The organism is Shewanella sp. 3_MG-2023 (genome assembly GCF_030548765.1).
Taxonomy (GTDB): Bacteria; Pseudomonadota; Gammaproteobacteria; order Enterobacterales; family Shewanellaceae; genus Shewanella.
In genome coordinates this window covers 57,672-115,342 of sequence record NZ_JAUOSH010000005.1, presented here as the reverse complement: position 1 = coordinate 115,342, position 57,671 = coordinate 57,672, and the positions used below count along the sequence as shown (strand labels likewise).

Sequence of the window (57,671 nt, the reverse complement as noted above, 5' to 3'; positions counted from 1 at the left end):
AGCTCATTGAGTGATTTAGTTAGTGCTTACCCTTGGTCGTTTGCCATTGCGATGTTTATGGCATCAATATTCTTAAAAAGTCAGGCAGCCGTGCTAACCATTATGTTTCCGCTGGGCTTTGCATTAGGCATTCCTGCCCCTGTGCTGATTGGGGTTATTCCAGCCTGTTATGCTTATTTCTTTTTCCCGTTTTATCCAAGTGATTTAGCGGCAATCAGTTTTGACCGCTCTGGTACCACTAATATTGGTAAGTACGTCCTAAATCACAGCTTTATTGTGCCTGGATTTATTGGGGTGAGTACCGCAACAGTATTAGGCTACTTCCTATCAACAGTGGTGATAAACCATTAGTCTATCGCCAGATTAACTGACAAAAATGCCCAGCAATTGCTGGGCATTTTTGTATCGACAATTCAGTGCTTAAGGCTTAACACCGCGAACGATAGGATTTTGCAGGCTTATCAAGGTTTCTGTCGATTGAATTTCATCGATTGATTGAATGCGGTTAATTAACACGTGCTGTAAGCCATCGATTGATTGGCACATCACTTTGACAAAAACACTGTAATTACCCGTGGTGTAATAGGCTTCTACCACTTCTTCAAGGGCATTGAGTTTGGAGATCGCGGCAGGGTAATCGCCGGCACTTTTTAAGTTAATCCCAATAAAACAGCAAACGTCATAACCTAGAGCTTTGGGGTCTACTGTAATGCGCGCGCCAGTGATAATGCCGGCTTGCTTCATTTTTTCCACTCGTACATGAATGGTGCCGGCACTTACTGCAAAACGCTTTGCCAGCTCTGCAAATGGGGTTCTGGCCTCTTGCATTAATGCTTCTAGGATTTGGTTATCTAGCTGGTCACGCTGAAATGGAGTTTCCATAGTAAAATGCCTAATTAAATTATAATTAGACATTAATTTACGGATAAATGTGATAATTGGCTATCAAAAAGTTCTCATGATTAGTTTTTTACTAAGCACTTATCGTCAATTCTGACTGATATTATTGTGTATCTAAGGGCGTTATAAACGGCACTTCAGCATTAAAGGTTAATGGCGTTTGATGGTAAGGATGCTTTATGGTTAATTCAGCAGCGTGCAATAACAGCCTGTTTGATAGACTTTTGGCCCAAGGATCAGCATAAAAGCCATCACCTAAAATTGGGTGGCCAATTGCCATCATATGTACTCTAAGTTGATGGGACCGCCCTGTAATAGGCGTTAGCTTAACCAGTGTTGATTTTTTCCCATAGCTTACCACTTCAACATGGGTTAAAGACGGTTTCCCCACAAGGTGGTCGACTTTCTGTTTTGGTCTATTAGGCCAGTCACAAATTAAGGGATAATCAACTTGCTTAACGGCCGGACTGACATGGCCTGCGACTCTGGCATAGTATGTTTTGGCGGTTTCACGATCGCGAAATTGCCGTTTCAGTTCACGCTCAGCGTTACGCCTTAACGCCACTACAATGACCCCTGAGGTAGCCATATCAAGTCGATGGACAATGTGTGAATTAGGAAAGCGTTCAAGCACTCGGCTATAGATGCTGTCATGATATTGGGCTTGGCGGCCAGGAATAGACAGCAATCCAGATGGCTTATTCAAAACGATAATATCTTTATCTTCATGAATAATATCTAACCAAGGATCGGTTGGGGGAGTATAGATAAAGTCTGCCATGTGTTGCGCCTAGCCTTAATAGAGAATGCGCGGCAAAGATACCTATCCCTTGGCGTGAGTGCAAGTCATCTGAGCCTATTTAAGAGGGTTATAGCTTTTATACAAAACTTGAACTAATGGTTTATTAAAAAGCTTTTATGAAAATGCATTGCCGTTAACGTGCATGATGGTGAATGTCCACACCACAAAGGCTAGCGGAATATGGACTAAGGCATAAAAACCTTGATCTAAGCGCGATAACCCTTGGGCGTTCCAAATTAAAAACACATGACTGAACACCACTAGCGGAAATAACGCCATTAAAGGGTAAAGTGCAAATGGGCTCGCATCAGCAAAAATACTGTGGCTGAGTAAAGCCCAAAAAACCATAAAACTTGTGGTTAAAGGCGGTGTTGCTAATCGATATTGTTCTGGGTAAGGGAACATTTGTTAACCTTAAGTTTGATGTGTTGTAACCCTAGGTTAACCTTTTATTTCCTTTTTGCCATGTATTACTTTTCTATGAACCACTGAATAATGTCTTAAACCCGCAGGGCCATGGGATACGATGACAGATAATAGGATGATAAAAATAGTAATTTCAGGTTTCCAGTTGGCCATAGGGATAAACAGCAGTAATAGCAGTACTTTAAAAATAGTCAGTACTCCTTTTAGCTGGATAAGCCAGCGCCAATCTCTGATGACTTCCCATGACAATAATGCAAGTCCACTGACCATGGCTAAGATCCAGTAATTGAGCCAAAGTGGTTGCTCTAAGCCAAGAAGAATGCCACCGCCAGCGCCGACTACACCAACAATATGTAATGCTCTCAGGCTGGTTTTTCCTAGACGTTGAATCCAAAACTGAACTTCTGAAACTGCTTGCTGCTGCTTTTTTGACATGTCTATACACATATTCCTGTGAGTAATGTCTCAGCTTAACAAGAAGATCTAAAATGTTCAGCGATCTGTAGCAAAAACTCAATTATTGTTATGCTTTAACCAAACGCTCAATTGCACTGACATAGGTAAAGTCGGGCAATCCATTTTTAATGAGCCAAATAAACAACACAGGAGTTAAGGATGAGAATCGGGTTCTTTAGTGCTAAGCACTACGATATTCAGCATTTTGATGCCATGAATACAGGCTTTAACGCAGAGATTGAATATTTCGATTATCGACTTTGTATGCAAACAGTAAAACTGGCTGATGGTTTTGAAGTGGTTTGTGCTTTTGTCAATGACTCCCTATGTGAAGAGGTATTGGTTGAACTTGCCAATGGCGGTACTAAGATTATCGCCATGCGCTGTGCAGGCTTTAATAATGTTGATTTAGATGCCGCTAAGCGCTTAGGTATCACAGTGGTTAATGTGCCTGCCTATTCGCCAGAGTCTGTGGCTGAACATACCATTGCCTTAATGTTAACCCTAAACCGTAAAATTCATAAAGCTTACCAACGTACTAGAGACGCGAATTTTGCCTTAACTGGCCTGGTGGGCTTTAATATGCAAGGTAAGACCGTTGGAGTGATTGGCACCGGTAAAATTGGTCTTGCTACCATCAAAATATTGCAAGGCTTTGGCTGTAAAGTGGTGGCTTACGATCCGTACCCTAATCCTGCAGTTGAGGCATTAGGCGTTGAGTATATTGACTTAGAAGCACTCTATCCTCAATGTGATGTAATTAGTTTACATTGTCCATTAACACCTGAAAATCATCACCTCTTATCTGCTAAGACATTTGAAAAAATGAAGCCTGGGGTGATGGTGGTTAATACCAGTCGTGGTGGCTTGCTCAATGCCATTGATGCCATGGAAGCGTTAAAAACCGGTAAAATTGGTTCATTGGCGTTAGATGTTTATGAAAATGAAAAAGAGCTGTTTTTCCAAGATAACTCTAATGAAATTATTCAAGATGATGTCTTTAGAAGGCTTTCTGCTTGCCATAATGTTATTTTTACCGGACATCAGGCGTTCTTAACCGTTGAAGCGCTTAATGCGATTGCCCAAACGACCTTGCAAAATGTCACCGACTTGCTTGATGGTCAGCGCTGCGTAAATGAACTCACCAACTAGTGCCGTTGTCGCTCGAGTTTGTAAAGGATTGAGAAAAATCGACTTAACCCAAGCTTAGGTTACTTAACAAGGAATCAGCAATATGATCATTACCAAAGAAGTCCACGATATTGAAACCCCAACAGGTGATATGCGGACTTATGTATATCGCCCAGATGCCCCTGGGCAATTTGCCAGTATCATATTCTACTCTGAGATTTTTCAACAAACTGCGCCTATTGCCAGAAGTGCAGCCATCTTAGCCGGACATGGTTTTGTGGTGTTAGTGCCAGAAGTGTTTCATGAACTGAATCCGCTAGGCACTGTGCTTGAGTATGACGATGTGGGTAAAGATAAGGGCAATGCTGATAAATTTGCTAAGCCCTTAGAGCAACATGATAGCGATACTCAGGCGATTATCGACTTTGCCCGTAGCCAAGCATATTGCAGCTGTAAAGTGGGCGCGATGGGCGTGTGCATAGGTGGCCATTTGGCTTTTCGTGCAGCGTTAAACCCCGATATCAGCGGTGCTTTTTGCTTATATCCCACAGATATCCATTCAAATACCTTGCCCTGTGAGCCAGAGAACGATTCATTAACTCGCTGTGGTGATATTAATGGTGAGCTGGTATTAGTCTTTGGCAAGCAAGATCCTCATGTATCTAAAGCAGGCCGAAAAGCCATTTATCAAAAGTTAGAGCAGCTTGATACCAACTTTAGCTGGTTAGAGGTGAATGCTCAGCATGCCTTTATGCGTGATGAAGGCGAGCGTTATGATGCGGCATTAGCACTGCAAATGTATTTGCAAGCGGTGAGCTTTTTTCAGCGCACCTTAAAGTAAAACCTTGTTAGGATCAGTAAAAAATAAGCCCTGAGTGTTACTCAGGGCTTATTAATTCACGACATAATCGCAAATGAATTATGGCTTAAGCCGCTTGTTGATATTGCGCTAATTCAGCAAGGCTTACTTGAGCCACTAGCATGTCATCAAGATAAAAATCGATATGCTCTTCGCCTTTACTGCCAATCAACTCTTGCTTAGAGCCATCTTCATAAGCCAAGGTCATCACCAGAGTGCGCTCATCCTGTTGACTAATTTGTGCACTTGATAGTTTAACTGGCGCCGTTTTAAAGTCGTCGCTAACGTGCTTATTCATTTTAAAAATAGCATCAGTTGGTAAATCAACTACCGCTTCTTTATCTGTTAATGGGTTAGTCCCGGTCCAGAACTCAATGCTGTTAAATACAAAAAGATCAGCTGTAGCTGCTAAACCATAAACTGGCGACAATAATGCGAATAAACCCGCACGACCATAACGGTTGTCGACAGTATCTAAATTTAACTTAGTGACCATTTGGCTTGTGGCCATTTGTCCCATACAGCCAGATAGTTGGCTACAAGTTACGATCATTGCAGCAGTTGCTAAAAACTTCTTTTTCATTTCATCAATCTCTTATTTTTTTATCAGCTGCGGATTATAGGCATTTCTCCCTTGGAGTATGTGATGGCTGTCACGTCAGTGTGTTGGGTTATTTATGGCTAAGTATCTGAAATGTTGAACTAGTTTGTTTACTGTGTGCAGGTTGGCTAACTGTTGCTATTGCTTGGTTGTTTTTAACGATTGGTGAGCTAAATGTTGGGGTTTTAGGGGCAATAAAAACTGCTTAAAAGATCTATTTATGCGGTATAATTTCGCCGAATATCCTGCCTATAAACCATGAGAACTCCATGTCAGAGTACCAGCAGTTACACCATGTCAGTGACGATATCGGCCCCATCTATGTATTAGATGATGGCGATTTTCGCGTGTTATCTTTTGGTGACAATGACGAGCAGAGTAAAATACTGAAAGCGGCGCCCCATATCCCTCAGCATACCTATGTTCAGGCCATGCTAGCGGTACTGCTATTTAGCAAACCTAAAAGTGCCATCATATTTGGCCTTGGTGGCGGCGGGCTGGTGCATGCACTTAGACGTTTTGATGCCGGGATTAAGCTGACTGCAGTTGAGTTGCGCGCTGATGTGATTGAGATTGCTAAACGCTATTTTCAATTGCCTATTGGCAAAAAGCTTAAAATTGAACTTGATGATGGCGGCACATTTTTAGCCAGAGCTGAACACAAAAAAGTGGATATTATTTTTGCTGATATGTATATCGAGCAAGGGGTTGATGAAAAGCAATTAACCAGCGAGTTCATTGGCACTTGTCATAAAGGCCTTAAAGCGGAAGGTTTTTTAGTGCTTAACTGCTGGAAAGAGCACAGTAAAAGTGAGCTGCTAAAGCAAGTGTTATCAGCGCACTTTGCCAATGTTTATGCCACTTTAACAGGAGGGGGAAATTGGGTGGTTTACGCCAGTAAGCAGCCACATTCTTTTAGCTCAGCTTATAACAAACAGCAGTTGCAGCAATTATCGCAACAGCTTGATTACCCAGTAGGGCGTTCACTGACACGTTTCACTCAATGGGAATAGCTGTTAGCAAATGATAGTGGCACTTGCGGTGCTAGTACTAATAACTAACTAACTAACAAGCAACCGATTAATGACAGCCTTTGCCTCAACAGCCTGGCTATCCTGCTAATTGTTTATTTTTTGCTTTAATTAATAGCCATTGCTCACCTTTACACCAACGAATGCTCGCTTATCGAGCATTTCGATTGCCAAGGTTTATTTAGTGTTCACTTTCTAAAAAATCGATTAGGGTGATAGTTTTTACCCGTTATATTTAATTCTAACTTGTCGCTATTATCTATTCCATCAAACAGATACAGCTACACACTAAATTAGAATTTACTTTAAATATAACGGAGCACACCCATGACTCAATCAATTATTAATTCAACTATCAAGCCATTTTCTGCAACTGCTTTTCACAATGGTGACTTTGTTTCAGTAACTGAACAAGATTTACTGGGCAAATGGTCAGTAGTATTTTTCTATCCAGCTGATTTTACTTTTGTATGTCCTACTGAATTAGGCGACATGGCAGACCATTACGCTAAGTTACAAGAAATGGGTGTTGAAGTTTACTCAGTATCAACAGATACCCACTTCACTCATAAAGCATGGCACTCAAGTTCAGACACTATCGGTAAAATTAACTACCCAATGATTGGTGACCCAACTGGCGCAATTACTCGCAACTTCGGTGTGATGATTGAAGAAGACGGTTTAGCACTTCGTGGTACGTTCGTAATGAACCCGGAAGGCGAAGTCAAAGTTGCTGAAATTCATGACCTAGGTATTGGCCGTAGCGCAGCTGAATTAGTTCGTAAAATTCAAGCAGCACAATATGTTGCATCACATGACGGCGAAGTATGTCCAGCAGCATGGCAGCCAGGTGAAGACACATTAGCACCATCAATTGACCTAGTAGGTAAAATCTAAACCACTGGCGTTAATTCTCTCCAATAGCTGAGTCGCCTCATCCACGGTTCAGCTAAGTTTCATCACACTCCAATCTGCCTGGTTCTTTGTTAATGCTAAATGGGTTTAGCATTTATGAATTAGGCTTTTTTTTGGCTCAACTTCAATACTAGGAGCACACGTATGTTAGATGCGAATATTAAAAATCAACTGAAGACTTATCTGCAAAACCTTAAACGACCAGTTGAACTTGTCGTGTCAGCAGGCGATAGCCCGAAAGCAAAAGAATTGAGCTCTTTAGCCAATGATATTGTTGGCTTATCAAAACTTGTAAGCCTTAAAGAGCAGCAAGGGATCCGAACCCCATCAATGAGTATCATTAACCCAGAACTTGGTAGCAACATTAGCTTTGCTGGTTTACCTATGGGCCATGAATTTACCTCGTTAGTGTTGGCACTACTGCACTCAGGTGGCCACCCAATTAAATTAACCGATGAGGTTATTGGGCAAATTAAAGATCTGCCCGGTGAGTTTAAGTTTGAAACCTACGTATCACTAAGCTGTCAGACATGTCCTGAAGTGGTACAAGCACTGAATATGATGGCAGCGATTAACCCCAATATTACTAACGTGATGATTGATGGTGCATTATTCCAAGATGAGATTAATGACCGTAATATCATGTCAGTACCGACGGTATATATGAATGGCGAGCCATTTTCTGTTGGCGCCATTAGCGTAGTAGAAATTTTAAATAAGTTAGACGTCAATGCTGTAGCACGACAAGCAGAACAACTAAATAATAAACAAAGCTTTGATGTATTAGTGGTTGGTGGTGGCCCTGCAGGCGCATCTGCTGCCATTTACGCGGCGCGTAAAGGCCTGCGCACTGGCATAGTGGCTGATAAGTTTGGCGGTCAAGTGGCAGAAACTGTCGGCATTGAAAACTTTATCTCAGTGTCAAAAACCGAAGGGCCAAAATTAGTTGCCAATCTTGAAGCTCACGTGAAAGATTACGATGTTGATGTCATGGACAACCAACGGGCGCTATCCCTTAAATCGGGTGAGCGTTTTGAAATCGAACTTGAAAGCGGCGCGATTTTATCAAGTAAGACCATATTGTTAGCAACCGGCGCGCGCTGGCGTGAAATGAACGTCCCTGGTGAGCAAGAATACCGCGGCAGCGGCGTAGCCTATTGCCCACATTGTGATGGGCCGTTATTTAAAGGTAAGCGCGTCGCTGTGATTGGCGGCGGTAATTCTGGTATTGAAGCGGCTATCGATTTAGCGAATATCGTTGAGCACGTTACTGTACTTGAGTTTGATACTAGCCTTCGCGCTGATGAAGTTTTGCAGCGCAAAGCCAACTCAATGGGTAATATCACCATCATCACTGAAGCGATGACCACAGAAGTGCTAGGTGATGGCAAACGCGTTACCGGGCTCACTTATACCGATCGCAGTACTAACGAATCGCATAATGTCGCGCTTGAAGGGATTTTCGTTCAAATTGGTTTAGTGCCAAATACTGAATGGTTAAAAGACACTGTAGAGTTAACTAATCGTGGTGAAATTATTGTTGATGGCAAAGGCCAAACTTCCATACCAGGGGTATTTGCCGCAGGTGATGTCACTAACTCAGCCTATAAACAAATCATTATTGCCATGGGTAGCGGCGCGACTGCCTCACTCGGTGCCTTTGATTATCTGATTAGACACAGTGAAGCTGACATGTCAGCGGCTGAGCAAGTTGAGCTTGAGTCTGAAAAAACTGAGACAGAAGCGGCTTAATTAGTCGCAATGACAGTGTTGTAACGAAAACGAATCACTTTGTTCGTGCTCTTAATCGAAAAGCGCTGATAGAAAAGCGTTTATAAAGTGCTTAACGCATTATTGAATTTTGACAAAAAGCCAGCTTATTTAAATAAGCTGGCTTTTTTTGTGTTTAGCGCTGTTAAAAATAACGCACTGGAATGGTTATTAAAGGGGGCTCCTGAATCAGTGAAAAGGGGGGGAGCTGCTGACTAATAGTGAAATTTTATTTGGTTATATTCATTTTTAACGCCATCGCAAAGGTGGTTTTTTTATCTCTGAATCAGCTTATCCGCCTTAGCCTCGCATAAAACCTAAGTGATATCCCACAACTTCATGCTGGTAAAAACAATATACTGGCCGTTTGCTGCTTTGTTAGGCGAGTAAAGCAGCCTTTATCGGTTATTATTTCACGCTTTGTTATCAGCTAAATTGCTTCATTCAGCGCTTTGATTTAACTTATAGCTCATTAAAATAAATTCCCTAAAATCTTGTTTTTAGCCGTTGCGGAAAGTACGCAAAAGGATGCCAATGCCAAGCTTGATCAGAATAGTGTTAATTAATACTCACCTTCCTGGTGTGGTGGAACTGCAGCTAGATGGACACACCAACATTTGTGGTACCAATGCTTCAGGTAAAACCACACTGCAGCGATTAGTCCCAGTGTTTTATGGTGAGTACCCTAGCCGAGTCGTGCCTTCAACCCGTGATAGTTTTGAGCGTTGGTATCTTCCCCATGATTCAAGTTACATCATCTATGAATATCAAAAGAGTGACGGCCAGCTTTATCAAGCGCTAATGGCATCCGCCGGTGACGGTAAAGGGGTGAATTACCGCTTTATTGCCAAAGGTTTCGAGCTTGATGATTACGTTAAAAACCGTAATGGCGATACCATCATTTGTCATACCATGGCGGAGTTAGGCCGTGAAATGAAGCGCCAGTCGGTGCCGCATACTAACTTGCTGAATACCCGAGAATACCGCGCGATTATTCAACATGATCGCAGTTTATTGTCCACCGGCGGCAATAAAAGCGAGCTACGTAATTACGCCCATCAGTTCTCATTGTGTGATAGCGAATACTCGCTACGCCATATCGAAAAACTGGCCAAAGCGGTGCATTCTAAAGAAGGCAAAATGGAAACCGTTAAGTCGATGGTAGCCGCCATTTTAGAAGAAGATGGTGTTAACCCGCCAACCTCACGCTTAAACCCACAGCGAGTAGAAAGCTGGATCCGTGAAAGTCAGTTAGTCCAAGGCTTTGAGCAAATTCGCCCTGAATTTGAAAAGCTAGAACAAGAGTTTAATCAGTTACTGAGCGCCGAGCTTCGACTAGGCAGTTTAGCTAAAGGCTATCGCGCCGATGAAACCTTTGAAGCACAGCGCCAAGAGCGCAGTGAAAATCAGTCTAAAGAGACCAGTTTACAACTGCGCCTTCTGGACGAAGAATGGAAAGAAGCCCGCGATGAGATCAGCCAAGAATTGTCATTCGCCCAAGGTGATATCCGCAAATATGAAGCTGAGCTTGATGGCATTGAAGATCAATATGAAGGCTTTTTAAATGCCAATATTGAACAAGCTAAAGCCGACTTAGACAGTTTAGATAATTGGCGCAGTGATTTAGAAAACTTATCAGAGCGTCATAAGTTACAAACTGAAAAGCACCAAGACATTGAAGCGGCTTACAGTACCCGCCGTAGTAAAATTGCTGAGCAGTTACACCGAGAGCTTGAGTCACTGCATCAAGAGCAAGATAGCATTCGTGAAACCCGTGATGCCCAGCGTGAATCTGCTAACGATGATTTAACTCAACTCGATAGCTTATGGCGTGAAAAAACCGATGCCGGTAAAGCGCAGTTTGCTGAACAAGAATTTAAACTCAAGCTCAGCCAAGGTGAGCTGAAACATCAAATCGACGGTGTCAGCTACACCGAAGAAGAGAAAATGAGCTTAGCAGTGTTTGATGAGCGCATTAGCCGCGCTGATGAAGAACAAGAAAGCTGTAATCAAAAAGTCGATCGCTTATCAATAGAAGAAAGAAAACTGCGCGCCAAACGCGATCAAGTCTCTGAGGCACTTCGAATCGCCAGTGTGAGAGTGAATGAGCGCTTAGCTGATGTTGATGATGTCAAAGGGGTGTTATTTCCACAATCACACACTCTATTAGAGTTTTTGCGTAAAGAGTCCTCAGGTTGGGAGCAAAGCTTTGGTAAGGTTATTGCCCCTGAACTATTACACCGCACCGATCTCCATCCCCATGTTGCAGACAGTAATGGCGAGGTATTATTTGGTATTGGCTTAGATCTTAAAGCCATTGATGTGCCTGATTATGCTGCCTCAGAGCAAGATTTACGCCTGCGCTTAGCTAAAGCTGAAGAAGCCTTAGCTCAAGCTGAAGAGTTAAAGTCGGAAAACGAAGATCAACTGGTAGCCATTAACGATCAATTAGACACGCTTAATAAAGAGCTGACTTTTGCTCGCACTGCTTATAAAAATAGCCGTGAAGATGTGCGGCGTTTATTTGATGAAAAGCGCAGCTCACAAGAGCAAATCAATCAAGCGTTATCCGAGCGTAAAGCCCATGCCAGCAAGCGTCTGATTCAATTAGAAAACGAGCTCAAGCAGCAGCACAATAAGCACCTAGAGTGGCTTAGTGAGCAAAAAGAGCAAGCCCTTGAAGCCCGCATGGAAAAAAATGCCTATTGGCAAGATGTGGTCGGTGCGCTAGATAATCAGCTAGGGCAAATTAAAGCCAATATCGACACCCGTCGCGGTAATGCCAAGCAAGAGCAAAAAGCCTGTGAATCATGGTACAAAAACGAGCTTAAATCTCGCGGGGTTGATGAAGCGGCTATCGTGGCATTAAAAGGGCAAATTCGGGATCTTGAAACCCAAATCAGTAATGCGGAAAAGCGTCGCAGTGATGTATTGCGTTATGAACATTGGTATCAAAATGCCTGGCTAATTGCCAAGCCGAAATTGCAAACCGATTTATCCAAAGTTAAGCAAGCAGCCCTTGAGTTAGAACAGCAGCTTGCCAATAAAACCACTGACGTTAAGCAGCGTAAACAACACTTTGAAAGCTTGAAAAAAGCCTCGGATGCTGCGCAAGTTGAGGCTTCTGAAAACCTCACCAAGCTGCGGGCTGTGATGCGAAAACTGGCTGAGCTTAAATTGCCGCCAACTAAAGATGAAGCCGCTGGTGGCATTGGTGAGCGCTTAAGACAAGGTGAAGAATTATTACTACAGCGTGATTATTTACTGGGCTCAGTAAAACAATACGTTGAGCATTTTGATTCGGTTATTGCCAGTAAGTCAGGCTCGAGCTTAGCTGAGTTTTGGGAACGTGCCCGAGATGAATCAAGCTTTAGCAATGATAAAGGTATCCGCCTACTGGATTATCGCAAGTTGGTTCCACAACTTGAACAGTTATTGAATGTGATGGTGCCGCAATCCTTGATGGCCATTCGCGAGCAAGGGCGTATTTTTGGTATCGACTTAACCGCTTATTACGATGTATTAGCAGACATCGACAGACGTATCGCCTCCCAAAGCGCGCGTATTACTCGCGAAGTGGGTGAAGAGTTGTTTCTTGATGGGGTATCTGAATCCGCGGTTAAGATTCGTTCTCGCATTAGCGAACTTGAGTTTTGGCCTGAGCTTGAAGTGTTTGTTAAAGCCTTTAAACAGTGGAAAGCAGATGGCTTTAGTGAGCTGCCTGATGAGCATTACACCTCAAGTATGCGCCGCGCCTTAGATATTATTGGTCGCTCGGCGTTAAGTGGCGGCATTGCTAAACTGCTGGAAATTGAGCTGCGCTTAAAAGAAGGCAACAGCGACTTAATTATTCGCACCGATAGACAGCTTAATGAATCTTCAAGTCATGGTATGGCTTATCTGATTTTATGTAAGTTCTTACTGGCCTTTACTCGCCTATTACGGGGTAAAGCCGATGTCACTATTCATTGGCCTATTGATGAGTTGGGCACCTTGCACCACACCAACGTGAAGAAGATATTTGATGCCTGCGTTAATAACAATATCAGCGTATTAGGGGCGTTTCCTAACCCAGAATCTGAAGTGCTGAACTTGTTTGCTAATCGCTACATTATCAATAAGCAAACCCGTAAATTACAAGTGGTGAAACCTAAAGCCAACCCATTGGCTGCACGCTTAAGTCAACATGCCAATAAGGAGGCTATTTAATGTCTGAGGTTACGGCAAGTACCGAAACAACACTGGTTGGCACTGGCATGCTGATTGAGCAACTGCTTCGTGGTGAGTTTATTTGTCGCACCACCAATGAAGATGGCTGGCGCGCCCTGAAAAGCAGTGCCACCTTTGATAAAGTGGAGCAGTATTTAAATCAAATCAACCGCACGATTTCTTCTGCAGCAGAAGGTGATGTGTTCTTTTGCGGCTACCAGCAACTTGGCGAGCAAGAACGTAAAGTGATTTCTAGCCAGTTTAAAGATATTTGCTCGGCGCTTATTCCGCTGGTGGAATGGTTGGTGCTAGTACAAGAAAGTAGCGGCCAAGATGCGCCTTTAAGTGAAGGTGCGCCAATACGCTTAACTGAGCTGCAAGCGCGTATTGAAGATACGCCAGCGTTTATGGAGCAGCTCGCTAAGTTGAGCCAATATCGCTTATTTGGCTCAACCAGTAGCAATGCCGACAACCAAATTAAATTGGTGTTTAAGCGCTTAGTGGAGTTGGGGTATTTGGTAAAACCTAATAGCGAGAAACAAATTTATATTGCCACCGGCAAGCTTGATTATTTGTACGAAGTGATTCGCTTTATTGATGAAACTGAAGGGTTAAGCCTTGAAGCGCAAGCTGAAACGGCTACCCAAAAGGATTTATTATGAGCAATAATTTACATCAAGCGGGGGTTAAGCTACTAAAACAGCTGAGTCGCCATTCTGATGTGGTTATGGATGCCTATCTTGCTGGCTCAGTGAATGAGCAAACCCATGACGCAGCAGTGATTGAGAAACTCAGAAAAAGTGGCATTTTATGGCGCCCAGAGCCCGATGAAGAACTGCGCTTAAAACGCTCGGTACGGGCGTTACTTGAAGAAGCTTTAAGTGATGAGCGTAATCGGCAAATTGATGCCAATGTCGGCTCGGCGTTTAGCACCATTAAAACACTGGCTGATCATTACAAAGAAGCAAGGCACAATATTGATTATGGCGCAGCAGAGGCGTATTTAGCTGACTTAAACGAGCACGTTTACAGCTTTACCGACAGCCTGCGCTACTCCATTCGGGTATTGTGGGGCCGTATTAATAATGAGTTTGGTTATGTTGGTAGTATTAGTGCCAAAATTCGTGAAAATGAATTAGCCCAAAGTCAGGTGTCTGAATTACTCAACGGCTTAGAAATGTTCCAGTTTAGTGAGCTTAGTGATACCGCCGGTGATATTCGCGAGCTAAGACGCTTACTGGTGACCAATCTGCAAGAAACCTTAAGTCAGTGCATTCAAGAAATTAGTGCAGTGCAAGGGCGCTTGCTAGAGCTACTGGGGCGTTTTCGTCAAATTCAGGGGCGTACTCGATTATTAAAAGGCTTTTTACTGCACACAGATTTGCATCCTGATTATCAACCTGATGATCATGTGGCGCATAAGTTTGTGCCGAAATTGTTTAACTGCGCTGAAGCCATCATTAAGCCTGCCAGTGTCGACGTTAATAACGCCAGCCATGAGCTTATCTTGCTCGATACGGTGGCGAGAATTAAAACCATTAGCCGCGACTTATTGCCGGCAAAAGTGCGTGAGCACGATGTGTCCATGACCATGACTGCGGTGGAGGATTTTGATATTCCTGATAATCCACTAAAGCTAGCGGTAGATGAATACTTCTGCGCCGTGATTGATTCAGGAGTTCGTCAATCAGCACTGGAATACTTAGAAGAGCATAAGTTGCACTGGGCATCTGAGAATTGGCTTTATCAAGTGATTGGCGGCTACGAAGGTTTGCCCGATGAGCACAAAGCCTATTTTGAACTTGAGCCCATAGGCCATCCTGATCCTGTTTATAACGGTAACTTTATGATCCATGATGTGGAGTTATGGCTGGCTTAAACTTGATAAGTGAATCATCCCAGAACTGATTTACAAAAAAGCTGTTTGGTGCCAACCAAGCAGCTTTTTTATGTCATTTCATTAGCGCTACAGCCCGAGCTTCAAAGCTGCATTAACCGATAATAGAATAAGCTGTAATGTTGTGGTAATTAAGCGTCTTGTTTGCATTAATGTTATCTTTGTTGGGCACTGGTTAATGCTGCCAGCATGGGATAAATAGAAGCAAATGTTGCGCTTTTATAAAACGCTAGTTATTAGCTTAAATTGTCGTCAGAGTTGTAGTGTTCTCAACTCATTAGTACTCTTACGGTAGTGTATAATACTGTTAGTGTTGTGTTTTTTAGTCTTGAATCCTGCTAAAAATATTTATAATTCAACTGTTTTAGTTTAAGTTGTTTTAATTCAACAGTTTGGTGGTAGTTGTAAATGCTGCTGCTCAGTGGCCGCTCAAACTAATTGATCGATAGCATTGAATTAAATTGCTTCTTGTCCCAGTATCCTTGTCGTTAAAAATAATTAAAACAAATTTTCAGTCGAATTAACCTCAGTATTGAGCCTGTGTAAGTCGTTACAACAGCGAAATCAGCGTTAATTTGACTTTTATTAGGAACGTTCGCGATATGACCAAATCATTATCAAGCCGCATTTTTATCGGATTATTCTTTGGACTAATATTGGGCAGTATTGTCCAATTTGCCCTCAATGATGTCAGCTTCTTCTCAGGCACCTTAGTCAATGCTGCCAGCGGTATTGGTACCATGTTCGTTAATATGATCATGATGCTAGTGGTGCCACTGGTATTTGTCAGTATTGTTTGCGGCGTGTGTGAACTGCAAGATTTAAAGAGCTTTGGCCGTTTGGGCGGTAAAACCTTTAGCTTTTATATTATTAATACCTTGGTGGCTATCACAGCGGCATTTTTAGTCGCCATGTTACTGGAGCCAGGTAAAGGCGTTGATATGTCTAGCGATGGCGGCGTGAGCATTACTGCAACTGAGTTACCTAACTTAATGCAGCTGATTGTTAGCATAGTGCCTAATAACCCATTTGCCGCATTTACTTCAGGTAATATGCTGCAAGTTATTTTCATGGCCTTGCTGTTAGGCGGCGTGATTAAATCAATGGGTGAGAGCGTTAGCGGCGCAGTGCAAGGTTTTCAAACAGCCAATAAAATCATGATGCGCTTAATCACTGTGGTAATGAGCCTTGCGCCAATTGGTGTGTTTGCCTTGATGTTTAAATTAGCGGCAACCCTTGAGCCGGCTATTTTTGTCAGCGTGGTTGAATACCTGGTTATCATCTTAGCATTGCTGTTGTTATGGATTTTTGTGGTTTACCCTACAGCAGTGTCGATTTTCACCCCGGTATCAGCCTCGAGCTTTCGTGAAAAAACCAAAGAGCAGATTTTATTCTCGCTTTCTACCGCCAGTTCAAATGCGACCATCCCTGTGACCATGCGTACCTTAACCGATAAGTTAGCTGTTAGCCGCGCTGTCGCTGGATTCGGGGTGCCACTCGGGGCAACGATGAACATGGGCGGAGTGTCAATTTACATTACTATCGCGATTTTCTTTGTGGCCAATGCTTTTGGTATGCCAATTACAGCAGAGCAAATTCCAGCATTGTTATTTAGTGTGTTTTTATTGTCAGTGGGCGCTGGTGGCGTACCCGGCGGCGGCATGGTGATGATTGGTGTGCTTATCTACCAATTAGGTTTACCAGTCGAAGCCTTTGCCATTGTGGCAGCACTTGATCGTATTATTGATATGGTACTGACATCTTGTAACGTAGTGGGTGATACTGCGGTATTAACTATAGTGGATCAAACGGAAAAACCACATCAGCTTAATGCTGAGGCATAAGCTCGCTATTTAATCGTAGCTAAAGCGCTAACATTACATAGCCTGCAATTGCAGGCCATGTTGTTTTTAAAACTTAGTTATCTATTAGCTCAATCATTACTAATCACTAATAGCTAGCAAGATCAAAAAAACCGCCAGCAGGCGGTTTTTTAATAGTAGCTAAAAGCGCAATTAATCAATTGTCGGCTCTTGGCTGTAATCAACATCATGGTAGCTTAAGCAAGTATCCACTTCGTTGGCGCTACCAAGAATAACAGCAACACGTTGATGGATAGCTGTTGGTTCGATATCTAGGATATCACCATAGCCTGTAGATGCTTTACCACCGGCTTGTTCAACCAATAAAGCCATAGGGTTGGCTTCATACATTAAACGCAGCTTGTACGGCTTTTCAGGGTTCTTATTATCGGTTGGGTAAGCAAAGATACCGCCACGACATAATACGCGGTGAACATCACCCACCATTGCAGCAATCCAGCGCATATTGAATGACTTTTCACGGGGCCCAATAGTGCCTAATACTAAGTCAGCAATGTAAGTTTGCATTGCTGCTTCCCAAAAGCGCTGATTGGACATATTGATCGCAAATTCAGCGGTATCTTTACTGATACTCACTTCTGCTGTGGTGAGCAGGAACTCGTTAGTGTCAGGATCTAAGGTATAAAGTTGAGTACCTTGACCTGTGGTGAGCGCCATCATGGTTGATGGGCCGTAAAGCACATAACCTGCGGCAACTTGTTTGCGGCCACTTTGTAAAAAGCTTTGCTCGTTAAACTCGCCTTCGCCAGCAGGTAGCACTGAGAAAATCGTCCCTACCAGTGAGTTGATATCGATATTTGATGAACCGTCTAGAGGATCAAAACAAACTAAGTATTCGCCGTCTTGATTGACTTCAACAACATAATCTTCTTCTTCAGATGCAAGACCGCGAACATTGCCTTCAGCTTTAAGTGCATCTTTGAGCATGTCATTGGTAATCACGTCGAGTTTCTTTTGGGTTTCGCCTTGAACATTTTCTTGTTCAGTAGCGCCCAAAACACCAGCTAATGCACCATGTTGCACTGCTTTACTAATTGCTTTTGAGCAATCGGCAAGGCTAAGTACTAATTGTGAAAGCGAAGCTGATACTGCTTGGTTGGTCAGGGTTTGTGTCAAAGTTTGCATGCTTGTTCCTAAGACAGTAGAGGTTAAGGTCGGTAACCAGTGGTTAATGTTTTATTTTATTATCAAGGATAATACCTCAGATTTGTCCATATTACAGCGTGAAAAAGATGAGCAATATATGACTTGCAGTAGATTTGTTATAAACTCGCTGGTAAATAATGCTTTCAGTTGATTTTTGGTTAAATTAATATTGGCAGCGAAAATAATAATAACGATAAATATAAATTTATGGCTTCCCAAGGATTGATAATGACTAAAAAATGGAAATCGACCGCGGCGTTGATGCTGTCGGCAATTCCGCTAGTGTTTACTGGCGCTCTTATTTCAGATCATGCAATGGCCTCTACCATGAAAATATCCGGCAATACCACTCCACTGACCATAGAAAGAATTCATGCATCACCAGCCTTGGCCGGCGCTAGCCCTCGGGGATTAAAACTGTCTCCCGATGGTAGCCGAGTGACGTATCTTGCTAGCCGTGAAGATAACCAGCATTTTTATGACTTATGGCAAATGGATATCAGCACTGCAAAGCGCAGTATGTTGCTTAATGCCGATAAGCTGGCTGGGGGCGAATTATCTGATGAAGAAAAAGCCCGCCGCGAACGTCAACGTATTTATGGTCAAGGGATCATGGAGTACTTTTGGGCTGATGATGGCCAAGCGTTATTAATTCCAGCTGCAGGCAAGCTGTATTTTTATACCTTGGCGGATCAAAAGGCGCAGGCATTAAATACCGGTGAAGGCTTTGTCACTGATGCGCGTTTGTCCCCTAAAGGCCGTTATGTGTCATTTGTGCGCGAGCAAAATATTTTTGTACTGGAGCTGGCAACAGAAAAGCTAACTCAGCTGACGTTTGATGGTAAAGGGCCGATTAAAAACGGCATGGCAGAGTTTGTCGCCCAAGAAGAAATGGGCCGAATGACAGGTTACTGGTGGTCGCCAGATGAATCAGCTATCGCCTTTACTCGTATTGATGAGTCAGGTGTTGAATTAGTCACCCGTAATGAGATTTATGCTGACGGTATAAAACTGACTGAGCAGCGTTATCCTTATGCGGGTAAAGCCAATGTTGAGATTGAACTTGGCGTGATTGAGCTGGCGAGTAAAGCAGTGCAGTGGATTGATTTAGGTAAAGAGAAGGATATGTATTTACCGCGAGTAAAATGGCTGCCAGATAGCAAGCAGTTATCATTTCAATGGCAAAGCCGCGATCAGCAGGCATTGGACTTACGCATCATTAACCTTGGTTCAAAACCTGGTTCAGACGTTAAAGCTAACACGGTTGTCAAAGAGCGCAGCCAAGCATGGGTAAACCTTAACGATGACTTACATTTCTTAAAGCAACAACAAGCGTTTATTTGGGCCTCAGAGCGTGATGGTTTTAAGCACCTTTATTTATTTGACCTGTCGGGTAAACAAATAAAGCAATTAACCACAGGGCTGTGGGCGGTTGATGATCTTGAGTTTGTGGATGAGCAGGCGGGCTGGGTGTATTTTTCAGGCCGAAAAGACACAGTTGTTGAACGCCATTTATATAGAGTGTCATTAACCAGTGACAAGATTGAAAAACTATCAACTAAAGCCGGGATGCACTCAGCAGTCTTTGCTGATAAAAAACCAATTTATTTAGATTACTTCAATAGTTTAATTCAGCCGCCACAGGTGAGTTTGCACAATGACACTGGCGAGCATTTAATGTGGGTAGAACAAAATGAAATTAACCAAACCCATCCTTTGTATGACGTTGCGGGTTTATGGCAAATACCAGATTTTGGCCAATTAAAGGCTGAAGATGGCCAAAATCTGCAGTACCGATTATTTAAACCCACTGATTTTGATGCCAGCAAAAAATACCCAGTAGTTGTTCGAGTATACGGTGGGCCACATGCGCAATTAGTGGTTAATAGCTGGAGTGAAGCGGATTACTTTACCCAATATCTATTACAACAAGGCTTTGCTGTATTTCAATTAGACAACCGCGGCTCAGCCCATCGTGGTACTAAGTTTGAATACGTTATTTACCAGAATATGGGTAATGCAGAAGTTAACGATCAAAAAGTGGGCGTAGATTACTTAAGAAGTCTGCCATTTATTGATGGCGATAATATCGCTATTTATGGTCATAGTTATGGCGGCTATATGGCGTTAATGAGCCAGTTTAAAGCCCCTGATTATTTCAAAGCGGCAATTTCAGGTGCGCCCGTGACCGATTGGCGTTTGTATGACACCCATTATACCGAGCGCTATATGGGTCACCCTGCTAAGAATAAACAAGGTTACGATGCCAGCAGCATTACCCCTTATGTGGAAAATTATCAGTCTGGTTTGCTGATGTATCACGGTATGGCTGACGATAATGTGTTGTTTGAAAATAGCACCCGCGTATATAAAGCGCTGCAAGATGAAGGCAAGTTATTTCAAATGATAGACTACCCTGGCTCAAAGCATTCTATGCGCGGTGAAAAGGTGAGGAATCATTTGTATAAATCCTTAGCTGCCTTTTTAGAACGCGAGCTTAAGTAGCGCTGTTTATAGCAAATGGGTAATAGGTAATGGGTTGGCAATAATAGCCCATTAGTTATAGATCACTTGTTATCGTCCATGAGGGATAGTTCATTTTTAATAGCCCATAAAAAAGCCAAGTCACTGACTTGGCTTTTATTTTCATTTGCTACCCAATGAGCTTAATCAAATAAGCACATTAATTGCAGACGAAATTAATCTTCTAAGTTACCACAAAAACGGTAACCTTCACCGTGGATAGTTGCGATGATTTCTGGCGTGTCTGGTAAACTTTCGAAGTGCTTACGGATACGACGGATAGTCACGTCAACAGTACGGTCATGTGGCTTAAGCTCACGGCCAGTCATTTTCATTAACAAGTCTGCACGAGTTAAGATTTTGCCTGGGTTTTCTACAAAGTGAAGCATCGCACGGAATTCACTGCGAGGTAATTTGTAAGACTCACCTTGTGGGCTAACTAAAGAACGGCTGTTGATTTCTAAGCTCCAACCGTTGAAACGGTAAAACTCAACTGAACCTTTTTCTTCGGTTTCAGCGCCAGCGCTGTTTACACGAGTTAATAGGTTACGAGCACGGATAGTTAATTCACGTGGGTTAAATGGCTTAGTGATGTAGTCATCAGCGCCAATTTCTAAACCAAGGATCTTATCAACTTCGTTATCACGGCCAGTAAGGAAAATAAGGCCAATGTTATTAATTTCACGAAGTTCACGGGCTAATAATAAACCGTTTTTACCAGGAAGGTTGATATCCATAACAACAAGATTAATCTTATTATCCTGCATGGCTTTATGCATTTCTGCGCCATCGTTTGCTTCAGTTACTACATACCCTTCGGCTTCAAAAATACTACGTAGAGTATTACGGGTTACAGCTTCATCTTCAACAATAAGAATGTGTGGGTTTTGCATGTCATTTACCTAAATTAAAAACAATTCGATTCTAGTCATGTTGCACTAGGGCTGTGGCGTTATATAGCTAAGAAAACGCCGATAATTTATAAATTCACGATAGGTGTTTATCTATGTCTGCCCTGAACAAAACACGCTTCATGACTAACTACATTATATAAACCAGTTTAAGGCACTAATATTTATCGCACTTCTATAAAAGAGTTATACGTGACGTAAATTTTGATCATAAAAAATCAATATTCAGATCGTATGCTGAGCTTGAGTAAGCTCACAACCTGTCAAAATATCTGTAAAACCGATGATTCATATAAACTAAGAGATTAAATTGCTGATTAAAGTTCCTTCGCAACCTAATTTTGTCCTACATTTATATTCAGTCTTTTAAAATGTAGAACACATTTTAAAAGCTTGAACACTTTACCAAGATTTAATTTCAGTAAATGTAGTCGCTTGTGTCACAACTTAGCGTTATGTAGCAAAATCTAGCTAGTGTGAGATATTGTACTCGTTTTAGGCATTTGTTAACAAATGAAATGTTAACAAATTTACGGGGAAGATTTGTTACAAAAATGCTTTTTGTGGTAAGTTTATGATTTTTAAGTCAAATATAATTATTGTTCTTGTGACTTACATCACACAGGGTGTTGGTCCAAGTCTTGGTTTGCTACACTGAATTGGTCTTAATTGAGAAAAATAAATGATGAATAATTCAATAGATAACCTTTGGTTTAAGTATCAAGGGACCCAATTTCTACTTACTCAGCGCCTTTCTTACGCTGTCCCCTTCGCCATTGTCACCGCCCATAATCCCTTAGGCAGCCAATTGAATCCGTGTCAAAACCGTTTGTTAGATAGGCGACTTCAACGGAAAATTCAGCAATTTAATAGCCCCTATCGTTGCTTAATTGGCGCGGCGCCAGACTTATCTCATATGGAAAAAAGTTGGGCAGTCTTTATAGAAAAAGACCAAGCGTTAGCGTTAGGCCGAGAGTTTAAACAGCTCGCTATTTACTATGTTGATAATGGGGTGTTGTCATTACTTGCCTGTGGTGAAGCACCTGACAAGGAAGTGTTAATTGGCGAGTTTGGCCCACGAACGGTTTTAGTTAATGAATTACCTGATTTGCACGATGAATAACATGATCGGCGATTAAGTGACATTTGTATCAGTTATCGAGGATGTTTAATATCAGTAACTCCTTCTATAGGTACTTAGTTAAGTGCCTTTTTTTATTGTTATTTTTATATTTTTATTAGGGCAATGGCTATTTATATACTGTTGAAACTTGATTGTTAATATTGAAGCTTAATTGTGCAGTTTAGTTGAAGGTTTTAACTCAATAACCTCGAATTTACATTGAGGTTATTACTTTTTATTTTTTAATCACTATTGTTTTATATCACTTTTTTGTTTCAAATTATAAATAACAGCTTACATGATACTATTTTGAGCTCAGTGTCTCTATTTACGTATTGTGTTATTTGACGATTTTATGGCATATCCCAATTGACTTGAGTTGTTATTTATTGGTATTTTCATGCTCTTCCTGTGGGAAGAAACAGAAGAGGAGCGTTAGCTAGGTAGTAAGTTCGAGGAAAACCAATTCCTATGACAGCTTATGAGGGAGATTAGCGCCGAGGTACTGGTATGTTTGGTTGGCATTCGGTATCGGTCGTTTAGGTTGAATCCTAGCGATTGTCACCTATTTTTTGGTGGAGAGCTTCTGGTGAAAGATTGCTGTTTCCCTTCTTTAAGGGTGCGTTATCACTGCACCAGGCTCTTCGAACGAAGTAAGTTCGGAGTGTAATCATGTTTTTACGTATTAAATTTCAAGTTGTTCCAATACTGTGTACGCAGTTTATGTCTACTCAGTCCATGTCTACTGAAAGTATGTTTAGTCAAAGTTTGTCTGCTAAAACTTTGTCTACTAAAACTTTGTCTAGTAAAAGTTCGTCTGCGAATGTCGTGGAGGTATCAGCATGAGTTTAGTTGTTGCTAAGTTCGGTGGCACCTCAGTTGCTGATTTTGACGCCATGAACCGCTGTGCGGACATTATTTTAGCCAATGCCAATACCCGCGTCGTTGTTGTTAGTGCTTCTAGCGGTGTCACTAATTTACTGGTTGAGTTAACTCAAGCCAATGTGAACGACCAACGCCGCTTAAGTTTAGTCACTCAAATTGCTAAAATTCAATATGACATTGTTGATAAGCTGGCGCGTCCACAAGATGTAGCTGCTACGATTGATAAGCTATTAAGCAGAATGGCAGTGCTTAGTGATAAGTTAGTGCTCGATAGAAGCAAAGCCATCATTGATGAGCTGTTATCCATGGGTGAGCAATGTTCATCATTATTGTTCTCTGCGGTTATTCGCCAAAAAGGCACGCCATCAAGTTCATTTGATGTGCGCCAAGTATTAAGAACCGATAGCCATTTTGGTAAAGCTGAGCCGCAAATTGAGCAAATTGCGCTCCTAGGCGCGGAGCATTTACAGCCGTTATTGGCTCAGCAAGTGATCGTGACTCAAGGTTTTATTGGCGCTGATGAAGCAGGCAACACCACCACCTTAGGCCGTGGCGGCAGTGATTATTCAGCTGCGTTATTAGCTGAAGCCTTAAAAGCAGATGCGGTAGAGATTTGGACTGATGTGGCCGGAATTTATACCACTGACCCACGTTTAGCGCCTAATGCGAGACCTATCGCTGAAATTAGCTTTAATGAAGCGGCTGAGATGGCTACCTTTGGCGCTAAAGTATTACACCCTGCGACGATTTTACCGGCCGTGCGTCAACAAATTCAGGTGTTTGTTGGTTCCAGTAAAGCACCTGAACAAGGTGGAACTTGGATCCGTCATCAAGTAGAAGATGCCCCGGTTTATCGAGCTGTGGCTCTAAGACGCGATCAAACTTTATTAAACCTGCATAGCTTACAAATGCTCCATGCTCAGGGCTTTTTAGCGCACACCTTTGCCACGCTTGCTAAGCATAAAATTTCAGTTGATTTGATTACCACCTCAGAAGTTAATGTGTCACTAACGCTTGATAAAACCGGTTCTGACTCCAGCGGGCAGGGGTTATTAAGCGAGTCATTACTGCAAGAACTATCACAAAATTGCCGTGTAAGAGTGGAAGATAAATTAGCTTTAGTGGCGATTATTGGTAATCAAATAGCGTCAACAGCAGGTATTTGCAGCCGAGTTTTTGGGGTACTTGAACAGCATAATGTGCGCATGATTTGCCAAGGGGCTAGCCCACATAACTTATGTGTTCTCGTCGCTGAATCTGAAGCCGCAGATGTGGTTAACTCTCTGCACCAAAACTTATTTGAATAATTGCTAACGTGGCAGGTATGACATCAGTGAATTCAATTACAGAACAGGCTAACGATTATTCAGCCACCATGTCTCGGGTTGAAGTGGGAGAGCTTGCCACAGGCCAAGCGTTAACGGCGCCACTGTTTAGCTTTAAAGGCTCAGATGACGCCGCGCCCAGTGTTTATATTCAGGCCAATGTTCATGGGGCTGAAGTGCAGGGTAATGCGGTGATACATCAGCTGATGACTTTACTGCAAGACTACACTGTATTAGGCGATATTCACTGCGTGCCATTAGCCAACCCTTTAGGCATTAATCAAAAAAGTGGCGAGTTTACCTTAGGGCGATTTGATCCTATCACTGGGGTGAATTGGAACCGAGAGTATTATGATCAGTCACTTGATATTGCGAGCTGGTTCACTGAGCATCAACACTTTGCCGACAAGGACTTGTTTAGTGCTTTTAGGCAAACCTTAGTCAATAATTGCCAGCAACGTTTAGCCAACCCTTGGGGTATTAGTACCGGGCATCGCTTAGCGGTGACATTACAACATATGGCCCATGGCGCTGATATCGTGCTTGATTTACATACCGGGCCTAAATCTGCAAAGCACCTTTATTGCCCTGAGTATGATGCAGCCGCAGCCGCGTTTTTCTCGATCCCCTTATCGTTAATTATCCCCAATGAATTTGGCGGCGCCATGGATGAAGCGGTTTTTTGTCCATGGTGGCAATTAACTGAATATGCAGCGTTAAAAGGGCGCATATTCGATGTGCCTGTGGCGGCTTTTACCTTAGAGCTAGCAAGCCAAGAACGTATTGATATGGCAGATGCTAAAAATGATGCCCTAGGTATTTTGGCCTATTTGAGCCATCGGGGAGTGATCAAAGAGCATGTTGCTCCTGCCAGCATGAAACGCTGGGGCTGTTACTTAAAGGATTATAAAAAGTTTCATGCCCCTAAAGCGGGTTTAGTGGAATACTGCGCAGCGGTTGGTGAGCCGTTAGCTGCTGGCGAGCCTTTAGTGACCTTATTAAGGTTAGATCAGTACGGCAATGATAATGCCGTCACTTCGGTGAGTTTGCCGATAGATTGCGTGCCAGTGCTGCATTTTGCTTCAGCTTCAGTCCATCAAGGCACTGAGCTGTATAAAGTCATGACTAAGGTATTTGAAATTCCATAAGCTAAATAGATAAGTTAATTTTTTTTCAGCAAGTTAAGCCCGTAGCTAGTTCTTACGGGCTTAGTTTTTACGGACTTAGTTCTCTCAGGCTTAGTTCTTGCTAGCTTAGTTGATGTTAAGCACTGCTATTTATTTGACTAGCTTCTTAATATTTCTAATGGCATCGACAGCATTTCATCGCCAGATGCAGCAAAATACCAAATAATAGCAATCAGTAAGCCAACCGTAATGAAGTACCACAAGGTCGAGAAGATTTGCCCATAACGGTCAAGGGGCAATAAATGACTTTGATGACGGCTTTTCCATTCAAATACAATCTCAAGACTGCCAATTAATAATAAGAAGCCCAGTAATGCCAGTCCAAGGCTGTAGCTAATGAATACCCCAGCGGCTGCGCCTGCGATACAGGCGATTAGACCCACCATGCTATTCATCGAAAAGGTGATACTTTTTAAAATATGACCACCATCTAAAGGCAGTATCGGCAATAAATTAAAGAGGTTTAATAGGGCGTTAAAGCTGGCCAGTCCGGCAAAAAAGATATTACCCGTCAGCCAATAAGCCAGCATACAGCCGATGGACATAAACAGGCCAAAAGTCGGCCCCATAATAGAGATCACCACGTTCTGCCAACGGGTATTAATACGCTCGTCACTAACAGCAAGGCCGCCCATAAATGGGATCAAATAAATCCCTTTGGTTTTCATGCCAAAGTGTTTCATTGCTTTGATATGACCATATTCATGGATAACCAAACAGGCAATCAAGGCTAATGCAAACTCAATTGAAAATAGCCAAGAGTAGGCCGCCACACTGGCTGCAGCGAGCATGGCTTTAATCACTTTGGCGCTTTTAAGTAACTTAAAACCTAGAGAGGCTAAGCCAACAAAACTGAATTTTTGTTGTTTAACTGGGGCCACTTCAGGGGTTTGTCGTTCTATGTCCTTGCTGTTACGCTGGCCATCGGCAATGGTGTTATTGTCCACCAAAACCGTATAGTTGATGATAAATGGTTGCCACTGCACATCAGACTCTAAGCGCACTTTCATGACTTGGCGGTTGGTTTGGGTGATGACATCATCATGACTGGGTTCTGCTAGTGAACTCGGTCTAGACAACTCAAATTCGTGGATAGTAAAGCTTTGATTATCAGCAGAAGCCGACTTTTGCGAAACCAGTTGATTATCCCAATAGAGCTGTTGCCAGCCAGCCATGGAGCCCTCTAATCGTAGGCGTTTTCCTAGGCATTCTATGTTTAACAGTTCCATGCTTGATACTCGTATTACGGGATAAAATGTGGAACAGCATTTTGCCTGAGTCGTGAGGCTGACTCAAGAAAATTCAGACTCAAGAAATTCAACCGTTTCAATTCCTTGTCTAATAGTACTGAAAATAAGCTTTGCGCTGCAGCAATGACCATTTAGCTGGGCATGTTGGCGTACATAATGAATGAAAGTCATTAAGTCGATAGCCTGAGTGCTTAATGCTAATTGAGGCAATGCGGCTACGGTTATAGGTTGGCTGGTATCTGTTGCTGAGTTGATGGAAATATCGAAAGTATTGCCTTCACTGTCGAGTAACTTATCGCAGGTACCTGCAATATGAGGAGTTAAGCAGCAAAACTCTAGCCAGTCTCTATCACTAGCTAGATAAATAAGCTCGTCACAGCTTTGCTGCTTGATGACTGCGGGCCAACAAATACTTTGCATGATAAAACCTGTAGGCGGTGACACTGAGTAACCATTGATAAACTCAATGATTTAAGGCCACACTATTGCCGCTTGAAGTATGTACCCGTTACATAGTGCAACTATCGGTTGCCATAATCAAAACTAATTTCATTTTGCTTATTCATGACGAGGCAAGGGCCGTGCTCCCGTTGGGTTGTATTTTTAGACGGGCCAATATTAATTTTAACGTTGGTAAAGATATGCTTTTTGGCCTGAATAAAATGCTTATTATAGTAGCCATCGGCATCTTGCTGTAATTGCTTGAACTGCGCTTCTAACTGCGCACGATTGCTGGCGAGTTGTTTCTTTTCATCCAGCATCATTTTTACTTGCTCTATCATGCCTGCATCGGTTTGCCATTCGCTTTTAGGTGGCAGCTTGCGTAATCTAGCTTCAATATCAAGGCCTGCAATGACAAGCTGTTTGATTTTATCATGGGTAGTTTTGACTTCTGCGCGAATTTGAGCTTGATCCATGGCGCAAAATAATGCGGTTTTAGTGCCTGCTGTAGCGCCAATTGCCACCGCATGAATGCCTTTGCTAGCGCTCGCCTTGCCACCAACCAGATCGCCTCGTCTGCCGCTAGGATCACTCACTGTGATGACACCGTTTGAACATGCGTGACTATGAAGTAATTGCTTGGTCACTAAGATATCATTGTCAGCATTAAGGCTTGAGTATTGCACGAATTGTGCGCAAATTTGTCCTTGGGCATTAATTGTGGTGCTAAGTTGATGCTCTTTAATTTGGCGACCAATGATGCCTTTACTGACAATGATATCGCCTTTGGCATCCAGTGTTGCTGAGTCCACAAACCCCATGACGGTAATATCGCCGCTACTTTTCACTTGCATGCCTTCATGGACATCACCGCTAATTAACACGCTGCCTTCAAAGTTCACATGGCCAAAATTGACATCAACGTCTTTAATTTGTAGTACATCATCCACTTGCATGCCAAGGCGGGTTTCAACTGGCTGACCTGAAACTGTCGCAATTAATAAGTTAGGATCATTGACGGCCAGTTGAGTGCCATTACCTGGCTGCATAATCATGTCTTTGCCGGGGATTTGCGGCAAAACATCATCATTGACGTTATAACCTGCAACACCATCTGTAGCAGGGGTTTTAATCATTAATACATCGTTTGGTTTTACCATGATCATGGCGCCCAAATCGCGCATATCCACCGATCCATCTTCTCGCTCTTGGGGTTGCAATAAGCGCTCGCGGGCTAATGGCACTTGCCTTGCTAGGCTGGCATTGGTGCCATTTTGGGGCTGTTTACCGTGGGCGATCAGCGAGCGACATTGCTCACCTGGCGGTAAGGTGTCTAATTGTTGTAGTAGCGATAGGATGTTGGGTTTGCTTAAGCCCATTTTAACCTTATGGAATTTAAGCGCATTTAAAATGGTTGGCAGTGTTGGGTCTTGGCCGCCATAGGCAGACACCAAGCTCATTGAGGCTGACATTTTATCTTCGCTGATCTCGATGATGACTTTACCATCAAGGCGCTCAGCAATAATAAAAAATAATTCGTGTTTACCGCTATCGACACTGCAGTGACTATTTACTTCAGCGGTCGCCTTAGCAATGTTTTGCTCTAAGGGCCGCAGCATGGCAAATTCAGGCTGATTAAGTAACTGGGTTATATCATCTTCAGTGATGGGGCCGTGACGGCTAGGCGTAACGCGAAGCTCAACTTGAGTTTGATCAACATTAAAAACCGCTAAATCTGATGCTAGCATAAAATCCCTTATTTTTACGTTCTACATTTGAGCTTATTAGGCTGCCCAATGGGTAGAACGATACGCCTTAGATGACGTTTATTATTAGCTAACAAAATGTAGCGTTTTTTAGGGATAAAAACTAGTCAGTAATTGGTTGTTTTATAACTAAATCAAATAATTTGTGAACTCCATAGCCGTGGAGCCATTTTTGTTATTTATTAAATTGATATAATTTATATTTATTGTTTTCTGCTGGCACATTTACTTGGCCAAATTCAGCGGCTATGGTGTCGGCATACGGCAAGTTTCGGTTAGCGACAATTTGCCAGACGCCGTCTTTGGCAAGGCTTGATGCACTTGATTTAACAAAGTCTTTGGCAATTTGGGTGGTTGCGGCTAAGCCATCATGAAATGGTGGGTTAGCAATGATGCCATTAAATTGACCGCTAATTTGGTTAAAGCCATCAGAGGGATACACTTTTGCTTGCATGCCATTTGCGGCAAGGGTGAGTTCACAGGCTTTTAAAGCCATGGCATTAATATCAATACACTCAACGGATAAACTTGGGTTTGCTTTTAGTAAGGCCGCGCTAATAACCCCAGCACCACAGCCAAAGTCCAATACGCGTTTTTCTAATGTCGGCAAATGCGATAGCAATAATTCTGTACCTTGATCGAGACGCTTTTCGCTAAACACGCCCACAAGATTACAAATGGTGATCTCCCCTTGAGGGGTTGATAATGAGTATTGGCTGACCCAATTATTAAGGTCAAATACAGGTGCTTGGGCGATTAACTCACTGACAAATAATAAACAATGGCGGGCATTATCGCGCTTACTTGGGGTTGAGAAATACTCAGGTAGTAACTTTGCTAACGATTTAACCCCACCTTTATTTTCGCCTACGACAATTAGGTGTCCGCCCTGCTTTAAATGCTTGGCGGCGAGGTTAAATAAATAAGGCGCTAGGGGCTTAGCTTTTGGGAAATAGATAATAGCGACATCAAAGCGTTTTTCTGCATCGGTAGTTGGCAGCTGATGACCAAAGTGACTGCTTAAGCCTTTTTGTTGTTTTTGCGGCAATAATAAATAATGGTTAAAGTCTAATGCTAAGCTCGTCACAGATGCAGCGCTGTTAAGCAACTCAGCCGCCAAGGTATCAGCTTCATGATTTAGAATTAAAACATCTTGGTTTTCAATGAATTCAGCATTTCTTAAAATGACTTGAGAAGCGTTAGTAAGCACGAGATTAACCTTTGAAAAAATAATCTGTCGATTATAGCAAATACCGGCAATAAAAAGGGTGACAAAATTGTCACCCTTTAAGCTTTCTTCATCAGTAATTAATTACTGATAATAACAGTTTGGCTTTGGGGTAATAAACTCATCATCTTAGTGGCAATATCAGTGTTGTTTTGATGGCCACTGAACAGTCTTTCTCCTGGACCTGCGGCAAAAACCTGCACGTCTAATCCAGTGTGACCCAGTGTGGTCCAGCCGGTATTAGTGCGGGCATCAATGATTGTTAATATAGTGGCAGTAAGCTGCTTTTCACCCTGCATACGGGCGTTACTTAATTGAGTCAATTCTTCTTGGCTGGCGTCAAAGCCAATCAGTTGATTAAACTTAGTTTGCCAGTCATCAGTAGCAATTAACTGCTGAGCAATATTCGTTGGTGAGGCATTGATGGCGTGAATGAGTTGTGGCTGCCACTCATACTCACCATTAGTACCAATAGAAAGTCCGCCGGTGTTGTGATCGGCGGTAACCACCATCAAGGTGTCTTTACGTTGACGAACAAATTGCTCAACCACTTCAATGGCATTGGCAAATTCATCCATTTCGCCCATCACTGAGGCGATATCATTATCATGTCCAGCCCAATCTATCAGGCTGCCTTCAACCAGTAACACAAAGCCTTGGTCGTTTTGAGCTAATAGCTCTAAGGCCTTTTTCGTTAAGCTGCTAAGTTTATGGCCTTGCTTATCATCAATGACCCATGGCAGTTGCACTGGGGCAAATAAACCCAGTACTTTTGGCTCAGTGATACTATCAAGTTGCTCAAACTCGGTAATGTGTTGATAGCCTTTGTCTTTAAATTGCAGCAACAGTTCAGCTGAAAAATACTGTTGGCCGCCGCCTAAAATGACATCAGCATCGGTGTTTAAATATGATTGTGCGATGGCTTTATAGTTTTTGCGGTGCTCATTGTGCGTTAAAAACGCCGCAGGAGTAGCGTGGTTCACCTGACTTGATACCGCGACACCCGTGGATAAGCCTGCCGCTTTGGCAAGTTCCATAATGGTGGTCAGTGGGCGTTTATTTTCATCGACTGAAATCGCGCCATTATAGGTTTTAAATCCTGTGGCTAACGCGGTTGCCGAGGCGGCAGAGTCAGTCACATAACCGCTACTGCGAGCAGGGTAGGTACTTGCCATGCCCACTAACAGCCGATCGAATACGGTTTGCTCGATTTCTTGGGTATTGGGGTTGTCTTTAAAGTAGCGGTAGGCGCTGGTGTAAGCTGGGCCCATGCCATCTCCCACCATGATGACCATGTTTTTAGGTTTAGCTGCTGTAGTTGAAGCTTTGTTAGTGCTTTTTAGTGCTGTAATTGGCGCGACGATTACGGGGTCATCAATTACAACCTGTTCAATTGCTGCTTTTTCCAAAATGGCTTCGGAAGTAACAGCAGCTTCAGCTTGAGTTTGGCTAGCAGTATCAGTATTAATGGCGGCTTCAGCGATAAGTTCATTGGCAACAGTGGTATTAGAAAACCACAGGGTTAAGCTAAGCAGTAAGCCTAGCGTACGTCTTAAATGCATGTGTAGTCCCAAATGTGTTCGACAATATCAGCAGCAATGATCTCCACTGCTGCTATCCTTTTGATTTATGCTTTTTTATTGATACGCGCTTCAATTGAGTCCATCAACATCCCAGTAATATCCACATCAAATGCGGCTTCAATTTCTTTGATACAAGTTGGGCTGGTGACGTTAATTTCAGTTAGCTTGTCGCCAATCACGTCAAGACCAACAAAGATAAGCCCACGCTTTTTAAGCTCAGGTCCGATAGTGTTAGCAATATGCCAATCAGATTCCGATAACGGCTGCGCCACACCACGGCCGCCAGCGGCTAAATTGCCACGGGTTTCGCCTTTTTGTGGAATGCGTGCCAGTGAGAAGGGCACTGGCTGGCCATCGACCACTAAAATGCGCTTATCACCAGAAGTAATATCTGGAATAAAGGCTTGTGCCATGGCGTATTGCTGACCTTCATTGGTTAAGGTTTCAATAATAACGCCTAAGTTAGGATCATCTTTCTTAACGCGGAAAATTGAACTGCCACCCATACCATCAAGTGGTTTTAAAATGATATCGCCTTTGGCTTTATGGAAAGCGCGTATGCGTTGCTCATCTCTGGTGACTATGGTTTCTGGGGTGAATTCTGAGAACCACGCAGTAAACAGCTTTTCATTGGCATCACGTAAACTTTGTGGCTTATTAACGATCAGTGTACCTTGCTCTTCAGCGCGCTCAAGCATATAAGTTGCATAGATAAACTCAGTATCAAATGGTGGGTCTTTACGCATTAAGATGACATCAAGGTCAGCCAGTGGCGTATCAATACTGTCGCCTAATTCAAACCATTTTTCAGAATTTGCTGCAACAGTCAATGAACGCATGGTGGCAGTAGCCTCGCCATTAACCATAGCAAGATCATTCATTTCCATATAAAACAACTGATAACCGCGAGCTTGCGCTGCCATTAACATGGCGAAACTAGAATCTTTTTTAATGTTAATCTCACTAATTGGATCCATTACTATGCCGAGCTTAATCATACTTTTATCCTTATATTCTCAATGCATGCATCATTGATTAACCAATATCACCAAACCTAAGTTGCAAGGCGGTGATAGCCGTTAGCGAAGCGGTTTCTGTTCGTAATACTCTTGGACCGAGCAATACATCGGTAAATTGTTGGGTTTCTGTCATGGCGATCTCTTCTTCTGATAAACCGCCTTCAGGACCAATTAGCAAACGAACTTTATGGCTATCTTTACTCTCATCCAATGACAGACCATTAATACCATGTGCCGCTCTTGGGTGTAGGTTCAACTTTAGCGCATCGGTTTGCTCAGCGCACCACTGACTTAAGGTCATGGCTGGGCGCACAACAGGGACCACACTTCGCCCTGATTGCTCGCAAGCACTAATGACAATTTTTTGCCATTGAGCGATTTTTTTATCGAGCCGTTCGCCATTAAGTTTGACTCCACAGCGATCTGAAAATAGCGGGGTTATGGTGCTGACACCCAATTCAACAGACTTTTGAATAGTAAAGTCCATGCGGTCACCACGAGAAATAACCTGGCCTAAATGTAAATCTAACGGTGACTCTGAATCATTTGCCGTTTTTGTAATGATTTCCACAGTGACATTCTTTTTATTGGCGCTGATGATATTGGCTAAATAGTCATAACCATCACCGCTGAATAAACTGATTTGCTCACCTTGTGTCATACGCAGCACTCGGCCAATGTGGGCTGCACCGTCTTCATCAAGCTTTACTTGTTGGTTGAGCGCTAGCTCATTGACGGGCTGATAAATTCTTGGAACTCGCATAAATAACAATCCTTAATCAATGAGGCTGAGGGTTTGGCATTGTTTTAAGACAATTTTATTATGGTTACCCTGTTTTTCTGCAATTAAACGATCCCGCAGGCATTCTGTTTCGTTGACAGGGTAATAGCTGTTCCAAACTTCAAACAAGCGTTGTTGGCTAGATGAAATCGACAACCCATAAGTGTCTTGCATGTAAAAATAGGTTCTGGCAATAGCGCCGCGGCTTTGCTCAGGTGGTTGCACCTTTCGGCCCTTAAAGTCGACTACCATATCACATTGGCCATATAGGGTAGACTTTGCATTCCACTGACTAAAACGGTAATTGCTTCTGTCGCCGTTGACTTCACCCACGGTTGGAGTGAGGTTGTGTAAGTCGGCTTCCATTTTCTTAAATTCTGGGCTAACTCTGCCGCAATTTTTTCTGCCACCATCTTGCCAGCATTGTTCCTGATGGCCAAACTCCCAAGCAGAAACTACATGTTCCCATTCAATTCTGTTAGCTCTAGGGATTTGTTTCCTAACCTGATAACCACAGCTTTCTAAATCGGGTTTCCACTGCTTACCGACCACCTTAATGTCGCAGCCACAATAAAAACTGCTCATGGGGAGCGAGCTACTATAAATCTGCTGAGCAATTTTTTTAGCACTTCGAAAACTTTTCGGGTGTTCAGCTGCGTGTAAATTTGATGACGTTAAAATGATAGCGGTGAAAAGCACTAACAGCCACAGAGGCTGTAAAATATGTTTTAAATACTGTTGCACAAAAGACCCTGATTTTTATATACGGCACAGGCGTTATACGGGTGGTATAGCCTGATATTTGCGAAGGATGGTAAGGGATTGAAACTGGGGATGCAATCAATTGTGTTATTTCAATGCTAACAATGGCAAATATCACTATAAGTGAATGATAAATATTAGGATAAAGTAAAATTATTTACGGCTATGTTTTGGCTGTTATTACCTGTGAACAGCGGATACAACGGTATTGAGTTTGATTGCGAGTGACTTTGTTGTGGCGGCGAATACTGAGCATGACCGGGCCGCACTGACAATGATACTGAAACTGTTTACCTGCAACGGATTTAGTGTCCAATTGATGGGTGGTGTCTGCAGGTATTTGATAAATGCCGTTCATTAACTGTTGCCACTCTTTACCGTGGGGCTTCACTTTGCCAAACAGTTGAAAGCACAATAAATGACTAACTTCATGGGGCACCACTTGGGTTACAAATGCATCGACATTCTCTTCTAGTAACACTGGGTTAAAGCGCAGTTTATTCAATTGTAGATGCGCAGTGCCAGCGCTTTTGCCTCTTAAGCTAAATAGAATGCTCGGACGGGGAAATTTTCGCTGCAGTTGCTGCTCGGCCAATTGATAGTCGGATTCTATTTTCAATAATACTTGCTGTTGGGCTTCGGTTTTCGGTAATGGAATACGAGCCTCTGAAGCAAGATGTTTAGTACAGGTATTTGCTATGGGGGTTGATGTTCGGCGTGCGAAAATAGATTTGAACATAATAAGCTAATCGTAAAGAGTTGTAAGTTGCTGTAGGCGAAATCGCCTGCTGATAAGGCTATAATAGCATTATCAGCAGGGCATAAAACTAATGCTAAAGCGAACCCGCAGCAAGTTTTACCATTTCGCGGATTTGCTGCACCATTTTCCATTCCATTTCTGCATCAAAACCTGCGACTCTGGGAGTATGAATATGGCCAACCGGTAAAGTACGGTTAAATTGTTGCTTTAATAAAATGCTGCGATATGAAATCTCATTAGATAAATAACCGCCGCCAGAGCCTTCTACCGATTGCTCGTTAGCCAGTTCGTAAATTGACTTAGCATCAAATTGACCTCTGCTAATGCTGGTCACTTGATGATTGTCATTGATGCTCCAGTCACCTTGGGCTTGCTTCATGGCAGAGACAGGCAGTGAAAACTCCACAAACTCGGGACCGTTTAAGTTACCGCCATTAAAAAGTGGAGCCATTGGGGTGGTTTTATTTGCACCAGTATAAACGTTCAAATTGTCAGGTGCTGCTGCGCTGCGACCTCTTGCGGGGAAGCGCTCTAAATCAAAATTATCACGCCCCATACTGACAGTAAAAATCATATCAACACTATTATCACGATACATAGGCGTTAATAGTGATTCGATCATGCCGTTATCAAAGTCGGCAAAACGCACCGGGATCATCACAGTTTCGATTTGAGCTTGTTTGCCATTAACATTAAAAGTGACGCCATCTAAAGCCAAGGCTGTTAATCCTGATGGGTTACTTTGATCAATATGCTTATCTAAAAAGAATGGGTCAAAACCTGTGACGAGAATTTTAATTTGGCTTTCGGGTAAAAACTGAATGTCGCTTAAGCCTCTTGAAGACTTCTCAAACGCTTTAATCAAGATGTCACGCTGCCAAGGGACAATATTATAACCCGCATGGGCGGTTTTTAAGGTCTCTCGCATAGCAAGGCGACTCCAATATAGGCCGCGATCATCGTGTTTGCCTGACTGAACATCGGCTACCGCTTGCTGCCATAGTTGGGTGCCTTGGGCTGCGACCATTTGGGTAATGACCAGCTCATCAGTTGAGTTAACCAGCTTGTTACCTAAGCTGCTATTAAAGTGTTCATATTGATTAACCACGGCAGGCATTGAGCTCAGGGCTGTGGGTAAACGTAACTCTTCAACGTCTCGTTGTATGCTGAAGCCTTGGGCAACAGTAGGGGCTGAAGTTAGCAATAAGGCAGTAAAAGCTGCCAAAGCAGTACGGTTAAATAAGGGGGCAAACAAGGGCTTGAACATGACTATTCCTTTAGGATGTTTTATTTTTATGAGTTTAATTTAACACGGCTTTAGCACTAATTCATTATTGATTGTAATGACTCTTGGCTACCATATCGTTTCGCGAAAAAATCTAAAAAGGCGCTAATATTACTGGCTAATTGCCGTCTACTTGAATACACCCCGTACACTTTGAAGGGTTCCATAGGCCACTCTTGCAGTAATGGCACTAAACTGCCTGCTGCCAGTTCTTGCTTACAGCTATTATTGGATAGCATGGCGATACCAAAATCATCTTGAGCGAGGCGTTTGACCATACTGGCACTATTGACCCTGACCTTGCGTTTAAAGGTGGCCATGGTTTTGCGATTGCCTTTACCTACCGGCCAAATAGGCGCCGACATGCTGGTGCCTAATAATATGCCACTGTGCTGGGCCAGCTCTTGAGGGGTTGCTGGTGTGCCTGATTTTTTGAGATATCCAGGGCTTGCAACTAATATAGGTTGGCGTTCAAACAATAACCGCGCCACTAAGTCAGAAGATTCTAATGGGCCATATTTTATGGCAATATCATAACCTTCGCCGACTAAGCCAACATTACTGTCGGTGAATTGAACGTCGAGCTCGATGTTGGGATAAAGGCGCATGAAGCTACTGCAAAGGGTGGCAATGACGTCTTGAGAGAATGACACCGGAATGGCAATCCGCAATGAACCGGAGATATCGCTATGGGTATTTTCGATAATGGCTTTGGCGGCTTCAATTTCTTGGCGGATAGAATCACAATGTTGATAAAACAAAGCACCAATTTGAGTCAGACTTAAATTACGGGTATCACGTTGCAGCAAGCGTACACCAAGTTGCTCTTCTAGCTGAGCGACTTTACGACTTATGGTTGATTTTGGCTGGCCAATATCTCTGGCCGCTTGGGAGAAACCTTTTGCTCTAACTACTGCTGCAAACAGCATCATACCGTTTAAATCAGGCACCTTAGCCTCACTGTCTCAAAAATGGAACAAAGCGTCCCCAATAGTTTAATGGTAATTGTACAGGGAACAAAGTTATATTTACCGACTAAAAATTTTAGAGGCTATATAAGCAGAGGATCTAAGGATGACTAGCAAAAAGCAGCCCGTACACAAGACATCGGCACAATCGGCTGACCCGCTCTTTCTTAAAGCGGAGCATTTAGCTAAAGATTTTTCATTATTTCCAGCTCACAGTAAGCAAACTTTAGCTGAAGAAATCAAAGGATTGTTATCTGAAGATGCGATCCAAGCAAATTTAAAAGAACTGTCGACCTTAGATGTCGATAGTTATGTGGCTAAAGTTATTCAACCGACTTTAGATAAAAACCGCCCAAGTGCAAAACGTGTTATCGCTGATCTAAAAGGTAAGTTGATCACTGAGTTTCACTTAGGTTCTTTTTACAGTGCTGAAATTGAATTAAATTTCGGTTCACGTACTCGCCGCATTGGTTTTATCGCCCAAGAAAGAACCTCGGCAAACGGTGCGTGGATGCCTGAGCATCATTTAGCTGCATGTAAAGCGATCCGTCACTTTGCTGAGTTATCAATGCCAATCGTTTACTTAATTGATACTCCTGGCGCCGATGCGGGGGAAGTGGCTAACAGCCAAAACCAAGCCCATACCATTTCAAAAGCCATTGCAGAAAGTGCCAATGTTGACGTCCCAACTGTCGGTATCGTGATCGGCGCAGGTTACTCTGGTGGCGCGATTCCATTAGCGGCGGCAAACATCTTATTGTCATTACGTGACGGTATTTTTAACACTATTCAACCGCAAGGCTTACAAAGCATTGCCCGCAAGTACAACTTGTCATGGCAAGAATGTGCTAAGTCTGTGGGGGTATCACCAGAAGAGTTGCTTTCTGCTGGTTGTATTGACGGTATAGTTGATTTTTCTCCTTATGATAAAGACGAGCGTCAGCATAACCTGCGCCGCGCGATTATCAGTGGTATTGAAGCGGTAGAAAATGCAGCCATCACTTTTGTACGTGAATCTGACGATTTACGAGAGCATTATGATCGTAGTTTAGCGCGCTATTTAGACCCCTCTAAAAACCTTTCAGCCTTAGAAAATAACCAAGGCTTAGCTGTGGCGAACAGTCCAACCATGCACCACAATGTGTTTGGTAGTGCCTATCGTTATTTGCGTTATCTCACTGTGCGCAGTCGTATTCATTCAATTTCGGTTGAACAGTATGGCCGTTTGTCGAAAGTGAGTGTACCTGAAGGTGATTTACTGGCGCGTATTCAGCAAGAGCAAGACAGTGTATTTCAATCTTGGTTAGCGACGCCTGATAAATTAGTTTACGACGAAGAGTTGAATAAGCTTTGGGGCACTTTTGATGCCAAACGTAGCGAGATTTCAGCTGAACGTAACGTGATCACTCGTTTCATATTAGGTGAGCCGAAAGAGAACTATAAGAAAGCCCGTAAGGCATTGCTCTTTAACATCGGCTGGTCTTTGTATCATCGCTGGAAAGGTAACTCAGCTAACAACTTCAAAGGCTTAATTAAGCACCTTGAATCATTGCCATCATCTACTACTCAAGCGCCTTGGCCTGAGCTGAATCAACTGACTGTACTTGATATTGTGGTCAATGATGAGTTGCGTGAAGACTTCATTTGGCAATGTCATAACGTATTAATCTTTAATGCACTATATGACAATGTGGTGGTTAACTTAGCGTCGATTTCCAAAGAAGCGATGATGTCTAAGAGCTTGTCACGTGAATCAGTTGATAAGTTATTGCATAACGCCATCGATACTGCGTTATCAAATAATGATGAAGCCAACGATAAGAGCAAGTTCTATAAATGGCTTAAATTCTTCATGGCGCAATCTAACCGTGCAGAACTGTTAACCCGTGTAGAGCAATGGAAGAGTGTCGGTTTCCCGCAATTAAACGACAGTTTATTTGTTATCTTAACCTACTTCTTTGAGCGTTTATTGCCAGAGTATTTCGACAGTGAAGAAGATCAATCTAAGTACACAGGTGCTATCAACCCTGTGCGTATTGGTCGTCGTAAAGATTTCTGGAACCGCCTCACCATGGGCTACCAAGATCTACTGATCCAAAAAGTCCTTCGTGATGAAAAGCGCCAAGGGAAAATGGGTTGGGAAAATATTATTGGTAAGTTCTTCACCGAATTTGAAGAGCTTAATGGCGATAAGATGTCTGCCAACTTGCTCAACTTCCCAGGTTTCCGTTTATCTATTGAAGATGCATTAGACAAAGGCATTCGCCCATGTGGTTTAATTACCGGTTTAGCTGACTTTGATAATAACGGTCAAACACTGCGTGTCGGTGTTGCGGTATCAAACATTGCCTTCCAGGCTGGTGCGTTTGATATGGCCAGTGCTGAGAAGTTCAGCGCGCTATTAATTGAATGTGCTAAGCGTAAATTGCCAGTGGTTTGTTTTATCAGTTCTGGTGGTATGCAAACCAAAGAAGGTGCAGCGGCACTATTCTCAATGGCTGTGGTTAATGACCGTATCACCCGTTTTGTACGTGATAATGAATTACCGGTATTGATGTTTGGTTTTGGTGATTGTACCGGTGGCGCACAGGCAAGTTTTGTGACCCATCCGTTAGTGCAAACTTATTACCTATCAGGCACTAATATGCCATTTGCTGGTCAAATGGTGGTGCCTGCATACTTGCCATCAACAGCAACGCTATCTAACTACTTATCTAAAGTACCGGGTGCGATGACGGGCTTAGTGCATAACCCATTCACCGATACTCTTGATAGCCAATTATCAAGTATTGATCCGTTAATGCCACTGCCAACATTGCATGCCCAAGAGATCATTGCTAAAGCGGTATCAACCTTAGTGCCTGAAGTTAAAGCCATTGAAGAGAAGATTGTTCAAGACGATCCTCGTGCGTTAATGAAGCCGATTGATAAAGTGCTTATCCATGCACGTGGTTGTACTGCGGTTAAGTTGATCCGTAAAGCCCATGACAACAAAATTAATGTTGTTTTGGTGGCATCAGATCCTGATATGACCTCAGTGCCTGCAGACATGCTTAAAGTGAACGATAAGCTGGTTTGTATTGGTGGTAACACCTCTGATGAGAGTTACTTAAATGCCTACTCTGTCCTGAAAGTGGCAGATTACGAAAACGTTGATGCGCTTCACCCTGGTATTGGCTTCTTGTCAGAAAGCCCGCAATTTGCTGCTTTATGTGTTAACAATGGCGTAAACTTTGTTGGCCCAAGCGTGCATTCGATGACGACTATGGGTAACAAATCAAACGCGATTAAAACCTCACAAGGCCAAAACGTGCCTGTTGTGCCGGGTAGCCACGGTATTTTGACCAACGCCGAGCAAGCGGTAAACGTAGCGCTTGAAATTGGTTACCCTGTATTGCTTAAAGCGGTACAAGGTGGTGGTGGTAAAGGCATCCAAGTGGTAACTAAAGCTGAGGACATGATTGGTTTGTTCCAAAAGACTTCAACTGAAGCGGCTGCAGCATTTGGTAACGGTGACCTTTACCTTGAGAAATACGTCACCTCATTGCGTCATATCGAAGTTCAGTTACTGCGTGATAAGTTTGGTAACACCAAAGTGTTGGGTATTCGTGACTGTTCAGTGCAACGTAATAACCAAAAAGTGATTGAAGAATCGGGTTCAACCATGTTGCCTGAAGAGCTTAAGCAACGGGTACTTGAATACACTCGTGCATTAGGTGACGCCACTGATTACATGGGTGCGGGTACGGTTGAGTTTATCTACAACCTTGATGCTAACGAAGTGTACTTCATGGAAATGAATACCCGTCTGCAAGTTGAGCATCCAGTGACTGAAGCAACCTCAGGAATCGATATTGTTAGTGCCCAGTTTGATATTGCTGCGGGTCGCTCAATTGAAGATCTAGAGCCAGTTGAACAAGGTTACGCCATGGAAGTGCGTATTACTGCTGAAAAAGCAGCCCTTGATAGTGATGGTGTACTGCAGTTGTTGCCAAACCCTGGCAAGATCAGTGAGTGCTTCATGCCTGAAAGAGACGATGTTGAAATCATCTCAATTGCTGAAACGGGTAAAGAAGTATCGCCATATTACGACAGCTTAATCGCGCAAATTATTATTCGCGGTGAGTCTCGTGAAGATGTGATCACTAAGATGTCTGCTTACTTAGATGAAGCTTACATCAAAGGTATTGCCACTAACATTCCATTATTGAAGCTTATCCTTAAGGATGCGACCTTCAATCAAGGTGTTTACGATACTAACTATCTACCACGCTTGATGGCTGAGTTAGATGTACCTGCCTTGATTGCTGAAATGGAAGCGGCGGCCGAAACTGTTGGTTTAGATACCGAGTCTTTACGGGTTGCTGAAAGTAACGAGCTTAAAGTGTTAGCCCAAGGCGCTGGTATTTTCTATACCTCACCAGCACCGGGTGAGCCTGACTTTGTTAAAGAAGGTGACATAGTCACAGTAGAGCAAACATTAGCGCTAACTGAAGCGATGAAGATGTTCTCTCAAGTAAGCTTAGCCGGCTTTAACCGTCAAAATGCAGTGCTGTACCCTGAAGATAAAAAGTATCGCATTGAGCGCATTCTAAACGGTAATGGTCAGCAAGTTTCTCAAGGTGACTTACTGTTTGTGATTTTGCCCCTTGATGGCGAATAAGCTTAACGCTTGATTGCTTGATGACACAAAAATCCCTAAAGCTTTTTTAGGGATTTTTTTATGTCCGACAGCGAATTAAATACTTTTGCATCAGTCGACGAAGAACAACTTAAATTCACCTAAATGAAGGCTATTAAGTCAATATTAACCTTGTTGTAGTAACCTAAGGTCAATTTAAACAGCTTAGAAGTAAAAAAACACTATTGTTCGAAAAATAAACGATAAGTTTTATTTCTCTGTTTTATATAAGAAATGTGTATTTTTATCGAATTTATTTACGTAAAATGCGATAAAAATTGCAAGTCCTATTTGCGCTATTGCAGGTTCCAACTTACAATATGCGCCTTAAATAACCTGATGTGCGGTGTGTCTAAGTTTTTACACGCTCCGTCTACCTCTTAACTAATCATTAAAGTTGAATCATGACCGAATTATCCAAATACAGAAACATTGGTATCTTCGCTCACGTTGACGCGGGTAAAACCACGACCACCGAGCGTATCCTAAAGCTAACCGGTAAGATCCATAAGATCGGTGAAGTTCATGATGGTGAATCTACTACTGACTTCATGGAACAGGAAGCTGAGCGCGGTATTACTATTCAGTCAGCAGCAGTAAGCTGTTTCTGGAATGACCACCGTTTTAACGTTATTGACACTCCTGGTCACGTTGACTTCACTGTTGAAGTTTATCGTTCACTAAAAGTGCTTGATGGCGGTGTTGGTGTATTCTGTGGATCTGGTGGTGTTGAGCCTCAGTCAGAAACTAACTGGCGTTATGCTAACGAATCAGAAGTTGCTCGTATCATCTTCGTAAACAAATTAGACCGTATGGGTGCTGATTTCTTACGTGTTGTTAAGCAAACTAAAGATGTTCTAGCTGCTAACCCACTAGTTATGGTTCTTCCTATTGGTATCGAAGATGAGTTTAGTGGTGTTGTTGACCTACTAACTCGTAAAGCTTGGGTATGGGACGAAACTGGCGAAGCTGAGAACTACAAAATCGAAGACGTTCCAGCTGACATGGTAGACATGGTAGAAGAATACCGTGAAATGCTAATCGAAACTGCTGTAGAGCAAGACGATGACCTAATGGAAGCTTACATGGAAGGCGAAGAGCCATCTATGGAAGAAATCAAGCGTTGTATCCGTCAGGGTACCCGTGATATGTCATTCTTCCCTACATACTGTGGTTCTGCGTTCAAGAACAAAGGTATGCAGCTTCTTCTTGATGCTGTTGTTGACTACCTACCTAACCCAGTTGAAGTTGACCCACAACCTCTTACTGATGAAGAAGGTAACGAAACTGGCGAACACGCTTTAGTTTCAGTTGACGAGCCATTCAAAGCGTTAGCATTCAAAATCATGGATGACCGTTTTGGTGCACTAACCTTCGTACGTATCTACTCTGGTAAGATCAACAAAGGTGACACCATCCTTAACTCGTTTACAGGTAAAACTGAGCGTGTTGGTCGTATGGTTGAAATGCAAGCTGATGAGCGTAACGAATTAGATTCAGCGCAAGCTGGTGACATTATCGCTATCGTTGGTATGAAGAATGTTCAAACTGGTCACACTTTATGTGATGTTAAACATCCTTGTACTCTTGAAGCAATGGTATTCCCAGAGCCAGTTATCTCTATCGCTGTAGCGCCAAAAGATAAAGGCGGCAGTGAGAAAATGGGTATCGCTATCGGTAAAATGATTGCAGAAGATCCATCTTTCCGCGTAGAAACTGACGAAGACTCAGGTGAAACCATCCTTAAAGGTATGGGTGAGCTTCACTTAGACATTAAAGTAGACATCCTTAAGCGTACTTACGGTGTTGACTTAATCGTTGGTGAACCTCAAGTTGCTTACCGTGAAACTATCACTAAGGTTACAGAAGATAGCTACACGCATAAGAAACAGTCTGGTGGTTCTGGTCAGTTTGGTAAAATTGACTATGTTATCCGTCCTGGCGAGCAAAATACTGGCTTTACTTTCAAGTCTTCAGTTGTTGGTGGTAACGTTCCTAAGGAATTCTGGCCTGCAGTTGAGAAGGGCTTTGCTAGCATGATGAATACCGGTACTGTTGCTGGTTTCCCTGTGTTAGACGTTGAACTAGAACTTACAGATGGTGCTTTCCACGCAGTTGATTCGTCAGCTATCGCGTTCGAAATCGCTGCTAAAGGCGCATTCCGTCAATCTATGCCTAAAGCTGGCGCACAACTTCTTGAGCCTATCATGAACGTTGACGTATTCAGCCCAGATGACAACGTTGGTGATGTTATTGGTGACCTTAACCGTCGTCGTGGCATGATTAAAGACCAAATGGCTGGTGTTACTGGCGTTCGTATTAAAGCTGACGTACCGTTATCAGAAATGTTCGGTTACATCGGTTCACTACGTACTATGACATCAGGTCGTGGCCAATTCTCTATGGAATTCGCTCACTACAACCCATGTCCTAACAGTGTTGCTGAAAAAGTAATTGCTGACGTTAAAGAACGTGAAGCTGCTGCTAAGAAGTAATTCTAGCGTTTAAGCTTTAATAAAAACCGCTGCAAGCTAATGCTTACAGCGGTTTTTTTATGCTTTAAATTTGAGGATAAAAAATAAAAATTATTAATAAATATAAAACTAATAGCGCTAGCGCTTGGTTAAATAAGCAGCTAACTTTACTCCTAGGATAACGAATTAAGTATTTAATCGTGTTTAAAAGGAGCTTATATGAAACCGCTTTATCTGCTTGCCGCGGCTTTTTCTGTCGCGGTGTGTTTTAATAGTGTCGCCGCTACTCAATCTAAACCTGCTACTGAACATACTCAAAAAGCCAATGCCGCAGTGCTAAAGGCGCTTCCCTTTAACGACAAGCAAGATTTTGACAATGCTAAACGGGGTTTTATTGCTAAGCCTGATGTGGTGACCATTAAAGATGCCAATGGCAATGTGGTATGGGATTTAGAGCAATACAAAACTTATATTAGTGATGACAAAGCCTCCCCAGATACGGTCAACCCCAGTTTATGGCGTAATAGCCAATTGGTACTTCATCATGGTTTATTTGAAGTGACTGATAATATTTACCAAGTACGTGGATTTGACTTAAGTAACATCACTTTCATTAAAGGCGACAAGGGCTGGATTGTATTTGACCCATTAATCTCCCCTGAAACAGCTAAAGCCTCATTAGACTTAATTAATAAGCATATTGGAGAGCGTCCAGTGGTGGCGATTGTTTATAGTCATAGCCATATTGACCATTATGGCGGTGCAACCGGCTTAGCCACAGCTGAAGATGTCGCCAGCGGTAAAGTGCAGGTGATAGCGCCGGAGCATTTCACTGAGCATGCGGTGTCAGAAAATGTCATTGCCGGTAATGCCATGGGTCGCCGTGCGGTATTTATGTACGGCGCATTACTGCCTAGAAATGCCCAGGGCGGTGTAAATGGCGGTCTAGGTATGACAGTATCGACCGGGCTTGCGGGTTTATTAGTGCCTAATAAGGAAATCAAACAGACGGGGACTAAATTAACTATTGATGGTGTTGAAATGGAGTTTCAGTTAACCCCCGGCACTGAAGCACCAGCTGAGATGAACACTTGGTTTCCACAATATAAAGCCTTGTGGATGGCGGAAAACACGACTAATACCATGCATAACATCTTAACCCTTCGTGGGGCGCAAGTGCGAGATGCGCTGATTTGGGCCAGTTTCCTTGACGAGACTATTAGCCTGTGGGGCCAAGAAGCAAAAGTTAAGTTCCAAAGTCATCATTGGCCTTTATGGGGTAGTGACAACATTATTCCTTATTTCAAAAAGCAGCGTGATATCTACAAATTCACCCATGACCAATCAGTAAGACTGATGAACCAAGGTTACACAGGCGAAGAGATTTCTGAAATGATCACACTGCCACCTGAATTAGAGCAGAACTGGGCTACCAGAGGCTATTACGGTACGCTGAAACATAATAGCCGCGCAGTGTACCAACGTTATATGGGCTGGTATAACGGTAATCCATCTAACCTTGATAATCTGCCGCCAGAAGTGGTTGCTAAAAAGTATATGCAGTACATGGGTGGCGAAGCTGAAGTGGTTAAAAAAGCCAAAAACTCTTTCGCTGATGGTGAATATCGCTGGGTTGCTGAGGTGATGAAACATGCTGTTTTTGCTAACCCTCAATCTACTGAGGCTAAAGAGTTATTGGCCGATGCCTTTGAGCAATTAGGTTATCAAGCTGAGTCAGGGCCTTGGCGTTCAGTATATTTACAAGGTGCTTATGAGCTGCGAAATGGTATTCCGTCGGCAGGGGGAACTCAAACCGCAACACCTGATACTATTCGCGCGATGACACCTGAATTGCTGTTTGATTATTTAGCGGTAAGATTGGATTCTGCCAAAGCGGCGGGTAAACAGTTTGATATCAATATTGATTTCACTGATCTTAAAAAGGGTTACAGCTTAACAGTTGAGAATGCGGTATTACACCACAGCTCAAATCAAGTTGAAGACCCGGATGTCGGCTTAGTTATGAGCATGGAAACCATGAATAGCATCCAGCTAAAAGAGATAACCTTTGATGAGGCCATTAAAAAAGGCGATGTAAAAATTAGTGGCGATGAAAGCTTATTCACTGCGTTTTTAGGCATGCTTGATGAATATAACTTCTGGTTTAATATTGTGACGCCGTAAAGGCTTTAGACTTTGAGCCTTAGCTAATGTTGTCATGTTAGCGACAAACTAAAATGCCACTGAGATCCAGTGGCATTTTTATTTTACATCGATATCAAGCTGGATGTAGAAGCTTAGTTTGTGTGGTAATTCTCAACTAATGCTTCTTTATTATCTGCTTGTGCAACATGGCACTGAACACAAAAATAATATTTATCGTCAAATTTTCCATCGGCTTTTACGTGTGACTTGTCGATTGGCGTGGCTTTCATGCGCGCTGCCTTTTCAGTACTGTGACACGTTAAACAACCATTCTTTTTCATAGTGATAGGATAACTATCTCTATGGGGGATCATAGGTGGTTGATGCACAAATGTTCTTTCAATCGCAGTTCCGCGGCTTGGGTAAGTCGCTTTTGCATCTGCAGGAATGGTGTCAGTAATCTGTACATCACCAGCTAGTGATTTTACATTTACTGGTGCAGCAGTTTCTGCTGCTTGTTGACCTGAGCATGCGCTAAGACTGAGCACTATCGCAGCAAGGCTAAGTAATTTCTTCATGGTTTACACTCCTTCATATCCATTATTTTTTGATTAAATGGATAGAGATAAATAGTGATTCAGTGATGCTAAATTTGTTTTCAGCATCACTGTAAGTCAAATTAGGCTTTAACAATCTTCACTGGACACTTCTTGAAATCTGTTTCTTTCGATAACGGATCAGTAGCATCAAGTAATAATTTGTTGACCAGCTGTCTAGCATCAAAGAATGGCATAAACACCACGCCGACAGGTGGCTTGTTACGGCCTTTAGTTTCAACACGCGTTTTCACTTCACCACGTGGAGAAATCACTTTCACTTCATCACCATTTTTCAGGCCACGACTACTCGCGTCTTTAGGGTGCATGAATACCTGTGCATCAGGGTATGATTTATGCAGCTCAGGTACACGAGCTGTCATACTTGCAGTATGCCAATGCTCAAGTACGCGACCTGTAGACATCCATAAGTCAAACTCTTCATTTGGCTCTTCAGCAGCGGGCTCAAATGGCAGTGCAAAAATCACTGCGCGTCCGTCAGGCTTACCGTAGAAGTTATAACCTTCACCAGCTTTAACGTAAGGGTCGCTTCCTTCAACGAAACGACGAACCGTCTCGGTACCATTGACTACAGGCCAACGTTTACCGCGGTTTTCATGATAGTTGTCAAATGCATCTAAATCATGACCGTGTCCACGACCAAATTGAGCATACTCTTCAAATAACCCTTTTTGCAGGTAGAAGCCGAATGCATCGTTTTCATCGTTGTAGTCACCTTTACACTCTGATGACGGGAATTTATCAACGACACCGTTAGCAAATAAGATGTCATATAAGGTTTTTTCTGCATACTCAGGCTTTTTAGCAATTAACTCTGCAGGCCAAACTTCAGAAACTTTGAAGCGCTTAGAGAACTCAACAAGCTGCCATAAGTCAGACTTAGCGCCTTCAGGGGCTTTAACTTGTTGATGCCACATATGAGTACGGCGCTCAGCGTTACCGTAAGCACCTTCTTTTTCTACCCACATCGCAGTAGGAAGAATCAAGTCAGCAGCTGTTGCTGTCACTGTTGGGTATGGGTCTGATACCACAATGAAGTTTTCTGGGTTGCGGAAACCTGGGTAAATTTCATCGTTAATGTTTGGACCTGCTTGCATGTTATTGGTGCACATAGTCCAGTAACAGTTTAGTTTGCCATCTTTCAGCATACGGCTTTGAAGTACAGCATGGTAGCCAGGTTTTGGCGGAATCGTGCCTTCAGGTAGCTGCCATAACTTTTCAGTGATTGCGCGATGTTTAGGGTTTGCTACAACCATGTCTGCAGGCAAACGATGCGAGAAAGTACCCACTTCACGTGCTGTACCACAAGCTGAAGGTTGACCTGTTAATGAGAACGGGCTGTTACCTGGCGTGGCAATTTTACCTGTTAACAAGTGAATGTTATAAAGCATGTTGTTTGCCCACACACCACGAGTATGTTGGTTAATACCCATAGTCCATAAGCTCATGATCTTGATGTTAGGATCAGCATACGCTTTTGCCATTTCGATAAGGTTTTCAACTGGTACGCCACTCATTTCAGATGCGTATTCAGCAGTATAAGTACTGACAAATTTTGCGTATTCTTCAAAAGAGATAGGCTTAGATTTGCCGTTACCTGGGTTTTTCGCTTTCTGCTCTAGAGGATGCTCAGGGCGAAGACCGTAACCGATATCAGTCACACCTTCTGCGAAGTTAGTATGCTTGCTGACGAAGTCTTTATTAACCGCATCGTTTTGGATGATATAATTGGCAATGAAGTTCAAGATAACTAAGTCAGATTGCGGCTTAAATACCATAGGGTTGTCGGCAAGTTCGAAGCTGCGGTTTTCAAATGTCGATAACACATGGACTTTACTGCCTTCATGGCTTAAACGACGGTCAGTTAAGCGTGACCATAGAATAGGGTGCATTTCTGCCATATTGGCGCCCCAAAGCACGAAGTGATCTGCAGCTTCGAAGTCATCATAGCTACCCATTGGCTCATCAATACCAAAGGTACGCATGAATCCAGCTACCGCAGATGCCATACAGTGACGGGCATTAGGATCGATGTTGTTGGTAAGGAAGCCCGCTTTGTGTAATTTAGATGCCGCGTAGCCTTCCCAGATAGTCCATTGGCCCGAGCCAAACATACCTACCGATGTAGGGCCTTTTTTGGCAATACTGGCTTTCCACTTGTCAGCCATGGTATCAAGGGCAACATCCCAGCTTACTGGGGTAAATTCACCTTCTTTGTCATACTTGCCATCTTTCATTCTTAATAATGGCGACGTAAGGCGGTCTTTGCCGTACATAATTTTAGAGAGGAAGTAGCCCTTAACACAGTTAAGACCTTTGTTGACTGGGCTTTCTGGGTCGCCCTGAGTCGCAACAACTTTGCCACCTTTGGTACCCACTAAAACACTACAACCCACACCACAGAAACGACAAGGGGCTTTGTCCCATTTTATTTCTGCAGACTGCTCTTCTGCTTGAACCATTTTTATTGGTAAAGCAAGTCCAACTGCCGAAGCGGCTGCGGTAGCTGCATTGGCTTTTAGAAACTCGCGACGGCTTATGCTCATGGTGTTTCCTCACTCTTAAATGTATGTAGACAGTATTTTTAAAACTATCTTTGTTTTTATTTACCAAGGTTTTTATTAACAAAAAACTTAACTATCATTGAGTCTAAACCGCGCATTTTTCATGGGTATACCCCAGACTGAGTATACGGGCTGTTTATTGCTGTAGATCACACTAGTAAGTGTGATCTAAAGCACATTTTTCAATTTGCTCAATTACTTAATTAGCAAATGTAAATTTAATTCTTACGGATTATTGATAGTTAATGGTAAAAGTATAGGACAGATATAGATAAATCCGTCCTATAGAAGTAGCAGCTTCTATAGGCTTTAAAAAGCGAGGAAGAGGCAAAATTAACTTTGAACATCAATGGTGCTAATAGCCCGTTAGCTCCATATATCCATTACCAGAATGACTGCCTGATACGCTGATCGGGCCTTCCCAATAAGAGATTGTCAGTGGCATATCACTGTTGGGGTTAAGTGCTTTAACGGTGACATCAATATCTTCGCTAGTAATGCTAACCTGCCAACTAATTGGATAGCGACCACTGTCAGTTTGTTGCCAGCTAAGCGGGGTAACTTTTATGTCGTTTGGGTGTGACTTACTATTAATATTTCTGCCGTTACCGTCGAAAAACATTCTGCGGGCACTAAAAAAGGCCTCACTATTACTGTTTCTTAGTTGAAAAAGCATTAGCGCAGAGCCATCATCTAAGCGAATAGAAAACCAGTCCCAGCCTTGCTGGCTTTTAGTAAGGAATTGCGAGCTCCACTCCCTATCAAGCCAAGCCTTTCCTGTGACTATTTCAGTTTTACCATCACGGTTAATAGAACCTGTTAAATCAATAAAAGGCTGGCTGTAATAGTAAGAAGCAACTTCGCCGTTAGGGCTTTTAATACTGTAGCCGTTATCGCCTTGTAGGTTCATTGGCGCGTTACTGGTTAATGATAATTGGTAGCCAAATTTTTCAGTGTTAACCGTTAAATTTGCCGGAAATAACGCATTTGTTTCACTGCGCCACTGCCAGTCATCTAACACGATGGTGAGAGGGTTAGAGCTAACATGAGCCAGTTGTGGATGGGCGCGAGACCATTTCTCTTTGGCTTGATGCTTGGATGCTGAGGTTAATGCAGCGTGTGACATAAACATTTGATTAGTAGCCCAGTTGTTTGGCGCGGCAGTATCAGCAGCAGACAACGCAATTCTGAATTGAGTCCATTGAAGCCCTAGCTCTTCACCCGCCTCAGTGGTCATATTGGCCGTTAAATACCACCACTCTTGCCTAAATTTATCATGGCTTAAATGATCTTGCGGGAAATTGAGTTGATGATCTGGCAGTACTTTGGCGTATTGCTCAAGGCTGTCAGCGTCTTGCGTTAATAGGCTGCCCATACTGGCTTTGTTATCTGACTCTGCTGTTGAATTAGGCTGACAACCCATTTGGCTCAGACAAGCTAACAGTAACCATATTGCGATAAAAGCTGACTGTCGTAGCTTTAGCACTGGGTCAATCTGTCGCTTTTTGATGGCGCTGGTTATCGGGGCGTTATACATTATAAAGCCTCTTGCTGAAGGTTATGAATAAGTGATTTACGGGTTTGCCAGTAAAGTGGGATCGCGATGGCAACGGCGCTGGTAGACAGCGCAATTAACACCACTCGGGCATAAGCTTGCCAATCCCATAGCATGGCAATACTCCAACCAAAGGCTTGTAAAGTGACTTTGTTGATCAGTAAGTAACCCAGTACAGCACCTGTTGGCAGCGCCACTAAACAGGTGAGTAATACAATAAACTGCATTTGAATGAACATCATAAAGCGCAAGCGTGCTTTGCTCACCCCAAGGGCATATAGTTTGGCTAGTGGTGCTTGTCTGGCTTGGGTTAGCATTAAGCATGCACTGAATAATCCAATGGCAGCCACCATTAAGGTGAGGCTATTGAGCACCATGGTGATAGAAAAGGTTTGCTTAAACATGGCTATGGCTTGCTGCTTAATTTTGGCTTGGTTATACATTTGCGCTGTTGAAATTAGCTTGCTATTAACGAGTGATTGTTCAAGCTCGTTTATATCGCCATCATAGCTGGCAGCGATACTTTTAGCTTGCTTGGGCAATTGTAATTGTTGCCATAGTGTATTACCAATTACGACCTGACCCTTAGGGTTACCATAATCAAAGAAGATAGCGCCAATGGTCACGGGGTGTTGATTCGTTTTTGCTGACATGATTGGCAATGTAAAGCTATCGCCAATTTGTAACTTGTATTTAATCGCAATGGGCTCACTTATCATCAACTGATTACCCTGAGTAAATTCAGCCCAGAAGTCATCTGATTGCTGTTTTAGCGAACTGACAATCTTAGTTGAATACAAATCGCGACTCACAAGTTCAACGGGCATATTTTGATAACTGCTATTTACTGTCCACTGTGAATATATACCAGTGACCTTAGGCTGCTTCTCTAAGAAAGACGCAATATCAGTGATGTTTTCGCTTGACGGGCGCATGTATAAATCTGCATGAAGGCGGCTTTCAAGCCAGGTTTTTAAGGTGACTTCAAAACTGCCCACTAGGGTATTCATCGAAATGTTCGCGGTTAGCGCCAATAGCATCGCCATCATGGCTAACGATAACGGCCCGATTAACTCTTTGGTTTCTGCCATCATGTATTGCCATAATCCTGCCGGAAAATACTTAGCCAAACTACTACTGACATAATGCAGTGTTAATGGCAGCAATAGTGGGATAGCGACAATAACAATCCCCATCAGTGCGAGGCTAAATTGATATTGCTCAGTAAACGGAAACAGTGCAGCGCAAATGGTTAATGCCACTATCGCGATGGCAAACAACCAGCGTTGGGTGACCAGCAAACTGCTTGCTTGATTATGTTTGGTGCCAGCTCGGGCGAGGGGTTGTTGCGTTAATTGTCGATACAGTGGTAGGCAGGCGAGTAAACCGGCAAACAAGGTTAACACTATGGCTTGGGCAAACCACTGCCATTGCCAGTTGCCGGGCATTAGCCGAGCGCCATAAAGCTGCTCTAGTGTCATGGCGACCATAGGTTGTAGCCAGACGCTGAGTTGCAGCCCCAGAATAAAGCCTAAGCTTGCACCAATGATCACCAGCACAATGAGCTCAGCGACCAGTGCTAGCATCACATTATGCTTATTAATCCCTAATTGCAGTAATTGTACTAATAATTTTTGCCGCTTCATCAAACTGTAGCGCACGCCGTTATAAGCGATAAATAGCCCTACCACAAAAGCCAGCATACTCATGGCGTTAAGGTTTAAGTGAAAACTACGGGTAAGCTCTTGTAGCGCCTGGCCTTGATCTTGTTCTGTAATACTCGCCTGTTGCTGTAATAGATTTTGACTATTGATTTGCTCAATCAGTGGCTCAGCAGGATCAAACAAAGCAATATAAGACAGCTTATTGGGTTGGTCTAATAGGATTTGCGCTAAAGAGATATCAGCGACAATGGCATTACCTAAGCCATAATCATCATCGACACTGATCACTTCGAGCTTGATAGTGTTAGCGGCTTTATCTTGTGGGTTTTGTAAATAAAACCACCCGTCTTTTGCTATGTTATCCGCTAGGGATTGGCTCATTAACAACACATTGCTGCCTGCTAATAGCTTATCCAGTGGAATATTAATGGGCGTTTTGCTGTTGGTATTCGTTTGAGCTTCAGATGAATGGTTTTGTAAGTTAACTGCAGCAAATAAATCGCTGCCTTGAATTTGCCAGCGCCGCCCTTTATCGTCGACTGCAAGGCCATTAATCACAGCTAAAGCATTACTGATCCCGCTTTGACGCAATCGGAAATAGACCTGCTCATTAATGAGTTGTTGCCCTGCGGCTGGGGTGATCAACAAGCTTGCCCGTTGACTTAATAGTTCGGTGGCTTCGCTGTAACTTCTTACTGCATTTTCATTGGTAGACTTGACGCCTATTAGCAAGGTGACTGCGAGGAGGATACCGAGAAGAATGGCACCAGCTTGTAATGGCGAATGGCGGTAGTGGGCAAAGAAGATTTTTAGTGACAACAGCCATTGTTTGACAGTGATGTCTTGAGCCTGATTACTCATGAATATGGCCTTTTTCTAAATGCCACCTGCGTTTCATATAGCCCGCACAGGTTTCACTGTGGGTTACCATCAACACCGTGGTATTTGCAGCCATGGTAAGCTGGCACATTAGCTCCATTACTTGCTGACCTGCAGCTTCATCTAAATTACCGGTTGGCTCGTCTGCTAGTAATAATGCCGGTTTGTGGATTAACGCTCTGGCAATGGCAACGCGTTGCTGCTGACCACCCGATAAGGTTTCAACAGGTCTTGTAAAAATGTCACTAATCCCAAGCTGCGTAATAAGCTCATCGCCCCAATCACTCCACTTTTGATTATTAAGCTGTAATACAAAACGGATATTATCGATAACATTAAGCGGGGTGAGTAAGTTGAATTGTTGGAAGACAATACCAAGTTGGGCGCGCCTAAACTGGCTCCATTGACTATCTTGCCACTGCGCTGCTTGTTGGTTCATGAGTTGTAACTGACCAGAATCAATTTTCTCAAAACCGGCAATGATATTAAGTAGGGTGCTTTTGCCCGTGCCGCTGGGGCCGGTTAGCGCAATGGTATCACCACGATGCAGGGATAAATCGACACAGTTAAGCACCTGATGGAGTCTATCGCCATCGTTAAAGCCTTTGGATACTTGCGATAGTTGGGTGATCACTGCTGTCATTAGCGTCTCTGGTATTACTTGTAATTACATCATCATACGACAAATAAAATTACTTAGATCGACTTTTCATTGAAATAACCCGTTTATATGTTGATTTTGAAATAATAAAAAAGGCTGAAGAATGAGAAGTAACCTCATCCATCAGCCTTTATTTAATGTTACGGTTAGCAGCCTTTGTTGGCTTTAACCCATATAACCGTTTAAGTTAATCTTCTAACGAATAAGGTAGCGGCTTCACCACTAGCTCACTTTGGTTGTCATTTTTTACTCTTAGTTTTGCATCATTTGGCGTATCGTTAGCCAATACTGCGGTTAATAGCACTTGGCCATTAAATTCAACCGCTTCGATAACTTTACCCGCTCGAAGAAAGCCATCTTCTGAGGCAATTTCAATTTGAGTTTCACTGCTGACAGTTTCAGAGGCACTACCGGATAGAATATACAGGGCGCGTTTATTACCACCGCGGTACTTCATTCTGGCAATGGTTTCTTGGCCCATGTAGCAGCCTTTTTCAAAACTAATACCGTTTACCGCCTGTATATTACACATTTGTGGTACAAACTCACTGCTGTGGTTGTCGTCAATATTGGCGTAACCGGCTTGAATTTCTAATGCTTGCCAAGCTTGGTGGCTAGATAGTGGTTGATTTGAAGCTGTGACTAATTGCTGCGCTTTTTCAGCTGATGTAATCACTATGAAGCGCTCAGCATCTTTTAAAATAATAGCGCCTTCAGCGTGAGTAACTTCATGTTCAATCCGTCCAAATTGCTGCTCAATAAACTCTGCAGCCTTCGTACCAGCAAAGCCTAAAATAACTTGCTTAGCAGTGACATCAGTTAATTCCGCTTTACTGAACACCGCATATTTCTGCCATGAGGCCAAACTTAGCGGTAATACTGATGCTGGCATTAAAATAAAAAGGCTTTCAGCAATTGTGTAGGTTCTAAAGCTAGCAATCATCTTACCCTTAGGATCGCAATGTGCGCCCCAGCGCCACTGAGTTTCTGTCAGCGATACGATATCGGTAGTGACTTGGCCGTGAATAAAGGTTTTACCTTGCTCACCGGTCACTTCAATTAAACCTAAGTGGCTTAAGTTTGAAACCAGTAAGTCGGGCGTTGAAGTTAAGTAATCCCAGTTTGGCTGTGTGGTTGCGAGTGTCATAAAATGATCCCTAAGGTGAGCAACAAAGATAAGCTTTGAGTGTAACGGAATTCAGTGAGGCTCAAAAGAAAAAGCTATCTTCAATTAATTGAAGATAGCTTTAATTCACAATTTAACTGCGTGATAAGCCTAAGGTTAAATCGTTCACCGACTTAGCTTGAATTAAAACAATACGCGGGTACGAATAGTACCTTCAATTGCTTTTAACTCGCCCAGCGCTTGTTCGGCTTGGTTTGAATTGACTTCCATGACCACGTAACCAATATCTGCAGTCGTTTGTAGATATTGCGCAGCAATGTTAATGCCTTTTTCTGAAAACGCTTGGTTAATTTTAATCAACACACCTGGACGGTTGTGGTGAACATGCAATAAGCGCGAGGTGCCTTTATGTTGTGGCAATGACACTTCAGGGAAGTTAACCGCAGACACAGTTGAGCCATTATCAGAATATTTAGCCAGCTTACCCGCGACTTCAATACCGATATTTTCTTGAGCTTCAGCAGTACTACCACCAATATGCGGGGTAATAATGACGTTATCTTGTCCACGTAGTGGGCTAATAAATTCGTCATCATTTGACTTAGGCTCAACTGGGAATACATCAATTGCAGCGCCTGCAATATGGCCTGACTTTAGGGCATCAGAAAGCGCATCAATATCAACCACAGTGCCCCGTGATGCATTGATAAAAAAGCTTTTTGAACGCATTTGTTCAAACTCTGTCGCACCAATCATATTTTTAGTTTGCGCAGTTTCTGGTACATGCAAGCTGATAACGTCTGCTTCATTCAATAGTGTTTCCATTGAATGGATTTGGCTGGCATTACCCAGTGGCAACTTGTCTTCAATATCGAAAAATACCACCCGCATACCGAGGGTTTCAGCCAAAATACCCAGCTGAGTACCTATATGGCCGTAACCAATGACCCCTAAGGTTTTACCGCGCACTTCATAGCTACCATTGGCACTTTTTAACCAACCGCCACGGTGGGCAAGGGCGTTACGCTGAGGAATACCGCGCATCAGCATGATGATCTCACCTAACACTAGCTCAGCAACACTGCGAGTGTTTGAGAATGGCGCATTAAAAACGGGTACGCCTAACTTCTCAGCAGCGGCAATATCAACTTGGTTAGTACCAATACAGAAACAGCCAATCGCGACTAGTTTTTCAGCATGGTTCAACACTTCAGCGGTTAATTGGGTGCGCGAGCGCAGGCCGACAAAGTGAGCATCTTTAATTGAGCGCAGCAACTGGTCTTCAGGAAGGGAAGCTTTGTGATATTCAATATTGGTATAACCTGCACGCTTAAGTACATCGACTGCAGTTTGGTGGACGCCCTCCAACAGCAGGATTTTAATCTTATCCTTGTCAAGCGAGTGTTTTGCCATGGTGTGGGTACCCTCTTATCAATAGTTATGCTTATGTTATGCTGACATTAATGCGCAACCAAAATAGCA

42 protein-coding genes and 1 riboswitch (1 of these 43 only partly in view) are annotated in these 57,671 nt (G+C 42.9%); of the genes, 17 read left to right on the top strand and 25 right to left on the bottom strand.

All coding sequences use genetic code 11. The features are described 5' to 3' along the window. A protein-coding gene (locus tag Q4591_RS04430; protein WP_303459586.1) for an anaerobic C4-dicarboxylate transporter crosses the window boundary here: on the top strand, window positions 1-351 show its 3' portion. Its footprint begins 972 nt before the window's first position; only the last 351 of its 1,323 coding nucleotides appear in the window; its start codon lies beyond the left edge, outside the window; it ends in the stop codon at window positions 349-351. A 69-nt stretch (window positions 352-420) separates the two neighbouring features. Here Q4591_RS04430 and asnC read toward each other — a convergent pair whose 3' ends face one another. From asnC to Q4591_RS04410, 4 genes are all read right to left on the bottom strand, one after another. Next, window positions 421-882 (bottom strand): transcriptional regulator AsnC, encoded by a 462-nt coding sequence (gene asnC / locus Q4591_RS04425; protein ID WP_076540553.1) that lies wholly within the window; start codon window positions 880-882, stop codon window positions 421-423. 121 nt (window positions 883-1,003) lie between these two features. Then, entirely contained in the window at window positions 1,004-1,681 is a 678-nt protein-coding gene (gene rluA / locus Q4591_RS04420) for a bifunctional tRNA pseudouridine(32) synthase/23S rRNA pseudouridine(746) synthase RluA (RefSeq protein ID WP_102436688.1), read from the bottom strand. A 135-nt stretch (window positions 1,682-1,816) separates the two neighbouring features. Then, entirely contained in the window at window positions 1,817-2,107 is a 291-nt protein-coding gene (locus Q4591_RS04415) for a hypothetical protein (protein ID WP_102436690.1), read from the bottom strand. A gap of 36 nt (window positions 2,108-2,143) precedes the next feature. After that, a complete protein-coding gene (locus Q4591_RS04410) occupies window positions 2,144-2,563 on the bottom strand; it encodes a hypothetical protein (RefSeq protein WP_102436692.1) in 420 nt (139 codons plus the stop codon). Window positions 2,564-2,743: 180 nt separating this feature from the next. Between Q4591_RS04410 and Q4591_RS04405 the strand changes: the two genes are divergently transcribed. Continuing rightward, window positions 2,744-3,736, top strand: a complete 993-nt coding sequence (locus tag Q4591_RS04405) for a 2-hydroxyacid dehydrogenase (protein WP_102475350.1) — start codon at window positions 2,744-2,746, stop codon at window positions 3,734-3,736. 82 nt (window positions 3,737-3,818) lie between these two features. Beyond that, the gene (locus Q4591_RS04400) at window positions 3,819-4,556 is read left to right on the top strand and encodes a dienelactone hydrolase family protein (protein ID WP_102436696.1); all 738 of its coding nucleotides are present in this window, start codon (window positions 3,819-3,821) and stop codon (window positions 4,554-4,556) included. Between the two features lie 85 nt (window positions 4,557-4,641). Here Q4591_RS04400 and Q4591_RS04395 read toward each other — a convergent pair whose 3' ends face one another. Further along, window positions 4,642-5,157 carry a DUF3332 domain-containing protein gene (locus tag Q4591_RS04395; RefSeq protein WP_102436698.1) on the bottom strand — a complete coding sequence of 172 codons (516 nt, stop codon included), beginning with the start codon at window positions 5,155-5,157 and terminating at the stop codon, window positions 4,642-4,644. A gap of 287 nt (window positions 5,158-5,444) precedes the next feature. On the opposite strand from Q4591_RS04395, the gene Q4591_RS04390 reads away from it, so the two are divergent. The 7 genes from Q4591_RS04390 to Q4591_RS04360 all read left to right on the top strand — a co-directional run bounded on the left by Q4591_RS04390 (window position 5,445) and on the right by Q4591_RS04360 (window position 16,841). After that, complete coding sequence (locus Q4591_RS04390) at window positions 5,445-6,188, top strand: spermidine synthase (protein WP_102436700.1); 744 nt, start codon at window positions 5,445-5,447, stop codon at window positions 6,186-6,188. A 345-nt stretch (window positions 6,189-6,533) separates the two neighbouring features. Beyond that, a complete protein-coding gene (gene ahpC, locus Q4591_RS04385; RefSeq protein ID WP_076540540.1) occupies window positions 6,534-7,103 on the top strand; it encodes an alkyl hydroperoxide reductase subunit C in 570 nt (189 codons plus the stop codon). 162 nt (window positions 7,104-7,265) lie between these two features. Continuing rightward, complete coding sequence (gene ahpF / locus Q4591_RS04380) at window positions 7,266-8,873, top strand: alkyl hydroperoxide reductase subunit F (protein ID WP_303459581.1); 1,608 nt, start codon at window positions 7,266-7,268, stop codon at window positions 8,871-8,873. Between the two features lie 552 nt (window positions 8,874-9,425). Further along, the gene (locus Q4591_RS04375) at window positions 9,426-13,100 is read left to right on the top strand and encodes an ATP-binding protein (RefSeq protein ID WP_303459578.1); all 3,675 of its coding nucleotides are present in this window, start codon (window positions 9,426-9,428) and stop codon (window positions 13,098-13,100) included. Further along, a complete protein-coding gene (locus tag Q4591_RS04370) occupies window positions 13,100-13,762 on the top strand; it encodes a hypothetical protein (RefSeq protein WP_076540535.1) in 663 nt (220 codons plus the stop codon). Before Q4591_RS04375 ends, Q4591_RS04370 begins: the two co-directional genes overlap by 1 nt. Further along, a complete protein-coding gene (locus Q4591_RS04365) occupies window positions 13,759-14,979 on the top strand; it encodes a phosphoenolpyruvate carboxylase (RefSeq protein WP_102436706.1) in 1,221 nt (406 codons plus the stop codon). Before Q4591_RS04370 ends, Q4591_RS04365 begins: the two co-directional genes overlap by 4 nt. Before the next feature lie 620 nt (window positions 14,980-15,599). Then, a complete protein-coding gene (locus tag Q4591_RS04360) occupies window positions 15,600-16,841 on the top strand; it encodes a dicarboxylate/amino acid:cation symporter (protein ID WP_102436708.1) in 1,242 nt (413 codons plus the stop codon). Between the two features lie 171 nt (window positions 16,842-17,012). Here Q4591_RS04360 and Q4591_RS04355 read toward each other — a convergent pair whose 3' ends face one another. Further along, window positions 17,013-18,005 (bottom strand): class 1 fructose-bisphosphatase, encoded by a 993-nt coding sequence (locus Q4591_RS04355; RefSeq protein WP_303459577.1) that lies wholly within the window; start codon window positions 18,003-18,005, stop codon window positions 17,013-17,015. Window positions 18,006-18,254: 249 nt separating this feature from the next. On the opposite strand from Q4591_RS04355, the gene Q4591_RS04350 reads away from it, so the two are divergent. Then, window positions 18,255-20,531 (top strand): S9 family peptidase, encoded by a 2,277-nt coding sequence (locus tag Q4591_RS04350; protein ID WP_303459576.1) that lies wholly within the window; start codon window positions 18,255-18,257, stop codon window positions 20,529-20,531. Window positions 20,532-20,725: 194 nt separating this feature from the next. On the opposite strand, the gene arcA is transcribed toward Q4591_RS04350, so the two are convergent. After that, window positions 20,726-21,442 carry a two-component system response regulator ArcA gene (arcA, locus tag Q4591_RS04345; RefSeq protein WP_076540527.1) on the bottom strand — a complete coding sequence of 239 codons (717 nt, stop codon included), beginning with the start codon at window positions 21,440-21,442 and terminating at the stop codon, window positions 20,726-20,728. Between the two features lie 703 nt (window positions 21,443-22,145). Between arcA and Q4591_RS04340 the strand changes: the two genes are divergently transcribed. The 3 genes from Q4591_RS04340 (at window position 22,146) to Q4591_RS04330 (ending at window position 25,941) form a co-directional block, all read left to right on the top strand. Continuing rightward, on the top strand, window positions 22,146-22,583 hold the full coding sequence (locus Q4591_RS04340; RefSeq protein WP_102436771.1) for a DUF3293 domain-containing protein: 438 nt from the start codon (window positions 22,146-22,148) through the stop codon (window positions 22,581-22,583). Window positions 22,584-23,000: 417 nt separating this feature from the next. Continuing rightward, window positions 23,001-23,177: riboswitch (Lysine riboswitch) on the top strand. Between the two features lie 248 nt (window positions 23,178-23,425). After that, window positions 23,426-24,775 (top strand): lysine-sensitive aspartokinase 3, encoded by a 1,350-nt coding sequence (lysC, locus tag Q4591_RS04335; protein ID WP_102436714.1) that lies wholly within the window; start codon window positions 23,426-23,428, stop codon window positions 24,773-24,775. A 17-nt stretch (window positions 24,776-24,792) separates the two neighbouring features. Then, the gene (locus Q4591_RS04330) at window positions 24,793-25,941 is read left to right on the top strand and encodes a succinylglutamate desuccinylase/aspartoacylase family protein (protein ID WP_303459574.1); all 1,149 of its coding nucleotides are present in this window, start codon (window positions 24,793-24,795) and stop codon (window positions 25,939-25,941) included. Between the two features lie 137 nt (window positions 25,942-26,078). Here the strand turns inward: Q4591_RS04330 and Q4591_RS04325 are convergent, their stop codons facing one another. From Q4591_RS04325 to Q4591_RS04275, 11 genes are all read right to left on the bottom strand, one after another. Then, window positions 26,079-27,209: a site-2 protease family protein gene (locus Q4591_RS04325; RefSeq protein ID WP_102436718.1), complete on the bottom strand. Its 1,131-nt coding sequence runs from the start codon at window positions 27,207-27,209 to the stop codon at window positions 26,079-26,081. A gap of 63 nt (window positions 27,210-27,272) precedes the next feature. Then, window positions 27,273-27,650 carry a DUF4144 family protein gene (locus tag Q4591_RS04320; protein WP_102436720.1) on the bottom strand — a complete coding sequence of 126 codons (378 nt, stop codon included), beginning with the start codon at window positions 27,648-27,650 and terminating at the stop codon, window positions 27,273-27,275. A 101-nt stretch (window positions 27,651-27,751) separates the two neighbouring features. Then, window positions 27,752-29,419: a DUF342 domain-containing protein gene (locus Q4591_RS04315; protein WP_102475343.1), complete on the bottom strand. Its 1,668-nt coding sequence runs from the start codon at window positions 29,417-29,419 to the stop codon at window positions 27,752-27,754. Between the two features lie 193 nt (window positions 29,420-29,612). Beyond that, window positions 29,613-30,647: a methyltransferase gene (locus Q4591_RS04310; RefSeq protein WP_303459572.1), complete on the bottom strand. Its 1,035-nt coding sequence runs from the start codon at window positions 30,645-30,647 to the stop codon at window positions 29,613-29,615. A 98-nt stretch (window positions 30,648-30,745) separates the two neighbouring features. Then, on the bottom strand, window positions 30,746-32,227 hold the full coding sequence (locus Q4591_RS04305) for an alkaline phosphatase (protein WP_303459569.1): 1,482 nt from the start codon (window positions 32,225-32,227) through the stop codon (window positions 30,746-30,748). Window positions 32,228-32,292: 65 nt separating this feature from the next. Then, a complete protein-coding gene (gshB, locus tag Q4591_RS04300) occupies window positions 32,293-33,246 on the bottom strand; it encodes a glutathione synthase (protein ID WP_102436726.1) in 954 nt (317 codons plus the stop codon). Between the two features lie 37 nt (window positions 33,247-33,283). Continuing rightward, window positions 33,284-34,030 (bottom strand): 16S rRNA (uracil(1498)-N(3))-methyltransferase, encoded by a 747-nt coding sequence (gene rsmE, locus Q4591_RS04295; protein WP_102475341.1) that lies wholly within the window; start codon window positions 34,028-34,030, stop codon window positions 33,284-33,286. A 12-nt stretch (window positions 34,031-34,042) separates the two neighbouring features. Continuing rightward, window positions 34,043-34,753, bottom strand: coding sequence for an endonuclease (locus tag Q4591_RS04290; protein ID WP_241901138.1), 711 nt, complete (start codon window positions 34,751-34,753; stop codon window positions 34,043-34,045). Window positions 34,754-34,973: 220 nt separating this feature from the next. Beyond that, a complete protein-coding gene (locus Q4591_RS04285; protein WP_303459566.1) occupies window positions 34,974-35,549 on the bottom strand; it encodes a SprT family zinc-dependent metalloprotease in 576 nt (191 codons plus the stop codon). A 94-nt stretch (window positions 35,550-35,643) separates the two neighbouring features. Continuing rightward, entirely contained in the window at window positions 35,644-36,837 is a 1,194-nt protein-coding gene (locus tag Q4591_RS04280; RefSeq protein WP_102436733.1) for a hypothetical protein, read from the bottom strand. Window positions 36,838-36,893: 56 nt separating this feature from the next. Further along, complete coding sequence (locus Q4591_RS04275; RefSeq protein ID WP_102436735.1) at window positions 36,894-37,805, bottom strand: LysR family transcriptional regulator; 912 nt, start codon at window positions 37,803-37,805, stop codon at window positions 36,894-36,896. 124 nt (window positions 37,806-37,929) lie between these two features. On the opposite strand from Q4591_RS04275, the gene Q4591_RS04270 reads away from it, so the two are divergent. From Q4591_RS04270 to Q4591_RS04260, 3 genes are all read left to right on the top strand, one after another. Then, entirely contained in the window at window positions 37,930-42,486 is a 4,557-nt protein-coding gene (locus tag Q4591_RS04270; protein WP_102475340.1) for a biotin carboxylase N-terminal domain-containing protein, read from the top strand. A 422-nt stretch (window positions 42,487-42,908) separates the two neighbouring features. Further along, window positions 42,909-44,999: an elongation factor G gene (gene fusA, locus Q4591_RS04265; RefSeq protein ID WP_102436739.1), complete on the top strand. Its 2,091-nt coding sequence runs from the start codon at window positions 42,909-42,911 to the stop codon at window positions 44,997-44,999. 198 nt (window positions 45,000-45,197) lie between these two features. Next, entirely contained in the window at window positions 45,198-47,162 is a 1,965-nt protein-coding gene (locus Q4591_RS04260) for an alkyl/aryl-sulfatase (protein ID WP_102475339.1), read from the top strand. Window positions 47,163-47,275: 113 nt separating this feature from the next. Here the strand turns inward: Q4591_RS04260 and Q4591_RS04255 are convergent, their stop codons facing one another. From Q4591_RS04255 to serA, 7 genes are all read right to left on the bottom strand, one after another. Next, window positions 47,276-47,701 carry a nitrate reductase cytochrome c-type subunit gene (locus tag Q4591_RS04255; RefSeq protein ID WP_102436743.1) on the bottom strand — a complete coding sequence of 142 codons (426 nt, stop codon included), beginning with the start codon at window positions 47,699-47,701 and terminating at the stop codon, window positions 47,276-47,278. Between the two features lie 101 nt (window positions 47,702-47,802). Next, window positions 47,803-50,286, bottom strand: a complete 2,484-nt coding sequence (gene napA / locus Q4591_RS04250) for a nitrate reductase catalytic subunit NapA (protein ID WP_303459562.1) — start codon at window positions 50,284-50,286, stop codon at window positions 47,803-47,805. Window positions 50,287-50,659: 373 nt separating this feature from the next. Next, on the bottom strand, window positions 50,660-51,727 hold the full coding sequence (locus Q4591_RS04245) for a lipocalin-like domain-containing protein (protein ID WP_102475375.1): 1,068 nt from the start codon (window positions 51,725-51,727) through the stop codon (window positions 50,660-50,662). A 113-nt stretch (window positions 51,728-51,840) separates the two neighbouring features. Further along, window positions 51,841-54,384, bottom strand: coding sequence for an ABC transporter permease (locus Q4591_RS04240; RefSeq protein WP_102436747.1), 2,544 nt, complete (start codon window positions 54,382-54,384; stop codon window positions 51,841-51,843). Further along, the gene (locus Q4591_RS04235; RefSeq protein WP_303459558.1) at window positions 54,377-55,045 is read right to left on the bottom strand and encodes an ABC transporter ATP-binding protein; all 669 of its coding nucleotides are present in this window, start codon (window positions 55,043-55,045) and stop codon (window positions 54,377-54,379) included. The genes Q4591_RS04240 and Q4591_RS04235 overlap by 8 nt, the downstream gene beginning before the upstream one ends. 205 nt (window positions 55,046-55,250) lie before the next feature. Next, entirely contained in the window at window positions 55,251-56,210 is a 960-nt protein-coding gene (ygfZ, locus tag Q4591_RS04230) for a tRNA-modifying protein YgfZ (RefSeq protein ID WP_102475336.1), read from the bottom strand. A gap of 162 nt (window positions 56,211-56,372) precedes the next feature. Next, window positions 56,373-57,602 carry a phosphoglycerate dehydrogenase gene (gene serA / locus Q4591_RS04225; protein WP_102436753.1) on the bottom strand — a complete coding sequence of 410 codons (1,230 nt, stop codon included), beginning with the start codon at window positions 57,600-57,602 and terminating at the stop codon, window positions 56,373-56,375. Window positions 57,603-57,671: the final 69 nt, after the last annotated feature.

Coding starts and splice junctions, on each gene's coding strand:
- Q4591_RS04245 (WP_102475375.1), bottom strand. CDS start 51,727: ATGGGTTGTCAGCCTAATTCAACAGCAGAGTCAGATAACAAAGCCAGT.
- Q4591_RS04400 (WP_102436696.1), top strand. CDS start 3,819: ATGATCATTACCAAAGAAGTCCACGATATTGAAACCCCAACAGGTGAT.
- Q4591_RS04360 (WP_102436708.1), top strand. CDS start 15,600: ATGACCAAATCATTATCAAGCCGCATTTTTATCGGATTATTCTTTGGA.
- Q4591_RS04325 (WP_102436718.1), bottom strand. CDS start 27,209: ATGGAACTGTTAAACATAGAATGCCTAGGAAAACGCCTACGATTAGAG.
- Q4591_RS04370 (WP_076540535.1), top strand. CDS start 13,100: ATGTCTGAGGTTACGGCAAGTACCGAAACAACACTGGTTGGCACTGGC.
- asnC (WP_076540553.1), bottom strand. CDS start 882: ATGGAAACTCCATTTCAGCGTGACCAGCTAGATAACCAAATCCTAGAA.
- Q4591_RS04255 (WP_102436743.1), bottom strand. CDS start 47,701: ATGAAGAAATTACTTAGCCTTGCTGCGATAGTGCTCAGTCTTAGCGCA.
- Q4591_RS04365 (WP_102436706.1), top strand. CDS start 13,759: ATGAGCAATAATTTACATCAAGCGGGGGTTAAGCTACTAAAACAGCTG.
- fusA (WP_102436739.1), top strand. CDS start 42,909: ATGACCGAATTATCCAAATACAGAAACATTGGTATCTTCGCTCACGTT.
- Q4591_RS04235 (WP_303459558.1), bottom strand. CDS start 55,045: ATGACAGCAGTGATCACCCAACTATCGCAAGTATCCAAAGGCTTTAAC.
- Q4591_RS04415 (WP_102436690.1), bottom strand. CDS start 2,107: ATGTTCCCTTACCCAGAACAATATCGATTAGCAACACCGCCTTTAACC.
- napA (WP_303459562.1), bottom strand. CDS start 50,286: ATGAGCATAAGCCGTCGCGAGTTTCTAAAAGCCAATGCAGCTACCGCA.
- Q4591_RS04330 (WP_303459574.1), top strand. CDS start 24,793: ATGACATCAGTGAATTCAATTACAGAACAGGCTAACGATTATTCAGCC.
- Q4591_RS04315 (WP_102475343.1), bottom strand. CDS start 29,419: ATGCTAGCATCAGATTTAGCGGTTTTTAATGTTGATCAAACTCAAGTT.
- ygfZ (WP_102475336.1), bottom strand. CDS start 56,210: ATGACACTCGCAACCACACAGCCAAACTGGGATTACTTAACTTCAACG.
- Q4591_RS04260 (WP_102475339.1), top strand. CDS start 45,198: ATGAAACCGCTTTATCTGCTTGCCGCGGCTTTTTCTGTCGCGGTGTGT.
- Q4591_RS04405 (WP_102475350.1), top strand. CDS start 2,744: ATGAGAATCGGGTTCTTTAGTGCTAAGCACTACGATATTCAGCATTTT.
- Q4591_RS04395 (WP_102436698.1), bottom strand. CDS start 5,157: ATGAAAAAGAAGTTTTTAGCAACTGCTGCAATGATCGTAACTTGTAGC.
- Q4591_RS04305 (WP_303459569.1), bottom strand. CDS start 32,227: ATGCATTTAAGACGTACGCTAGGCTTACTGCTTAGCTTAACCCTGTGG.
- rsmE (WP_102475341.1), bottom strand. CDS start 34,030: ATGCGAGTTCCAAGAATTTATCAGCCCGTCAATGAGCTAGCGCTCAAC.
- Q4591_RS04270 (WP_102475340.1), top strand. CDS start 37,930: ATGACTAGCAAAAAGCAGCCCGTACACAAGACATCGGCACAATCGGCT.
- lysC (WP_102436714.1), top strand. CDS start 23,426: ATGAGTTTAGTTGTTGCTAAGTTCGGTGGCACCTCAGTTGCTGATTTT.
- serA (WP_102436753.1), bottom strand. CDS start 57,602: ATGGCAAAACACTCGCTTGACAAGGATAAGATTAAAATCCTGCTGTTG.
- Q4591_RS04285 (WP_303459566.1), bottom strand. CDS start 35,549: ATGTTCAAATCTATTTTCGCACGCCGAACATCAACCCCCATAGCAAAT.
- Q4591_RS04320 (WP_102436720.1), bottom strand. CDS start 27,650: ATGCAAAGTATTTGTTGGCCCGCAGTCATCAAGCAGCAAAGCTGTGAC.
- Q4591_RS04340 (WP_102436771.1), top strand. CDS start 22,146: ATGAATAATTCAATAGATAACCTTTGGTTTAAGTATCAAGGGACCCAA.
- rluA (WP_102436688.1), bottom strand. CDS start 1,681: ATGGCAGACTTTATCTATACTCCCCCAACCGATCCTTGGTTAGATATT.
- Q4591_RS04375 (WP_303459578.1), top strand. CDS start 9,426: ATGCCAAGCTTGATCAGAATAGTGTTAATTAATACTCACCTTCCTGGT.
- Q4591_RS04390 (WP_102436700.1), top strand. CDS start 5,445: ATGTCAGAGTACCAGCAGTTACACCATGTCAGTGACGATATCGGCCCC.
- Q4591_RS04280 (WP_102436733.1), bottom strand. CDS start 36,837: ATGTTCAAGCCCTTGTTTGCCCCCTTATTTAACCGTACTGCTTTGGCA.
- Q4591_RS04410 (WP_102436692.1), bottom strand. CDS start 2,563: ATGTCAAAAAAGCAGCAGCAAGCAGTTTCAGAAGTTCAGTTTTGGATT.
- ahpC (WP_076540540.1), top strand. CDS start 6,534: ATGACTCAATCAATTATTAATTCAACTATCAAGCCATTTTCTGCAACT.
- ahpF (WP_303459581.1), top strand. CDS start 7,266: ATGTTAGATGCGAATATTAAAAATCAACTGAAGACTTATCTGCAAAAC.
- Q4591_RS04355 (WP_303459577.1), bottom strand. CDS start 18,005: ATGCAAACTTTGACACAAACCCTGACCAACCAAGCAGTATCAGCTTCG.
- gshB (WP_102436726.1), bottom strand. CDS start 33,246: ATGATTAAGCTCGGCATAGTAATGGATCCAATTAGTGAGATTAACATT.
- Q4591_RS04240 (WP_102436747.1), bottom strand. CDS start 54,384: ATGAGTAATCAGGCTCAAGACATCACTGTCAAACAATGGCTGTTGTCA.
- Q4591_RS04350 (WP_303459576.1), top strand. CDS start 18,255: ATGACTAAAAAATGGAAATCGACCGCGGCGTTGATGCTGTCGGCAATT.
- arcA (WP_076540527.1), bottom strand. CDS start 21,442: ATGCAAAACCCACACATTCTTATTGTTGAAGATGAAGCTGTAACCCGT.